This is a genomic window from Microbacterium aurantiacum (genome assembly GCF_040532595.1).
Classification (GTDB): domain Bacteria; phylum Actinomycetota; class Actinomycetes; order Actinomycetales; family Microbacteriaceae; genus Microbacterium; species Microbacterium chocolatum_B.
In genome coordinates this window covers 501383-556321 of record NZ_JBEVYX010000001.1, presented here as the reverse complement: position 1 = coordinate 556321, position 54939 = coordinate 501383, and the positions used below count along the sequence as shown (strand labels likewise).

At 71.6% G+C, this 54939-nt stretch carries 56 protein-coding genes and 1 tRNA gene (1 of these 57 running past the window's edge); 28 read left to right on the top strand and 29 right to left on the bottom strand.

Features of this window, described 5'->3' with window-relative positions; all coding sequences use genetic code 11:
- Window positions 1-33 precede the first annotated feature (33 nt).
- The 7 genes from ABXJ56_RS02810 to rplA all read left to right on the top strand — a co-directional run bounded on the left by ABXJ56_RS02810 (window position 34) and on the right by rplA (window position 4660).
- Window positions 34-471, top strand: a complete 438-nt coding sequence (locus tag ABXJ56_RS02810; protein ID WP_353998211.1) for a pyridoxamine 5'-phosphate oxidase family protein — start codon at window positions 34-36, stop codon at window positions 469-471.
- A gap of 161 nt (window positions 472-632) precedes the next feature.
- Window positions 633-705: transfer RNA gene (locus ABXJ56_RS02805), tRNA-Trp, on the top strand.
- A 45-nt stretch (window positions 706-750) separates the two neighbouring features.
- A complete protein-coding gene (secE, locus tag ABXJ56_RS02800; protein WP_353999950.1) occupies window positions 751-1023 on the top strand; it encodes a preprotein translocase subunit SecE in 273 nt (90 codons plus the stop codon).
- 82 nt (window positions 1024-1105) lie between these two features.
- Window positions 1106-2140, top strand: a complete 1035-nt coding sequence (nusG, locus tag ABXJ56_RS02795) for a transcription termination/antitermination protein NusG (RefSeq protein WP_353998210.1) — start codon at window positions 1106-1108, stop codon at window positions 2138-2140.
- A 336-nt stretch (window positions 2141-2476) separates the two neighbouring features.
- Window positions 2477-3307, top strand: coding sequence for an endonuclease domain-containing protein (locus tag ABXJ56_RS02790; protein WP_353998209.1), 831 nt, complete (start codon window positions 2477-2479; stop codon window positions 3305-3307).
- 217 nt (window positions 3308-3524) lie between these two features.
- Window positions 3525-3956, top strand: coding sequence for a 50S ribosomal protein L11 (rplK, locus tag ABXJ56_RS02785; RefSeq protein WP_053548103.1), 432 nt, complete (start codon window positions 3525-3527; stop codon window positions 3954-3956).
- A gap of 14 nt (window positions 3957-3970) precedes the next feature.
- The gene (rplA, locus tag ABXJ56_RS02780; protein WP_353998208.1) at window positions 3971-4660 is read left to right on the top strand and encodes a 50S ribosomal protein L1; all 690 of its coding nucleotides are present in this window, start codon (window positions 3971-3973) and stop codon (window positions 4658-4660) included.
- A 111-nt stretch (window positions 4661-4771) separates the two neighbouring features.
- Here the strand turns inward: rplA and ABXJ56_RS02775 are convergent, their stop codons facing one another.
- The gene (locus ABXJ56_RS02775) at window positions 4772-5428 is read right to left on the bottom strand and encodes a LysE/ArgO family amino acid transporter (RefSeq protein ID WP_353998207.1); all 657 of its coding nucleotides are present in this window, start codon (window positions 5426-5428) and stop codon (window positions 4772-4774) included.
- A gap of 68 nt (window positions 5429-5496) precedes the next feature.
- Here ABXJ56_RS02775 and ABXJ56_RS02770 point away from each other — a divergent pair, with 68 nt between their 5' ends.
- Window positions 5497-6405: a LysR family transcriptional regulator ArgP gene (locus tag ABXJ56_RS02770; protein ID WP_353998206.1), complete on the top strand. Its 909-nt coding sequence runs from the start codon at window positions 5497-5499 to the stop codon at window positions 6403-6405.
- Here the strand turns inward: ABXJ56_RS02770 and ABXJ56_RS02765 are convergent.
- The 7 genes from ABXJ56_RS02765 to ABXJ56_RS02735 form a co-directional block, all read right to left on the bottom strand.
- Window positions 6392-7435 (bottom strand): NADP-dependent oxidoreductase, encoded by a 1044-nt coding sequence (locus ABXJ56_RS02765; RefSeq protein ID WP_435404948.1) that lies wholly within the window; start codon window positions 7433-7435, stop codon window positions 6392-6394. The genes ABXJ56_RS02770 and ABXJ56_RS02765 overlap by 14 nt on opposite strands.
- Window positions 7436-7502: 67 nt before the next feature.
- The gene (locus ABXJ56_RS02760; RefSeq protein ID WP_353998205.1) at window positions 7503-8021 is read right to left on the bottom strand and encodes a MarR family winged helix-turn-helix transcriptional regulator; all 519 of its coding nucleotides are present in this window, start codon (window positions 8019-8021) and stop codon (window positions 7503-7505) included.
- Between the two features lie 11 nt (window positions 8022-8032).
- The gene (locus ABXJ56_RS02755; RefSeq protein WP_353998204.1) at window positions 8033-9670 is read right to left on the bottom strand and encodes an MDR family MFS transporter; all 1638 of its coding nucleotides are present in this window, start codon (window positions 9668-9670) and stop codon (window positions 8033-8035) included.
- 113 nt (window positions 9671-9783) lie between these two features.
- Window positions 9784-10455, bottom strand: a complete 672-nt coding sequence (locus ABXJ56_RS02750) for a YqaJ viral recombinase family protein (RefSeq protein ID WP_353998203.1) — start codon at window positions 10453-10455, stop codon at window positions 9784-9786.
- A gap of 67 nt (window positions 10456-10522) precedes the next feature.
- Window positions 10523-11554: an ABC transporter ATP-binding protein gene (locus tag ABXJ56_RS02745; protein ID WP_353998202.1), complete on the bottom strand. Its 1032-nt coding sequence runs from the start codon at window positions 11552-11554 to the stop codon at window positions 10523-10525.
- The gene (locus ABXJ56_RS02740; RefSeq protein WP_353998201.1) at window positions 11551-13077 is read right to left on the bottom strand and encodes an ABC transporter permease; all 1527 of its coding nucleotides are present in this window, start codon (window positions 13075-13077) and stop codon (window positions 11551-11553) included. Before ABXJ56_RS02740 ends, ABXJ56_RS02745 begins: the two co-directional genes overlap by 4 nt.
- 74 nt (window positions 13078-13151) lie before the next feature.
- On the bottom strand, window positions 13152-14198 hold the full coding sequence (locus tag ABXJ56_RS02735) for an iron ABC transporter substrate-binding protein (protein ID WP_353998200.1): 1047 nt from the start codon (window positions 14196-14198) through the stop codon (window positions 13152-13154).
- A gap of 334 nt (window positions 14199-14532) precedes the next feature.
- Between ABXJ56_RS02735 and rplJ the strand changes: the two genes are divergently transcribed.
- Together rplJ and rplL are read left to right on the top strand one after the other, a co-directional pair.
- Window positions 14533-15048, top strand: coding sequence for a 50S ribosomal protein L10 (gene rplJ, locus ABXJ56_RS02730; protein ID WP_353998199.1), 516 nt, complete (start codon window positions 14533-14535; stop codon window positions 15046-15048).
- Between the two features lie 42 nt (window positions 15049-15090).
- Window positions 15091-15483 carry a 50S ribosomal protein L7/L12 gene (rplL, locus tag ABXJ56_RS02725; protein ID WP_053548092.1) on the top strand — a complete coding sequence of 131 codons (393 nt, stop codon included), beginning with the start codon at window positions 15091-15093 and terminating at the stop codon, window positions 15481-15483.
- Window positions 15484-15572: 89 nt separating this feature from the next.
- Here the strand turns inward: rplL and ABXJ56_RS02720 are convergent, their stop codons facing one another.
- Window positions 15573-16610, bottom strand: a complete 1038-nt coding sequence (locus ABXJ56_RS02720) for a LacI family DNA-binding transcriptional regulator (RefSeq protein ID WP_435404947.1) — start codon at window positions 16608-16610, stop codon at window positions 15573-15575.
- A 239-nt stretch (window positions 16611-16849) separates the two neighbouring features.
- Here ABXJ56_RS02720 and ABXJ56_RS02715 point away from each other — a divergent pair, with 239 nt between their 5' ends.
- From ABXJ56_RS02715 to ABXJ56_RS02705, 3 genes are all read left to right on the top strand, one after another.
- Window positions 16850-18178, top strand: coding sequence for an ABC transporter substrate-binding protein (locus ABXJ56_RS02715; protein WP_353998198.1), 1329 nt, complete (start codon window positions 16850-16852; stop codon window positions 18176-18178).
- Window positions 18179-18292: 114 nt separating this feature from the next.
- The gene (locus tag ABXJ56_RS02710) at window positions 18293-19288 is read left to right on the top strand and encodes a carbohydrate ABC transporter permease (RefSeq protein WP_353998197.1); all 996 of its coding nucleotides are present in this window, start codon (window positions 18293-18295) and stop codon (window positions 19286-19288) included.
- The gene (locus tag ABXJ56_RS02705) at window positions 19285-20235 is read left to right on the top strand and encodes a carbohydrate ABC transporter permease (RefSeq protein WP_353998196.1); all 951 of its coding nucleotides are present in this window, start codon (window positions 19285-19287) and stop codon (window positions 20233-20235) included. The genes ABXJ56_RS02710 and ABXJ56_RS02705 overlap by 4 nt, the downstream gene beginning before the upstream one ends.
- Window positions 20236-20305: 70 nt before the next feature.
- On the opposite strand, the gene ABXJ56_RS02700 is transcribed toward ABXJ56_RS02705, so the two are convergent.
- Window positions 20306-22552 carry an alpha-galactosidase gene (locus ABXJ56_RS02700; RefSeq protein ID WP_353998195.1) on the bottom strand — a complete coding sequence of 749 codons (2247 nt, stop codon included), beginning with the start codon at window positions 22550-22552 and terminating at the stop codon, window positions 20306-20308.
- Window positions 22553-22611: 59 nt separating this feature from the next.
- Here ABXJ56_RS02700 and ABXJ56_RS02695 point away from each other — a divergent pair, with 59 nt between their 5' ends.
- Complete coding sequence (locus ABXJ56_RS02695) at window positions 22612-25080, top strand: HAD-IC family P-type ATPase (RefSeq protein ID WP_353998194.1); 2469 nt, start codon at window positions 22612-22614, stop codon at window positions 25078-25080.
- On the opposite strand, the gene ABXJ56_RS02690 is transcribed toward ABXJ56_RS02695, so the two are convergent.
- Genes ABXJ56_RS02690 through ABXJ56_RS02680 form a run of 3 tightly spaced genes read right to left on the bottom strand, consistent with a single transcriptional unit; the run spans window position 25048 to window position 26931 of the window.
- Window positions 25048-25458, bottom strand: coding sequence for a hypothetical protein (locus ABXJ56_RS02690; protein ID WP_353998193.1), 411 nt, complete (start codon window positions 25456-25458; stop codon window positions 25048-25050). The two genes, ABXJ56_RS02695 and ABXJ56_RS02690, sit on opposite strands and share 33 nt — an antisense overlap.
- Before the next feature lie 50 nt (window positions 25459-25508).
- Window positions 25509-26207, bottom strand: a complete 699-nt coding sequence (locus ABXJ56_RS02685; RefSeq protein WP_353998192.1) for a DUF305 domain-containing protein — start codon at window positions 26205-26207, stop codon at window positions 25509-25511.
- A 7-nt stretch (window positions 26208-26214) separates the two neighbouring features.
- Window positions 26215-26931: a DUF3105 domain-containing protein gene (locus tag ABXJ56_RS02680; RefSeq protein ID WP_353998191.1), complete on the bottom strand. Its 717-nt coding sequence runs from the start codon at window positions 26929-26931 to the stop codon at window positions 26215-26217.
- 275 nt (window positions 26932-27206) lie between these two features.
- Between ABXJ56_RS02680 and ABXJ56_RS02675 the strand changes: the two genes are divergently transcribed.
- Genes ABXJ56_RS02675 through ABXJ56_RS02665 form a run of 3 tightly spaced genes read left to right on the top strand, consistent with a single transcriptional unit; the run spans window position 27207 to window position 31330 of the window.
- A complete protein-coding gene (locus ABXJ56_RS02675; RefSeq protein ID WP_435404946.1) occupies window positions 27207-28568 on the top strand; it encodes a multidrug effflux MFS transporter in 1362 nt (453 codons plus the stop codon).
- A gap of 19 nt (window positions 28569-28587) precedes the next feature.
- Window positions 28588-29313 carry a phosphatase PAP2 family protein gene (locus ABXJ56_RS02670; RefSeq protein ID WP_353998190.1) on the top strand — a complete coding sequence of 242 codons (726 nt, stop codon included), beginning with the start codon at window positions 28588-28590 and terminating at the stop codon, window positions 29311-29313.
- A gap of 10 nt (window positions 29314-29323) precedes the next feature.
- Window positions 29324-31330 (top strand): helicase HerA-like domain-containing protein, encoded by a 2007-nt coding sequence (locus ABXJ56_RS02665; RefSeq protein WP_353998189.1) that lies wholly within the window; start codon window positions 29324-29326, stop codon window positions 31328-31330.
- A 22-nt stretch (window positions 31331-31352) separates the two neighbouring features.
- Here ABXJ56_RS02665 and ABXJ56_RS02660 read toward each other — a convergent pair whose 3' ends face one another.
- Complete coding sequence (locus tag ABXJ56_RS02660; RefSeq protein ID WP_353998188.1) at window positions 31353-31649, bottom strand: helix-turn-helix domain-containing protein; 297 nt, start codon at window positions 31647-31649, stop codon at window positions 31353-31355.
- A 157-nt stretch (window positions 31650-31806) separates the two neighbouring features.
- Here ABXJ56_RS02660 and ABXJ56_RS02655 point away from each other — a divergent pair, with 157 nt between their 5' ends.
- Window positions 31807-34113, top strand: a complete 2307-nt coding sequence (locus tag ABXJ56_RS02655) for an FdhF/YdeP family oxidoreductase (RefSeq protein WP_353998187.1) — start codon at window positions 31807-31809, stop codon at window positions 34111-34113.
- A gap of 19 nt (window positions 34114-34132) precedes the next feature.
- On the opposite strand, the gene ABXJ56_RS02650 is transcribed toward ABXJ56_RS02655, so the two are convergent.
- Window positions 34133-34360, bottom strand: a complete 228-nt coding sequence (locus ABXJ56_RS02650; protein ID WP_353998186.1) for a three-helix bundle dimerization domain-containing protein — start codon at window positions 34358-34360, stop codon at window positions 34133-34135.
- A 43-nt stretch (window positions 34361-34403) separates the two neighbouring features.
- Here ABXJ56_RS02650 and ABXJ56_RS02645 point away from each other — a divergent pair, with 43 nt between their 5' ends.
- Together ABXJ56_RS02645 and ABXJ56_RS02640 are read left to right on the top strand one after the other, a co-directional pair.
- Window positions 34404-34883 carry a MogA/MoaB family molybdenum cofactor biosynthesis protein gene (locus ABXJ56_RS02645; RefSeq protein WP_353998185.1) on the top strand — a complete coding sequence of 160 codons (480 nt, stop codon included), beginning with the start codon at window positions 34404-34406 and terminating at the stop codon, window positions 34881-34883.
- Window positions 34883-35311, top strand: coding sequence for a molybdenum cofactor biosynthesis protein MoaE (locus ABXJ56_RS02640; protein WP_353998184.1), 429 nt, complete (start codon window positions 34883-34885; stop codon window positions 35309-35311). The genes ABXJ56_RS02645 and ABXJ56_RS02640 overlap by 1 nt, the downstream gene beginning before the upstream one ends.
- 3 nt (window positions 35312-35314) lie before the next feature.
- Here the strand turns inward: ABXJ56_RS02640 and ABXJ56_RS02635 are convergent, their stop codons facing one another.
- From ABXJ56_RS02635 to ABXJ56_RS02610, 6 genes are read right to left on the bottom strand one after another with little or no spacing between them, the layout of a single operon-like run.
- A complete protein-coding gene (locus ABXJ56_RS02635) occupies window positions 35315-35548 on the bottom strand; it encodes a MoaD/ThiS family protein (RefSeq protein ID WP_353998183.1) in 234 nt (77 codons plus the stop codon).
- Window positions 35545-35829 (bottom strand): DUF6457 domain-containing protein, encoded by a 285-nt coding sequence (locus ABXJ56_RS02630; protein WP_353998182.1) that lies wholly within the window; start codon window positions 35827-35829, stop codon window positions 35545-35547. The genes ABXJ56_RS02635 and ABXJ56_RS02630 overlap by 4 nt, the downstream gene beginning before the upstream one ends.
- Complete coding sequence (mobA, locus tag ABXJ56_RS02625) at window positions 35826-36497, bottom strand: molybdenum cofactor guanylyltransferase (RefSeq protein WP_353998181.1); 672 nt, start codon at window positions 36495-36497, stop codon at window positions 35826-35828. Before mobA ends, ABXJ56_RS02630 begins: the two co-directional genes overlap by 4 nt.
- Window positions 36494-36970, bottom strand: coding sequence for a cyclic pyranopterin monophosphate synthase MoaC (moaC, locus tag ABXJ56_RS02620; RefSeq protein ID WP_353998180.1), 477 nt, complete (start codon window positions 36968-36970; stop codon window positions 36494-36496). Before moaC ends, mobA begins: the two co-directional genes overlap by 4 nt.
- Window positions 36967-38199, bottom strand: coding sequence for a molybdopterin molybdotransferase MoeA (locus ABXJ56_RS02615; RefSeq protein ID WP_353998179.1), 1233 nt, complete (start codon window positions 38197-38199; stop codon window positions 36967-36969). The genes moaC and ABXJ56_RS02615 overlap by 4 nt, the downstream gene beginning before the upstream one ends.
- Window positions 38196-39353, bottom strand: coding sequence for a HesA/MoeB/ThiF family protein (locus ABXJ56_RS02610; protein ID WP_353998178.1), 1158 nt, complete (start codon window positions 39351-39353; stop codon window positions 38196-38198). The genes ABXJ56_RS02615 and ABXJ56_RS02610 overlap by 4 nt, the downstream gene beginning before the upstream one ends.
- Before the next feature lie 99 nt (window positions 39354-39452).
- Between ABXJ56_RS02610 and ABXJ56_RS02605 the strand changes: the two genes are divergently transcribed.
- From ABXJ56_RS02605 to ABXJ56_RS02585, 5 genes are read left to right on the top strand one after another with little or no spacing between them, the layout of a single operon-like run.
- On the top strand, window positions 39453-39845 hold the full coding sequence (locus tag ABXJ56_RS02605) for a TOBE domain-containing protein (RefSeq protein WP_353998177.1): 393 nt from the start codon (window positions 39453-39455) through the stop codon (window positions 39843-39845).
- Window position 39846: 1 nt separating this feature from the next.
- A complete protein-coding gene (gene modA / locus ABXJ56_RS02600) occupies window positions 39847-40638 on the top strand; it encodes a molybdate ABC transporter substrate-binding protein (RefSeq protein WP_353998176.1) in 792 nt (263 codons plus the stop codon).
- Entirely contained in the window at window positions 40635-41453 is an 819-nt protein-coding gene (locus ABXJ56_RS02595; protein WP_353998175.1) for an ABC transporter permease, read from the top strand. Before modA ends, ABXJ56_RS02595 begins: the two co-directional genes overlap by 4 nt.
- A complete protein-coding gene (locus ABXJ56_RS02590; protein WP_353998174.1) occupies window positions 41450-42235 on the top strand; it encodes a sulfate/molybdate ABC transporter ATP-binding protein in 786 nt (261 codons plus the stop codon). The genes ABXJ56_RS02595 and ABXJ56_RS02590 overlap by 4 nt, the downstream gene beginning before the upstream one ends.
- Window positions 42236-42244: 9 nt before the next feature.
- Window positions 42245-43807, top strand: coding sequence for an SDR family oxidoreductase (locus ABXJ56_RS02585; RefSeq protein WP_353998173.1), 1563 nt, complete (start codon window positions 42245-42247; stop codon window positions 43805-43807).
- Here the strand turns inward: ABXJ56_RS02585 and cydC are convergent.
- The 4 genes from cydC to ABXJ56_RS02565 form a co-directional block, all read right to left on the bottom strand.
- Window positions 43797-45494: a thiol reductant ABC exporter subunit CydC gene (gene cydC / locus ABXJ56_RS02580; protein ID WP_353998172.1), complete on the bottom strand. Its 1698-nt coding sequence runs from the start codon at window positions 45492-45494 to the stop codon at window positions 43797-43799. The two genes, ABXJ56_RS02585 and cydC, sit on opposite strands and share 11 nt — an antisense overlap.
- Window positions 45491-47191, bottom strand: a complete 1701-nt coding sequence (cydD, locus tag ABXJ56_RS02575) for a thiol reductant ABC exporter subunit CydD (RefSeq protein ID WP_353998171.1) — start codon at window positions 47189-47191, stop codon at window positions 45491-45493. The genes cydC and cydD overlap by 4 nt, the downstream gene beginning before the upstream one ends.
- Before the next feature lie 64 nt (window positions 47192-47255).
- Window positions 47256-48287, bottom strand: a complete 1032-nt coding sequence (cydB, locus tag ABXJ56_RS02570) for a cytochrome d ubiquinol oxidase subunit II (RefSeq protein ID WP_353998170.1) — start codon at window positions 48285-48287, stop codon at window positions 47256-47258.
- Between the two features lie 16 nt (window positions 48288-48303).
- The gene (locus tag ABXJ56_RS02565; protein WP_353998169.1) at window positions 48304-49731 is read right to left on the bottom strand and encodes a cytochrome ubiquinol oxidase subunit I; all 1428 of its coding nucleotides are present in this window, start codon (window positions 49729-49731) and stop codon (window positions 48304-48306) included.
- 221 nt (window positions 49732-49952) lie between these two features.
- Here ABXJ56_RS02565 and moaA point away from each other — a divergent pair, with 221 nt between their 5' ends.
- Both moaA and fdhD read left to right on the top strand, forming a co-directional pair.
- Window positions 49953-51008, top strand: coding sequence for a GTP 3',8-cyclase MoaA (gene moaA, locus ABXJ56_RS02560; protein WP_353999946.1), 1056 nt, complete (start codon window positions 49953-49955; stop codon window positions 51006-51008).
- Between the two features lies 1 nt (window position 51009).
- Window positions 51010-51885, top strand: a complete 876-nt coding sequence (gene fdhD, locus ABXJ56_RS02555) for a formate dehydrogenase accessory sulfurtransferase FdhD (RefSeq protein ID WP_353998168.1) — start codon at window positions 51010-51012, stop codon at window positions 51883-51885.
- Here fdhD and ABXJ56_RS02550 read toward each other — a convergent pair.
- The gene (locus ABXJ56_RS02550; protein ID WP_353998167.1) at window positions 51843-52556 is read right to left on the bottom strand and encodes an ArsR family transcriptional regulator; all 714 of its coding nucleotides are present in this window, start codon (window positions 52554-52556) and stop codon (window positions 51843-51845) included. The genes fdhD and ABXJ56_RS02550 overlap by 43 nt on opposite strands.
- A 112-nt stretch (window positions 52557-52668) precedes the next feature.
- Window positions 52669-52845 (bottom strand): CsbD family protein, encoded by a 177-nt coding sequence (locus ABXJ56_RS02545; protein WP_301133383.1) that lies wholly within the window; start codon window positions 52843-52845, stop codon window positions 52669-52671.
- Window positions 52846-52972: 127 nt separating this feature from the next.
- Here ABXJ56_RS02545 and ABXJ56_RS02540 point away from each other — a divergent pair, with 127 nt between their 5' ends.
- Complete coding sequence (locus ABXJ56_RS02540; protein WP_353998166.1) at window positions 52973-53734, top strand: hypothetical protein; 762 nt, start codon at window positions 52973-52975, stop codon at window positions 53732-53734.
- A gap of 36 nt (window positions 53735-53770) precedes the next feature.
- On the opposite strand, the gene ABXJ56_RS02535 is transcribed toward ABXJ56_RS02540, so the two are convergent.
- A complete protein-coding gene (locus tag ABXJ56_RS02535; protein ID WP_353998165.1) occupies window positions 53771-54382 on the bottom strand; it encodes an LON peptidase substrate-binding domain-containing protein in 612 nt (203 codons plus the stop codon).
- A 60-nt stretch (window positions 54383-54442) separates the two neighbouring features.
- Window positions 54443-54939, bottom strand: partial view of an aldo/keto reductase gene (locus ABXJ56_RS02530; RefSeq protein ID WP_353998164.1) — the 3' portion only. The gene runs 451 nt beyond the window's last position; the window shows 497 of its 948 coding nt (coding positions 452-948); its start codon lies beyond the right edge, outside the window; it ends in the stop codon at window positions 54443-54445.

The following is a 54939-nucleotide window of genomic DNA, read 5'->3' as shown; positions in this document are numbered from 1 at the left end:
GCGCGATCCCACCGCAGCCGGGACCATGGGGTCATGGAAGGCGTCTATGACCCCGTGACCGTCCTCGACGACGAGGCGTGCTGGGAGCGGCTGCGCGCGGCCGAGCTCGGACGGCTCGTCACGCGTGTGGGGGAGGTGCTGGACATCTTCCCCGTGAACTACGTCGTGGACGGGGAGAGCATCCTCTTCCGCACGGCGCAGGGGTCGAAGCTGTTCGAGCTGACGGTCAACGACGAGGTCCTGTTCGAAGTGGACCATCACACCGAGGAGCACGCGTGGAGCGTCGTCGTGCGCGGCCACGCGCAGGCGCTCGACGACAGCGCGTCCGTCGAGCGCGCGGACGGCCTGGGACTCCGGCCCTGGATCCCGACGCTGAAGTACACCTACGTCCGCGTCATGCCGCGGGTCGTGACCGGGCGCGCCTTCGACCGGGGCCCCGAACCCGACCGGTACGGCATCCAGCAGTACTAGCCGCGGACCCTCCCGCGCCCCGCCGCCCCGGTTCGGAGGTCGCGGAGGCATGCCGTACACTGGTGCGTGCAGTAGAAGTCTGCAATCTTCGCCGTGCCCGCCGTGGATCCGTCCGCGGTCGCGGAGAAGACGCCGACTTCACCCGAGGCCTCCGGGTCTCTAGGGCGGTAGCTCAATTGGCAGAGCAGCGGTCTCCAAAACCGCAGGTTGCAGGTTCGATTCCTGTCCGCCCTGCGCGTCAGCGGAAGCTGACACACGGAAGGTAATCAGGTGGCATCGATGGTTCAGGACGACCCGAACGGCGAGCTCGTCCCCGCGGGCGGCAGCACTTCCCAGGGGAAGAAGCTGAACGTGTTCGCGCGGATCGCGCTGTTCATCCGTCAGGTCTTCGCCGAGCTCCGCAAGGTGGTCACGCCCACCCGCAAGGAGCTGGTGAAGTACACCGGGGTCGTTCTTGGCTTCGTCGTGGTCATGATGGCCATCGTCTACGGCCTGGACGTGCTGTTCGTGGCGATCACGCAGTACGTGTTCGGGATCCCCGGCGGCGCCTGAGCCCACGCACACGCCCGCGATCTCGCGGGCCTCGACGCGAGGGGCGGCGACGCCCGCGCGGACGGATGGAGATGGAACGCACGTGACGGAACGATATGTCGACGACGCCGACTGGGCGACCGCGGCCGAGCAGTCCTCCGAGGATGACGAGGCCCAGGAGGGCAACCAGCTCGCGGCCGAAGAGCTCGCGGTGACCCCCGCCGAGCACGTCGCCATCCACGTCGTGGAGGACCAGCCCGAAGAGGATCTGTCCGACCTCGACGACATCGAGATCGCCGACCCGGAGGCCGACGCCATCGTGAACGACGCCCTGCACATCGACGAGGCCGCCGAGGCCGAGGCCGCGGCCGAGGTCCTCAACGACTCCATCGCGGAGGAGGCCGAGGAGTACGCGGCCGAGCACGCCGACGACGTGACCCCATACGACGGGCCCGACGTGAACGGCGACGATGAGGGCGGGGCATCCGACGAGGACGAGGCCTCCGACGAGGACGAGGACCCCTACGAGGCGTTCCGCACCGAGCTGCGGATGCTCCCGGGCAAGTGGTACGTCATCCACTCCTACGCCGGCTTCGAGCGCAAGGTGAAGGCCAACATCGAGCAGCGGAAGTCCACCCTCGAGGTCGAGGAGGACATCTACCAGATCGAGGTCCCCATGGAGGACGTCGTCGAGATCAAGAACGGGCAGCGCAAGATGGTCACGCGCGTCCGGATCCCCGGCTACGTGCTCGTGCGCATGGAGCTGAACGAGGACACCTGGTCGGTCGTGCGCCACACGCCGGGCGTGACCGGGTTCGTCGGCAACGCCCACAACCCGACCCCGCTGCGCTTCGAAGAGGCCTTCACCATGCTGAAGTCGCTCGTCGAGGTCAAGGACGTCGCTCCCGCCAAGGGCGCCGCGACCAAGCCGGGTCAGCAGGCCGCGTCCCGCGTCCTTCCCGCCGAGGTCGACTTCGAGGTCGGCGAGACCATCACCATCAAGGAGGGCTCGTTCGCGGGTCTTCCCGGCACGATCAGCGAGATCAAGCCCGAGAGCGGCAAGCTCACGGTCCTCGTCTCCCTCTTCGAGCGCGAGACCCCCGTCGAGCTCTCGTTCGACCAGGTCACCAAGCTGTGACGCGTCGCGGATCAATGCTGCGAAGCGGCGTTGATCCGCGATCGGGTCAAGGTTGAGTAGCGGCGCGGCCGCGTATCGAAACCCGATTCCTCTTCATTTCGCGAAAGCGCCTCGTCGCCGACGGGGCGCTTTCGCTTGTGTGCGGCATCCGCTCGTGCCTGTTGACGGACATGCGCACGATGACGGATGCCGCGCCCGCGAGGTGTCCGTCATCGTGCACATGTCCGTGTTCTCGCTAGGGCCGATCCTCCTCCCCAGGCGCGGATGCGCCGTGGGCTGTCCCCAGGACGGGGGCGACGCGGTTGGGGGACGCCCTCGTACGCGAGGCTCACGGGTATGGACGAGGTGACGGACGCCGTGGCCGAGGCCGGCGGCGTGATGCGTGTGTCCGCCCTCCGGGCACGCGGGTGGTCGCGCCGGACGATCGAGGGCCGAGTCGCCGCGCGGGTGCTGGTGCGTCCGCGGGACGGGTGGGTCGCGCTCCCGGGTGCGGACCCGCTGCTCGTGGCTGCGGCGCGCGCCGGAGTCGTGCTCTCGTGTGTCACGCAGGCCGAGCGGCTCGGGCTCTGGGTGCAGGGTGACGGCTGCGTCCATGTGGCGGCGCCGCCGAAGAGGCACATCGGCGAGGTGAGCGACGGGACCCGGGTGCACTGGGCGCGCCCGCTCGTGCCCCGCCATCCGGACGTCCTGGTCGATCCCGTCGAGAACGTCCTGGCGGTCATCGCCCGCTGTCGCCCGCACGAGCAGGCGCTCGCCGTGTGGGAGTCGGCCCTCCGGCAGGGGCTCGTGGTGCGGGAGTCCCTCCGGCTCCTGCCGCTGGCACCGTACGCCCGCGCGCTGCTGGAGGAGTGCTCGCTCCTGTCCGATTCGGGCCTCGAGACCGTCATCCCCGTGCGTCTGCGGTTCCTCCGCCTGCCGATCCGTCAGCAGGTGTGGCTCGCGGGTCACGCCGCCGACTTCCTCATCGGCGATCGCCTCGTCCTGCAGGTCGACGGCGGCCACCACGTCGGTGCGCAGCGGCGGAGCGACATCGCGCACGACGCGCGGCTGAAGCTCCTGGGGTACCACGTCATCCGCATCGACTTCGTGCAGATCATGACCCGTTGGACCGAGGTGCACGACGTGATCGTGCGCGCGGTGGCGCAGGGACTCCACCGCGCCGCATGACGGACACGCGCACGATCACGGACCACCTCGGGCCCCGGCGTCCGTCATCGTGCGCATGTCCGTCATCCTGCGCGGGGAGGGCGGGTTCGGGCGAGGGCGCCGGATGCGGTATTCTTGGGTGGTTTGCGCCTTGCGCGCGACGCACCGCGCTCGGGAACGGCCCGAGAGGCGGGAGAACCGGATGCCGCGGCACCCGGTTCGAGGAAAGGACAAGGATATGGCACCCAAGAAGAAGGTGACCGGCCTGATCAAGCTCCAGATCAAGGCCGGCGCTGCCAACCCGGCGCCGCCGATCGGCCCCGCGCTCGGTCAGCACGGCGTCAACATCATGGAGTTCTGCAAGGCGTACAACGCCGCGACCGAGTCGCAGCGCGGCAACGTCATCCCCGTGGAGATCACGGTCTACGAGGACCGCAGCTTCACGTTCATCCTGAAGACGCCCCCGGCCGCCGAGCTGATCAAGAAGGCCGCCGGCCTCCAGAAGGGCTCTTCCACGCCGCACACCGTCAAGGTCGGCAAGCTCACGAAGGACCAGGTCCGCGAGATCGCCGAGGCCAAGCAGCCCGACCTGAACGCGAACGACATCGACGCTGCCTCGAAGATCATCGCCGGCACCGCCCGCTCCATGGGCATCACGGTCGAGGACTGAGGGGGATAGGAAACATGGCTACTAAGTCCAAGGCCTTCCAGGCCGCTGCCGCCAAGATCGAGGCGGACAAGTTCTACACCCCGACCGAGGCCGTCGCCCTCGCGAAGGAGACCGGTTCGGCGAAGTTCGACTCCACCGTCGAGGTCGCCCTCAAGCTCTCGGTCGACCCCCGCAAGGCGGACCAGATGGTGCGCGGCACCGTCATCCTGCCCCACGGCACCGGTAAGACCGCCCGCGTCATCGTCTTCGCCACCGGCCCCGCGGCCGAGGCCGCCATCGCGGCCGGTGCGGACGAGGTCGGCGGCGCCGAGCTCATCGAGAAGGTGGCCGGCGGATACACCGCGTTCGACGCCGCCGTCTCGACCCCGGAGCTCATGGGCCAGGTCGGTCGTCTGGGTAAGGTGCTCGGCCCCCGCGGCCTCATGCCCAACCCCAAGACCGGCACCGTGACCCCGAACCCGGCCAAGGCCGTCGAGGAGATCAAGGGCGGAAAGATCGAGTTCCGCGTCGACAAGCACGCCAACGTGCACTTCGTCGTGGGCAAGGCGTCCTTCTCCGCCGAGCAGCTGGACGAGAACCTCTCGGCCGCGCTCGAGGAGATCGTGCGTCTGAAGCCGTCGAGCTCGAAGGGCCGCTACATCCAGAAGGGTGCGGTGTCGACCACGTTCGGCCCCGGCATCCCGCTGGACGTCAACGCCATCTGACCTCGCGTCCGCGTCACGAGGGCCTCACGCCGCACGGGTGGGGCCCTCGTCGTTTCGCGGGCGGCTTCGCCCTCCGCCCGCGCGCGCGTCACGCGGGCGGCGTGGCGCGCGTCACGCGAGCGGCAGGACCAGGCTGACCGCCAGAGCGATCATGACGAGCCCGATGGCGACGTCGAGGATCCGCCAGGCCCGCGGTGTTCCGAGCCACCTCCCGAGGTACCGCGCGCCGAAGCCCAGCGCGAAGAACCACACGATGCTCGCGGCCATCGCGCCCGCGGCGAACGTCCAGCGCGCGTCCCCGTGGGTGGCCGCGACCGAGCCCAGCAGGAACACGGTGTCGAGGTACACGTGGGGGTTCAGCCACGTCAGGGCGAGGCAGGTGGCGAGCACCGGCGCCAGGCGCGCGCGCGTGGCGACGCCGACGGGGACGGATGCCGTCCCCCCACGGTCGTCCCGAGCGTCCTCCTCGACGCGCAGCACCGCGGCCGGGCGCCACGCTCGTCGGAGCGCGAGGATCCCGTAGAACGTGAGGAACGCCGCCCCTGCCCACCGGATCACATCGATCAGTCCCGGGAGAGCGGTCAGCGCGAGACCCGCGCCGGACACGCCGAGGGCGATGAGCGCCGCATCCGACACGGCGCACACGGTCGCCACCGCGAGGACGTGTTCGCGGCGGAGCCCCTGTCGCAGCACGAACAGGTTCTGGGCCCCGATGGCGACGATGAGGGAGAGACCGAGACCGAAGCCGGCGAGCAGGACGGGAAGCACCCCCTCACGCTAAGCGGGTCGTCTGCATAAGCCCAGTTCAGGAAACTTCATCTGCGTAAGCTCAGCTTATGCGTATCCCCTTCGACCTGGCCGAGACCGTGGCGTTCGTCGTGGAGGAGGGGACCTTCGACGCCGCCGCCGCGCGACTGCACATCACACCGTCCGCCGTCAGCCAGCGCGTCCGTACCCTCGAGGACCTCGTGGGGCAGGTGCTCCTCGTCCGGTCCAAGCCCACGCGGGCGACCGCCGCGGGCGAGGCGATCGTCCGCCTCGCCCGACAGGCCGTGCAGCTGGAGAGCGACGCGCGCGCGGCGCTCGGCATCGGCGTCGAGGAGACGGCATCCGTCGCCCTCGCCGTCAACGCCGATTCGCTCGCGACGTGGTTCCTCCCTCCCCTCGCGCGACTGAGCGCACGACACGGCGTGGTGTTCGAGGTCCACCGGGACGACCAGGACTTCACGGCGGGTCTGCTCGAGACCGGCGCGGTCCTGGGTGCGGTGACCTCGCAGCGCCGCCCCGTCGCCGGGTGCCGTGTCACGGCGCTCGGGTCCATGCGCTACCGAGCCGTGGCGGCACCGTCGTTCTTGGCGCGGTGGATGCCGGAGGGGCCCGACGCCGCCGCCCTCGAGCGCGCGCCGGCCGTCGACTTCGACCGGCGCGACGAGCTGCAGCGCATGTGGCTGCGCTCTCGCGATGTCGCCGTGGAGCCCCCGCGCCACCTCGTGCCGGCGTCGCACGACTTCGCCACGGCCGTCCTGCTCGGGCTGGGGTGGGCTCTGCTCCCCACCTTCCAGGCGGACGATGCCCTCACCCGGGGCGACCTCGTCGCACTCGGGGGTGAGGATGTCGAGGTGCCGCTGTACTGGCAGCAGTGGAATCTGCGGTCGCCGCTGCTGGATGCGGTGGCGGAGGAGATCATCGGCGAGGCTCGGCGGGCGCTGGACCCGCCGTCGTCGGATGCGCTCAGTCGTCGCTGACGCGCAGGACCACCTTCCCGCGCGTATGGCCCTCTTCGATGAGGGTGTGCGCGCGTGCGGCGTCGTCGAGGTCGACGACCTGATCGATGTAGACCTGGATCGAACCGGAGTCGAGCAGGCGTCCGATCGTCGCCAGCGCGCCCCCGTCGGGGATGACCTTGTAGGAGGTCGAGCGCACCCCGGCGGATGCCGCGGCCTCGGTGAACCCGGGCCACGATCCGGTCGGTACGAGCACGTAGAGACCACCCGGTCGGAGCACGGCCAGCGAGCGCGTCCCCGTGTCGTCGTGGACGTTGCCGACGAGGTCGATGACGACGTCCACGTCGGCGACCACCTCGTCGAACCGCATCGTGGTGTAGTCGATGACGGTGGAGGCGCCGAGCTCGCGCAGCCACACGGCGTTGCGCCCCGAGGTGGTGGCCGTGACGTGGGCACCGAAGTACGCCGCCAGCTGCACGGCGAAGTGGCCGACCCCGCCGCTGCCGGCGTGGATAAGGATCCGCTGCCCCTCGTGCGCGTGCGCGGTCTCGACCACCAGGCCCCACGCGGTGAGGGCGGCCAGGGGCACGCCCGCGGCTTCGACGTGGGAGAGGGAGGCGGGCTTGCGGGCGACCGAGAGGGTGGGGGCGACGACGTACTCGGCGTAGGAGCCGCCGGTGCGGGGGAACGACGCCATCCCGTAGACCGGAGTGCCCGGCGGGAAGGCGTGCGCCTCGTAGGGTGCGCGCACGACGATGCCGCTGAAGTCGAAGCCCAGGACGCTGGGGAAGTCGGTGATCGCACCCGACACCCCCGCGCCCCGCCGCGTCTTGGCGTCGATGGGATTCACTCCGGCTGCGACGACACGGACGAGGACTTCGCTGAGGACGGCGTCCGGAGTGGGGACCTCGGTCGTCCGCAGGGTCGAGGGTTCTCCCGCGGCCGACATGACCGCGGCGCGCATCGTCGGCGGCACCTCGGCGGACGGCTCGGACGAAGGGGCGGGGTGTGCGATCGGGGTGGAGCCTGAGCGCAGCGGCCGGAATCTCATCGGTCGCTCCTTCCGGTGCCTGTCGTCGTCGGCAGCACGCGTGTCGATGGGTGTGTGGAGACCCCAGTCAAGCGCCCGATTGTCTCGCCCGTGTTACGTCGGTGCTACCGCGTGGAGAAGGGTCGTCGCCGGGCGTGCGACCGGTCGTCAGCGCGTGCAGCAGTCGCGCGAGCGAGCGGATGTCGTCCACCGACCATTCCGCGAGCGCGTCGACGAGGAGACCCTCCTGCGGGGCACGCGCGGCCGACAGCCGATCGAGCCCTTCGGGGGTGGGGGAGAGCAGGTGCGAGCGGCCGTCGTTCGGATCCGGCGTGCGCTGGATCAGCGAGAGCGACTCGAGCTCGCGCACGGTGCGGCTGATCTGCCCCTTGTCGGCCATCAGGGTCTCGGCCAGGGCCGACAGCGTCAGGGGGCCGCGCCGCACGATCGTGGTGAACACCTTGTACGGTCCCGGAAGGAGGCCGGGGGAGACCCGATCGGCGTTCTCGGCGATGATGCGGCGGAACCGTCCGATCAGCTCCCCGAACTCCGCCTCCAGCGCCCGGACGGCGTCGGCCCGATCGGCGGCGGTGTCGTGGTCGCTCATCGCGTTCGACCCTACTCGGCGCCGCGTCCGACCGCGCGCGGTGCCGCGGGGACGACCGCCGTGTCGACGCTGACGGTGGCGAGGTCCGCCTCGAGCGCGTGCGCGCGTTCGCGGGTCGTCATGCGGTTCAGCGGCACGTTCGGGAGGAACGCGATGGCGAGGATGGCGAGGACGGCGACGGGGACCGCCAGCAGGAACGAGTGCGAGATCGCCTGGGCGTAGACGTCCTCGATGATCACGCGGACGCCCTCGGGAAGCGCCGACACCTGGGGCACCGTGCCGGACTGCAGCTGCGCCGCGACCTCCGCGCCGCGCGCGCCGAGTCCCTCGATGGCGCCGGCGAGGTCAGCGCGGCGATCGGCGAGAAGCCCGGAGGCGGAACTCGCGAGCGCCGCGCCCATCACCGAGACGCCGACGGTTCCGCCGAGGCTCCGGAAGAAGGTGACGCCGGAGCTGGCGACCCCCATGCGCCGCGGGTCGGCGGTGTTCTGGACGATGAGGACGAGGTTCTGCATCGTCATCCCCACTCCCGCGCCGAGCAGCACCATGTAGAGCGACACCAGGGCGAAGTTCGTGTCGTACTCGATGGTGGACAGGGCGAAGGTCCCGGCCGTGAGGAGGAGCGCGCCGGCCACCAGGTACGGCTTCCACCGCCCGAACCGGCTGATGAGCGCGCCGACCACGACCGAGGCGACCAGGAGCCCGGCGATCATGGGGATGGTCATGAGGCCGGCCTCGGTGGGTGTGGCTCCCCGCGCCATCTGCATGTACTGGCTGAGGAACACCGACGTGCCGAACATCGCGATGCCGGTCGAGATCGAGGCGACGGTCGCGAGCGCGAACGTGCGATCGCGGAACAGGTCCAGCGGGACCAGGGGCTCGCTCGCCCGCAGCTCGACGATGACGAAGAGGATGCCGGCCACGACCGCCCCGCCCGCCATGAGCAGGGTCTCGATGCCCCACCAGTCGAAGGTGGTGCCGGCGCCGGTGATCCAGACGAGGAGGAGCGACACGGCCGTGGACAGCAGGACGATGCCGAGGTAGTCGATGCGGACGCGTCGGGCGGGCTGCGCGGGGAGATGGAGGGTGCGCTGCTGGATCACGAGAGCGGCGAGCGCGAAGGGGAGGGCGACGAAGAAGTTCCACCGCCACCCGAGCGTGTCGGTGATGAGGCCGCCGAGGAGCGGCCCGCCGACGGTGGCGACGGCCATGACGGCGCCGAACAGGCCCATGTAGCGGCCGCGCTCGCGCGGGCTGATGATGTCGGCCATGATGACCTGGCTGAGGGCGGCGAGCCCGCCCGCGCCGATCCCCTGCACGGCGCGGAAGGCGATCAGCATTTCGGGGGTCTGGGAGAACCCCGCGGCGGCGGTCGCCAGGACGAAGATCACGATGGCGATCTGGATGAGGAGCTTCCGGGGGAAGAGGTCGGCGAGCTTCCCCCAGATCGGGGTGGAGATCGCCGTGGTCAGCAGCGTGGCGGTGACCACCCAGGTGAAGGCGGACTGATCCCCGTCCAGATCGTGGAGGATCACCGGGAGCGAGGTCGATACCACGGTCGAGGCGAGCATCGACACGAACATGCCGAGCAGCAGCCCCGAGAGGGGACGCAGGACGGAGGGGGTGGGGTGGGTGGTGACGGTGGCCATGGGCATCCTTTGTTGATCTGAGTCAACTGTTGATTGAAGTCAACGATAAGGAAGTGCTTGACGTGTGTCAACTATTCCCTGTCCGTCCGCCCGCTGCGGGCGGGGGAGGGGGATCAGTCCGCGAGGGCGAGGGCGCGGTAGGGCTCGCGTGCAACGCGGCGACGCTCCGCCGCCGCCTGGGTCGCCGCCACCGCGCTCCGGCCGTGCGTCGTGCGGTGATAGAGCTCGTCGATGAGGGCGGTGGCCAGCCGCACGAGCCCGGCGATCTCCGCGTCGTCGCGATCCACCCACGCGCAGCGGGGTTCGTCGTCGATCGGCACGAAGCCGTCGTGCTGCTCCCAGGCGACGAGGGTCCGCTCGGCCCCGAGCACATGCTGCTGCCACCACACCTGCCGGAGGTAGGTCCGCGGAATGGAGCGCCAGGACTTGTTGGTCGTCTTGATCTCGGCGAGGACGACGCGTCCCCGGGCGTCGAGACCGACGCCGTCCGGGGTGGCGAGGTGCCGCTTCTCCACCACCGCGTGGAACAGCGCGGAAGAGGGCTGGATGCCGTGCGTCGCCGCCACCCACGCGGCGATCTCGGGCTCGCGCGCCCGCCCGTGCGCGGTGTAGGCGTTGCCCGAGAAGCCGGAGCCGAGGAGCTTGGCGTCCGCGGCGCGGGCGATCGAGCGCTCGGAGGTGAGGGAGGCGACATCCGTCGCGGTGATCCCGCGCGAACGCGCACGGACCCAGGCGACCCGATCGCGGGAGTCCGCGACGATGCGGGCGGCGAGTTCCGGAGTCACCGTTCGAGGCTAACCCGGGCCGACCGCGGGCACCGCCCGCGACACCCGGTCCGCCCGGGTGCGCCGCTCACTCGGGCGCGTCGCGCGCGAGGGGCGCGGCGGCGCCGCGCACGGAGACGGCGGCTCGCTCGCCGGGGATCAGGGCGGCATCGGGCCCGACGCGGACCGTCAGATCCGTCCCGGCATCCAGGCGGAGGTCCACGAGCGCATCGTGGCCGAAGTACCGGATGCGGGTCACCTCGCCCGCGCCGGCATGGTCGGTCGCCGCGTGCAGGCGGATCTGCTCGGGGCGGAGGACGATCGACACCGCGCCCCGGGCGGGTGCGGACAGCGCGACCTCTCCGAGTCCGCACGTCGCGCGGTCGCCGTGCGCCTGGGCGGGGAGGATCAGGGCCTCGCCGAGGAAACGCGCGGTCCAGGCATCCGCCGGCGCCGTGTAGACCGTCCGCGGGCTACCGACCTGCACGATGCGACCTGCCCGCAGGACGGCGACGCGGTCGCCGAGCGAGAGGGCCTCTTCCTGGTCGTGGGTGATCAGGGCGACTCCCACGCCGCGATCGCGCAGGATCTGGGCGACGTCGTCGCGGACCTGCTGCCGAAGCCCGGCGTCGAGAGCGCTGAAGGGCTCGTCCATGAGTACCAGGCGTGGCTCGTGCGCAAGCGCGCGGGCCACGGCGACCCGCTGCCGCTGCCCGCCCGAGAGCTCGTGGGGGCGGCGTCGGGTGAGGTCTCCGAGGCCGACGACGTCCGCGAGATCGCGGACGCGCGCGTCGCGATGCGCGCTGCGCAGTCGGAGACCACGGATGCCGTACCCGATGTTCGCCGCGACGTCGAGGTGCGGGAAGAGCGCCCCCTCCTGGGGGACGAGACCGATCCCGCGAGCCTCCGGGGGGAGGCGCGTGACATCCTCGCCGTCGATGACGATGCGCCCCGAGCGGAGAGGGTGAAGGCCCGCGATCACGCGCAGGAGCGTGGATTTGCCGCTGCCGGACGGCCCCAGGACGCTCACGCGTTCGCCGGCGCCGATCTCGAGGTCGACGTCGTGGAGGACGTCGTGGTCCGCGTACGCCGCGCGGGCCCGCTCGACTCGGGTGGTCACGGATCCATTCTCCCGGATAGGACCGTCGCTCCGGCCGTGGTGCGCCGGCGCTCGAGGCCGCGGGCGAGGAAGAGCGCGGGGGCGATGCCGGCGACGATGAGGAGCACCCCGATGGGGGCGGCGGCGCCGTAGGCCCCGAGCGAGGTCTTGCTCCACAGTTCGGTGGCGAGCGTCTCGAAGCCGATGGGGCGGAGCATGAGGGTGGCGGGGAGCTCCTTGGCGACCGCGGTGGCCACGAGTACCCAGCCGGCGAGGATGCCGGGGAGCGCACCGGGCAGGGTGACCCGCAGCCACGTGCGCACAGGTCCCCGGCCGAGCGTGCGGGATGTCTCCTCGAGCTCCTCCGGGACCTGGGCGATCGCCGCACGGGACGCGCCGATCGACTTCGGGAGGAACAGGATGCCGTACGCGACGAGGAGCACCAGGATGCTCTGGTACGCGCCGGGGAAGAACTGCAGGGACAGGGTCACCAGCGCCAGGGCGACGACCACGCCGGGCAGGGCGTGACCGAGGTAGGACACCGATTCCAGGCCGGTCGCGAGGGCGCCCCGGTACCGGGCGGCGAGGATGCTGACCGGCAGGGCGACGGCGACCGCCACCGTCGCGGCGAGGGCGGAGACGCCCACGGTCGTCCCCAGCGCTTCGGCGAGGTCGACGGGGGCGGACGCGTAGCGGTCGCTCCGCAGCATCCGCAGTCCCAGGGCGACGACCGGGAAGAGGACTCCCGCCGCGGAGACGGCCGCGATCGCCGCCGCGGTCGCGGCGGTCCCTGCGCGTCCGAGCTCCGCCGCGGGACGGGCGGACGCCGTGCTCCGGGTGCGCGCCTCGCGGGGGCGGAGGAGGCGTTCGCCGGCCACGCAGAGGACGGCCACGGCGGCGAGGAGCAGGGCCGTGGTGGCGGCCAGGGTGCGGTCGAATCCGCTGCTGAACTGCGCGTACACGCCCGTCGTGAGCGTCTCGTACCGCAGGATCGCCGGAGCACCGAAGTCCGACAGCGCATAGAGGGCCACGAGGAGCGCCCCCGCCCCTGCCGCGGGGAGGACGTGGGGGAGCACCACCGTCGTGTACACCCGCACGCGCCCGCGCCCGAGGGTGCGCGCGACATCCACCAGACCGTCGTCGAGCGTGGACAGCGCGGCCATCGCCGGGAGCGTCACGTACGGGACGGTGCAGAGGGTGAGGACGATCACGAGCGGCCAGAAGCCGTCCACCGTCGGCCACGTGGCGGTCCACGCGAAGGCGCCGACGTAGCTCGGCACCGCGAGCGGGAGGCACAGCGCGATCCACCACAGCCGGCGACCGGGCAGCCGCACCCGGACGGCGGCCGTCGCGAGGCCGATCCCGAGAGCCAGGGTGAGGACGCTCACCGTTGCGGTCAGGGCAAGGGTGTTCGCGAGGAGGTCCGCGGTCCGTGGACGCAGCAGCGCGGATGCCGCGGCCTCCGCGCCGCCGGCGGACACCCGTGTCAGGAGCTGGATCAGGGGTGCGGCCGCCGCCGCGGCGACCAGGGCGGCCGCGAGCACCAGCAGCGCGGGAGCGCGCCGCGAGGGCGCGCTCCCGCGCTCGGCGGAGCGCCGCGGGGGCGAGAGCGTGGTGGTCAGAGCAGTCCCGCCGCGGTGATCATGGCCACGGTCTCCTCGAGCGAGGAGAGATCGGACAGGTCGATGTCGGGTCCGCCGAGCTCGTCGCGGGCGGGGACGCCCTCGGGGCCTGCGAGGTCGCCCACGAGCGGGTACTCGAAGGTCTCCTCGAGGAAGTACGTCTGCGCCTCCTCGGAGACGAGGAACTCCACGAACTCGGCCGCTTCCGTCGAATCGGCGGCGCCGGTGAGGATGCCGGCTCCCGTGACGTTGACGAGGGCGGAGATCGAGCCGGGGTCGCCGAACTTCAGTTGCGCGCGCAGGGTCGTGGGGTCCTGCTCGGAGCGCGCCCAGTAGTAGTGGTTGATGAGTCCGAGGTCCACCGCGCCGGCGTTGACCGCCTCGAGCAGCTCACCGTTCCGCGCGTACACGGGGGAGTCGTTCGCGACGAGACCCTCGAGCCACGCCTGTGCGGCCTCCTCGCCCTCGCTCACGCGGAGGGCCGTGACGAACGCCTGGAAGGAGGCGTTGCTCGGAACGATCCCGACCTTCCCCGCCCATTCCGGTTCCGTCAGCTCGAGGACGTCTCCCGGCACCTGGTCGGCGGTGTACTTCTCGCTGTCGTAGGCGATGACGCGCGCACGGCCGGTCAGGCCCACCCACGAGTCGTCCTTGGAGGTGTACTCGGCGGGGACGAGGTCGGTCACCTCGTCCGGGAGGGTGGTGAACATCCCGGCCTCGGCCACGGCGCCGAGCGCCCCGGCATCCTGCGACAGGAAGACCTGCGCGGGCGTGCGGTCACCCTCTTCGAGCAGCTGTGCGGCGAGCTCGGTGGTGCCGGCGTAACGGACTTCGACGTCGATCCCGGACCGGTCCTCGAACATCTCGATGAGCGGGTCGACGAGCTCGGCGTCGCGGCCCGAGTAGACGGTCAGCGTGCGGGGGCCGTCGGCGGCGTCGTCGGTCGCCTCGGCCGGGGCATCCGTCCCGGCGCAGGCGGTCAGGGCGAGTGCGGCGACGCCGAGCAGAGCGACAGGGAGCAGGGGGGAACGGCGAGAGGGCATGGAGCATCGTCCTTCGTGAGGGGCGGGGGCTGACGCCGGGGGCGCCATAGTTAGGTTAGCCTAACCATCGGTCGGTGATGCCGGATTTGGCGGAGTCCCCGTGCTGTCGTAGGCTGTGTGCAACCGAAGACCGCCGGTCATCGTCGTGCGTGAAAGCGTCAGGCGATCGAAGCTCTGGAAACAGGGGCCCGCGCAGGTGTCACGAACCGGACTTCCGTCCCCAGCTCCGTGCGCTTGCGCCGGAGCTTTTCTGTTTTCCCGGGTTGGGAGACACCGGATGCCGTCGGCCGGCGCTTCGCCATCGCGAAGTGTCTCGCATACACAAGGAGTGGCCATGGCGCAGAAGGAAGCATCGGTCGCCGAGCTCACGAAGAACTTCGAGGACTCGACCGCCGTTCTGCTGACCGAGTACCGCGGCTTGACGGTTGCCGAGCTCAAGGAGCTTCGCAACACCATCCGTCAGGACGCGGAATACGCCGTGGTGAAGAACACGCTGACCAAGATCGCCGCGAACAACGCGGGGATCACGTCGCTGGACGACGACCTCAAGGGTCCGTCGGCCGTGGCGTTCGTGCACGGTGACCCGGTCGCCGTCGCGAAGGGTCTGCGCGCCTTCGCCAAGGCACACCCTCTTCTGGTCATCAAGGGCGGTTTCTTCGACGGAAACCCCCTGACCGCGGAAGAGGTCAACAAGCTCGCCGATCTCGAGACCCGTGAAGTCCTGCTGGCGAAGCTCGCCGGTGCGATGAAGGCCTCGCTGACCAAGGCGGCCTACGTCTTCAACGCACTGCCGTCGAAGGCCGTTCGCACGGTCGACGCGCTGCGTGAGAAGCAGGAGTCCGCGGCCTGAGACAGGCCCGGCTGACAAACCCACCCAACAAGGAGAATCATCATGGCAAAGCTCAGCACTGAGGAGCTGCTCGACGCGTTCAAGGAGCTCACGCTCATCGAGCTCAGCGAGTTCGTCAAGGCGTTCGAGGAGACCTTCGACGTCACCGCCGCCGCCCCGGTCGCGGTCGCCGCTGCCGGCGCCCCCGCCGGTGGAGCCGGTGACGCCGCCGCCGAGGAGGAGAAGGACTCGTTCGACGTCGTCCTCGAGGCCGCCGGCGACAAGAAGATCCAGGTCATCAAGGTCGTCCGCGAGCTCACCTCGCTCGGCCTCGGCGAGGCCAAGGCCGTCGTCGACGGTGCCCCCAAGGCCGTCCTCGAGGGCGCCAACAAGGAGACCGCCGAGAAGGCCAAGGCTTCGCTCGAAGAGGCCGGCGCGACCGTCACCCTCAAGTGATCCGAGGCGGATCAATGCTGCGCAGCGGCGTTGATGCGCCGAATCTTCACTGACAGAAGCCCCGGATGCTCAGGCATCCGGGGCTTCTGTCATGCCCGGGCGTCGGTGACGGCCGCGGAGCGGTCGGGGGCGAGGGGCGCGGTCGAGCTGCGCACCACCATCGTCGCGCGCTGCCGCAGGATCGAGTGCGGGCGATGCGGGTCCTGCAGGTGCGCGAGGACCAGGTCGACCGCCGCGCGCCCCTGCGCGCGCGGGTCCTGCTTCAGCGTCGTGAGGGAGAACATCTCCGCGTACTCGTGGTCGTCGATCCCGATGACCGACAGGGCGCTCGGCACCTGCACGCCGAGGCGTCGTGCGGCGATGATGGCGCCGATGGCGACCTCGTCGCACGTGGCGACGATCGCCGTCGGGCGCTCCCTGAGGTCGCCCAGGACGTTGACGGCGGCGGCGTATCCGCCGGGGAGCGTCACATCCGAATGGATGTGACGGATGGCGCCGCCAAGGCCTGCGTCCTCCATCGCCGAGGTGTACCCGCCGAGGCGCCGGCGATCGACCTGCGCCCAATGCCGATCGGGGCGCCCGCCGAGGAAGGCGATCCGCTCGTGCCCGAGGGCGAGGAGGTGCTCGGTGGCCCGCCGGGCGGCATCCTCCTCGTCGATGGCGACGAGGGTGGTCGTCTCGCCGGAGCCGACGACGCTGACCATGGGGCGCCCGATCGCGACCAGCCGCTCCAGCTCGCGATGGTCGGGCTCCAGCCCGACCGCGATGAGCCCGTCGAATCGCTTGCGCGCGAGGTAGTCGTCGAAGATCCGCGCCCGGCCCTCGCTCCCCGGATTGGCGTCGTACAGCGTGAGATCGAGTCCGTGCTCGAGGAGGGCCTCCTGGATGCCCTCGAGGACCTCGGCGAAGAACCAGCGGTTCAGGTACGGCATGATCACGCCGATGTTCTTCGTGCGCCCGGTGGCCAGGCTCACGGCGCTGGTGGAGGGCACGTAGCCGAGCTCGGCGGCGGCGCGGGCGACGCGCTCGCGGGTGTCTTCGGAGACATAGCCCGTGCTGCCGAGAGCGCGGCTGGCGGTCGATTTCGACACGCCTGCGCGCCGTGCGACTTCCGAGATACCGCTCACCGTCGAGTCCGTCCTTTCCGACGCCACCATGCGTTCGTTGGGGGACAGCATAGCGAAGGCGTCGCGAAAGTGGGAGCGGTTCCCGACGGGGGTTGGTTCGCTGATCCGCGTTATTCCGGGCCTTTATCGTTTTGTGATTGTTCGCGGTTGTGCGCGCGGCGCACTTTCGTCTACCGTGTGTGGGAACGGTTCCCGACACGGGGCCGTTGCGCAGAACGTGACTCGAGGAGGAGCATCACATGGGAATGTCACAGCACCGGCGGATCCTGGTGCCGGTCGTCGGCTTGGGGGTCGTCGGCATGGCTCTGGCCGCCTGTTCGGGCGGCGGCGGAGGCGACAACGGGGGCGGCGGCGACAGTCAGACCGTCTCCATCATGGGCGCGTTCACCGACGCTCAGGCCGCCGCTTTCCAGGCCGACCTGGACGCATGGTCGGAGACCAGCGGCATCACCGTCACCTACGACGGCAACACCGACTTCCAGACCGCCGTGGTCGCCCGTGCGACCGCCGGCAACCCGCCGGACATCGCCATCTACCCGCAGCCGGGCGTGCTGAAGAGCCAGACGAACACCCTCTACCCGCTGGAGGAGCTCGGGCTCGACGTGGAGGCGATCACCGCCGACCAGGCCAACGGCCTCGGCCAGATCGCCCAGGTCGACGGCGAGACCTACGGTCTGCCCTACTCGATCAACGTCAAGTCGCTCGTCTGGTACAACCCGGCGGCCTTCGAGGCGGCGGGGCTGGAGGTCCCCACCACCGACGAGGAGATGACGGCACTCCAGCAGCAGATCATCGACGAAGGCCTCGGCTACCCGTGGTGCGTGGGCCTGGAATCGGGTGCCGCCACCGGGTGGCCGGCCACGGACTGGCTCGAGGAGTACGTGCTCCGCTACGGCGGCCTCGACGAGTACAACGCCTGGATCGCCGGCGACGTGCTCTTCGACAGCCCGCTGGTCAACGAGGCCGGCGACAAGGTCGCGACCGAGCTGCTCGAGGAGGGCAAGATCAACGGCGGCGGACCCGCGGCGGCGACCACGTCGTTCCAGACCGCCGGCAACCAGCTGTTCGTCGAGGGCATCGACAATGGCCAGTGCTTCATGATGCGTCAGGGATCGTTCATCGCGGACTTCTTCCCCGAGGACATCAAGGCCCAGATCGCCGACGGCGACCTGTCGAACATCGACTTCTTCCAGCTGCCGTCGCCCGACGGCACCCCGACGGCGATGCTCGGCGGTGGCGACCTGGTCGGAGCCTTCACCAACAACGAGGCCACCGCCGCGGTGGTCGAGTACATCACCAGTGCCGAGTTCGGGACGAACGGATACGCCAGCCAGGCGATCTTCCTCTCGCCCCACAACGACTTCGACACGTCGTTCTACACCACGGAGTTCCAGGTCAAGGCCCAGGAGCTGCTCGCCGCATCGGAGCTGTTCGGCTTCGACGCGTCGGACCAGATGCCCGGTGAAGTCGGCTCCGGCACGGAGTGGACCGAGCTCACCAGCTGGTTCGCCGGTCAGCAGTCCATGGAGCAGGCGTTCCAGAACATCGACGCCTCCTGGCCCCGGTAATCCATCGCACCACCTCACCGAGTGATTCAGCGGGGAGCGGTGCCGGCTCTCGTCAACCGGCATCGCTCCCCGCTAGCATCTCCCTCACCCTCACAATGACGTCAGGCGGTATCGATGGCCATTCTCAGTGCTCTACTCTCCGTCGTCCTCGGACTGACGGTGTCGTTCCTGATCTTCTTCAGCCTCAACTGGCTCGTCGAACGCACGAATGACAAGTGGAAGGCGCGGCTCCTGCCGTACGTCTTCCTGTTCCCCGTGATCATCCTCGTCTCGGTGTTCCTGCTCTACCCGGCGATCCGCACCTTCGTGGAGAGCTTCATGGAGCAGAGTCAGCGACGCGGCGAAGGTGCCACGTTCGTCGGACTCGACAACTACATCGACCTGTTCACCAGCTCCAGCTTCCTCGGCATCCTGCTGAACAACCTGCTGTGGGTCCTCGTGGTGCCGGCGGGGGCCGTCCTCATCGGCCTCCTCGTCGCGGTCCTCACCGACAAGCTCGGCAAGAAGCGCGAGACGACCTTCAAGGCGATGATCTTCCTGCCGATGGCGATCTCGGGTGTCGCCGCCGCGGTGACGTGGCGCTTCATCTACTTCTACGCCCCTCCCGGCAACCCGCAGATCTATCTGCTGAACGCCATCTGGACCACGGTGACCGGCCAGGATCCGGTGCCGTGGCTCACCCTCGACGCGGGGCGGCTGAACAGCTTCCTCATCATGTTCATCGCGATCTGGCTGCAGGTCGGGTTCGCGATGGTGCTGCTCTCGGCGGCGATCAAGGGTGTGCCGGAGGAGACGATCGAAGCGGGGCGCCTCGACGGTGCGGGGGAGCGGAAGCTCTTCTTCAGCGTCATCGTCCCGCAGATTCGCGGCACGATCCTGGCGGTGTTCGTCACGATCACGATCTTCGTGATGAAGATCTTCGACATCATCTACGCGATGACGGGCGGTCAGTACAACACCAGCGTCCTGGCGGTGGACTTCTACAACCAGCTGTTCAGCTTCCAGAACCCGGGTAAGGCCGCGGCCGTCGTCGTGGTCCTGATGATCGCGGTCGTGCCCCTGATCGTCTACCAAGTCCGCAGCTACAAGTCGCAGGAGGAACTCCGATGAGCGCCGCCATCCCGACCCCGGTCGTCGACGACGACGGCCGTCGCGAGGTCGTCAACGTCGAGAAGGCGTCGCGCAAGCGCGAGCGCACGGGCGACAAGAAGAAGCCGCACGTCCTGATCACGATCATCATGGGCGTGATCGCCCTCGCCTGGCTGTTCCCGCTGGTGGGGCTGGCCGTCACGAGCCTCCGGCCGCGGTCGGAGGTCGAGGCGACGGGGTGGTGGTCGGCGCTGCTGAACCCGTTCCAGACGCAGTGGACGTTCGAGCCGTTCGCCCAGGCGTGGGAGGCCCTCAACGTCAGCCAGACGTTCTGGAACTCCGTCGCCGTCACCATCCCCGCCACGGTCCTGCCGATCATGGTCGCGGCGATGGCGGCGTACGGCTTCACCTTCTTCCAGTTCAAGTTCAAGGAGGTGTACTTCGCCATCGTGCTCGGCCTCATGGTCGTGCCGATCCAGCTGGCGATCATCCCGATCCTGCAGCTGTTCGTGTGGTTCGGGAACACCACCGGCATCCAGATCATCGGGCAGTATCCGGCGGCGTGGATCGTGCACTCGACCTTCGCGCTGCCCCTGGCGATCTACATCCTGCGCAACTACATGCAGACCCTGCCGGTGTCGCTCATCGAGGCGGCACGGGTGGACGGGGCGACGCACTTCCAGATCTTCTGGCGGCTCATCGTCCCGATGTCGGTCCCGGCGCTGGCGTCCTTCGCCATCTTCCAGTTCCTCTGGGTGTGGAACGACTTCCTCGTGGCGTACATCTTCATCCAGTCCGGGCCGAACCAGGTCCTGACCCAGGGGCTGTACACCCTCCTCGGCCAGTACGGACAGGGCTGGCAGCGCGTGGCGGCGGGATCGTTCATCACGCTCATCGTGCCGCTGGTGATCTTCTTCGCCCTGCAGCGCTACTTCGTCCGCGGCCTCACGGCCGGGTCGGTGAAGTAGGCGGCCTGCGCAGTCGAACGACGGGGGCCCGGCATCCACGTGGATGCCGGGCCCCCGTCGTTCGTGCCCGTCAGTCCGCCGCGTCCACGCGGTAGAGGACGACCTGGTCGGGGTGGACCCGCGGCGAGGCGACGCCGACGGCGTGCAGGACCTGGCCGCGGAAGACCGCCCCCGGGAAGGCGACGTCCACGCGCGGTGCGTGGTCCCAGTACTCCTGCGCCGCGTGGGCCTCGGCGTCGCTCGGCTCGCCCCACCACGCCGGTGCGATGAGGCCCGAGGGAAGCGTTCCCAGGAGGACGGGCGTCACCCGGTACCGACGCTCGGGGTCCAGACCCCGCAGGCGCAGGCGCGCCGGCGGGTCGGGGTGGACGGTGTCGAGCACCGCCGCGGAGAAGATCGCACGCGAGCGATCGGGCGCCACGACTCCCCGGACGACGATCCGCGGGTCGGGGGTGTCCACCCGCACGACGTCGCCGGCAAGCAGCAGTCCTCGGTGCGCGGTGTAGAAGTCGATCCACCCCCGGACGGCGGCGAGATCGGCATCCGTCGCCTCGGCGAGGTTCCACTCGATGCCGAAGTGCCCGAAGACGGCGGTCCCGCCGCGGAAGGCGAGGTCCATGTGGCGACCGGTGGTGTGCGAGCGGGGCGAGGCGATGTGCGCGCCCAGGAACTCCGGCGGGGCCAGCTGCAGCGTCCACTGCAGCATGCCCTGGCGGTCGTGGGGGTCGCTGTTGTCGGACACCCAGATCCGATCGGTCTGCTCCAGGACGCCGAGGTCGACGCGGCCGCCGCCGGACGAGCATGTCTCGATCTCGAGCGACGGATGGGCCCGACGGAGGTCGCCGAGCAGCCGGTAGAACGCCTCGGTCTGCGCGTGCACCCCCGCGTGTCCGCCGCGTGTGCGGTCGCCCGCCTCGATCAGGTCGCGGTTGTGATCCCACTTGATGTAGTCGATGCGGTACTCGTCGAGGATCGCGAGCATCTGATCGCGCACGTGCGCGTAGGCGCCGGGGATCCCGAGGTTCAGCACGTGCTGGAACCGCGATTCCACCGGCAGGTCCGCCCGCGCGGCCATGATCCACTCCGGATGCCGGCGGGCGAGGTCGCTATCGAGGTTGACCATCTCGGGCTCGAACCACAGGCCGAACTCCATCCCGAGCGCGTGCACGCGGTCGATGAGGGGGTGGAGTCCGTCGGGCCAGACGTCCGCGGAGACGGTCCAGTCGCCGAGCCCGGCCCGGTCGTGCCGCCGGTCGCCGAACCAGCCGTCGTCGAGCACGAAGCGCTCGACGCCGAGGTCGGCGGCCCGCTCGGCGAGGGCGATGAGCTCGTCGGCGTCGTGCCGGAAGTACACCGCCTCCCACACGTTCAGGGTGACCGGCCGGCGGCTGTCCGGGGCGCCCTCCCGCGCCCGCAGGTGCGCGTGGAAGCGGTGCGCGACGGCATCGAGGCCGGCGCCGAAGGCGAAGTACACCCACGGGGTGCGGTAGGACTCCTCCGCGGCGAGGGTGATCTCGCCGGGGAGCAGCACCTCCCCGCCGCCGAGGACCTGCTCACCGGAGAACACCCGCTCGGCGTAGTGGCGGTGGTTGCCGCTCCACGCGGTGTGGACGGCCCACACGGCGCCGGTCGCGAAGTCGAAGCCGGGGGTGCCGGCGTGGAGGAGGAAGGCGCTGTCGGCGGCGGTCCGGCCGCGGCGGTTCTCGCGCAGGTGGACGCCGTCGACGAGGGCCGACCGCTGCGGCATCCGCTCGCCGTTGTGCTGGCCGGTGAAGTCGAGGAGCTCGGTCGCCTCCGCCGGGATCGGGAGGGCCACGGTGAGGTCGTCGAGACGATAGGCGGCGTCGTGGCGGTTGGTGATCTCGGCGCGGGTGCGGACGAGGCCCTGCGGGGTGAGGTCGATCTCGAGGCGGAGCGCCAGGCGTCCGCTGTCGTCGACCGCGTCGACGGTCACGGTGCCGGCACCTCCCGTGCGGACGCCGTCCACCGCAGTGCCGTCGACGACGATCGCCGTCGTGACGAACCGGGGCGACCAGCCCGGACCGTCGAACGAGCCGGAAAGTCCCGGCCTCCCCGACCAGCCCGCGTGGTGCTCGGGGAGCACCGCCAGCCGGAGGGGCGTCTCGGGCGTATTCGATCCGATGACGGGCTCGACGGCGTCCGCGAGGACGGCGAGGTCGCCGGCGTCGAGGTCGGCGAGCTCCGGTCCCCAGTGGACCACGGAGGGAAGGGCGCCGTCGCGCGCATCGAGCACGAGCGAGACGCCGCCGGCGCGGAGGTGGAGCAGGGCGTGGGGCACGGGGGGCGAGGAGGTCACGACGAACAATTCTCCGACATCCTCGATTCTCACGCGAGCGCGTCGCCATACTGTGATGCATGGATGCCGCTCCCGCCGACGCCGTGGTGCCCGCCCCCGTCCGGGTGGAGGTCGATCCGGTCACCGGCCTGACCGCGGCCGAGGTCGCCGCGCGGATCGCCGACGGCCGGACGAACGCCTTCGCCGCCGACACCAGCCGGAGCGTGGCGACCATCGTCCGTGCGAACGTCTTCACGCTGTTCAACGGCATCATCTTCGCCTGCTTCTTCGTGCTGTTCGTGCTCGGACGCTGGCAGGACGCGCTGTTCGGCCTCGCCGCGTTCGCGAACTCGATCATCGGATGCTGGCAGGAGTTCCGCGCGAAGGCCGCGCTGGATCGGCTCGCGCTGCTGAACGCCCCGCGGGCCCGCGTCCGCCGCGACGGTGCGGACCTCGAGATCGTGCCCGCGGAGGTGGTGCAGGACGACATCCTCGTCCTCCGCGCCGGCGATCAGATCCCGGCCGACGCGGTCGTCGTCACCGCCCGCGCCCTCCAGGTCGACGAGTCGATGCTGACCGGCGAGTCGGACGCCGTGGACAAGCGCCCGGGCGACGACGCGCTGTCCGGGTCGATCGTCGTGTCGGGCGAGGGGCTCGCGCAGGCGACGCGCGTGGGCGCCGATTCGTACGCCAACACCTTCGCGTCGGAGGCCAAGCGCTTCTCCCTCGTCGCCTCCGAGGTCCGCTCTTCGATCAACCGCGTGTTGAAGTGGATGAGCTGGATCATCGGACCGGTCGGCCTCCTCGTCGTCAACGCCCAGATGGTGGCGCTCGGCGGGTGGGCGCAGGCGTGGGAGTCGGGGGAGTGGGTGCAGGCCGTCGTCAACGCGATCGCCGCGATCACCGCGATGATCCCGCTCGGGCTCGTCCTCATCTCCTCCATCACCTTCGCCGTCGGCGCGGCGAAGCTCGCGAACCGTCAGGTCCTCGTCAACGAGCTGCCCGCGGTGGAGGGCCTCGCGCGCGTCGACATGATCTGCCTGGACAAGACCGGCACCATCACCGCGGGCGACATCGCCTTCGACGACGGGCACATCCTTTCCGCGGTCGACGGCTACGAGGACGCCCTGGCCTGGTACGGCGCCGCCCCCGAGGCCAACGCCACCGCCCGGTGCCTCGCCGACGCCTACCCGGTGCGGGGCGAGGCGGCCCCGGACGCGGTCATCCCGTTCTCCTCCGCCCGCAAATGGAGCGCGGCGTCCTTCACCGACGGGCCCGCCGGGACCTGGGTGCTCGGAGCCCCGGAGATGGTGTTCGGAGACGAGGCCAGCGACCCGGGCACGCCGCTCGGGGCGAGCGTCGTCTCGCTCGCCTCCACCGGCCGCCGGACTCTCGTCCTCGCCCACTCCGCGCTCCTCCTCGATGACGCCGATGTCGAGGCCGAGCGTCTCGTCGGGGAACTGACCGCGGTGGCGGTGCTCACCTTCCGTGAGCAGGTGCGACCGGATGCTGCGCAGACGCTGTCGTACTTCTCCGCGCAGGGGGTCGGCATCCGTGTCATCTCGGGCGACAACCCGCGGACGGTGGCCGCGATCGCGCGCGAAGTGGGACTCGACGTCGCCGAGGGGTTCGATGCACGTCACCTCCCCGAGGACGACGCGGCGCTGTCGGACGTCCTGGAGGCGCACCAGGTCTTCGGGAGGGTGACCCCCGAGCAGAAGAAGCGGATGGTCGTGGCCCTCCAGGGCCGCGGACACGTGGTCGCCATGACCGGCGACGGTGTGAACGACGCGCTGGCGATCAAGACCGCCGACATCGGCATCGCGATGAACTCGGGGTCGGCGGCGACGAAGGCGGTGGCGAGGCTCGTGCTGCTCGACGGGCGGTTCTCCCACCTTCCCGATGTCGTCGCCGAGGGGCGCCAGGTGATCGCCAACATCGAGCGGGTGTCGATGCTGTTCCTCACCAAGACCGCCTACGCGACGGCCCTCGCCCTGGCGTTCGGCATCATGATGCTGGAGTTCCCGTTCCTCCCGCGCCAGCTCTCCATCACCGACGGACTGACGATCGGCATCCCGGCGTTCTTCCTCGCGCTCCTGCCGAACACCCAGCGCTACGTGCCCGGCTTCCTCCGTCGATCCCTGAGCTTCGCCATCCCCTCGGGCCTCATCATCGCCGCAGCCCTCGTGGGCTACACCCTCGGCGCCATGGCGCTGGACGTGCCGGAGGCGGAGCTGCGCACGGGGACGACGATCATCCTCGCCGTCGTCGGGATCTGGGTGCTGACCGTGCTCTCCCGCCCTGTCACGCGCTTCAAGGCACTCGTCATCGGGACGATGTTCGTCGCCCTGCTCATCATCTTCACGGTGCCGCTGCTGACGGCGTTCTTCCAGCTCGTGGATCCGGGAGAGGAGGCGGCGTGGCTGCTCGTCGTCGTGACGATCGTGGCGATCGGCGGGATCGAAGTGGTCCGCTTCTTCCACCGCCGGTATGTCGAGAGGGTGATCCGCGCGGCGTCAGGCGACGTCGAGCCGCGCGAAGTGGCGTGAGCCCGGCGGGGTCCAGACCAGCACGATCACCGCGGCCTGCAGAGCCATCTGGATCACGGACGACCAGTCCCACCCGTCGGTCGTGACGATGTTCAGCGCGTGCAGGACGATCAGGGCGCCGAAGTAGAGGGTGATCCCGAGGCGTGCGAGCCGGCTTCCGCGGGCGAGACCCGATGCGAGGCCCAATGTGAGCAGGCCGAGCAGGATGATCGCCGCCCCGAGGAGCGACACCCAGAGCACCTCGGATGCGTCGACCTGGTAGCGGCTCAGCATCACCAGGATGCCGAGCCCGACGTTGAGGAATGCGGCGACGTACACGACGACGACCGCGGCGGTCACCGTCGCGGGGCGCCGACGCGCGGGTGCCTGGGTCGTCACGCCCCCACAGTAGCGGCGGAGCGGTCGCGGGGCGAGGGGCGGGCGCCGGGTCAGTCGCAGCCGAGTCGCTGCTGCAGGGACGCCATGGCGTCCAGTTCCGCGCTCTGGCCGGCGCGGATCGTGGCGGCGAGCTGGAGGGCCCGGGGCTCGGAACCGAGCTCGAGGAGGGCGTCGGCCATGGGGAGGGCACCCTCGTGGTGACGGATCATGAGCTCGAGGAACAGGCAGTCGGCCGCGCGTCCCTCCGCGGCACGCAGCTCCTCCAGCTCGGCCCCCGAGGCCATCCCCATCAGCTCCATCGCCTCGTCCTGAGCCAGGGGAGCGGCGTCCGCCGGCACACCGTGATCGTGGCCGGCCTCGGATGCCGACATCCACGCCATCATCTCGCCCCCGCCCTGGGGTACACCCCACTGGACGAGCCAGTCGAACATCTCCCCGCGCTGCGCAGACTGGCCGGTGGCGATGTCGTAGGAGAGGACGCGGACCTCGGGGTCCTCCGTCTTGCGGTAGATCTCCATCGCCATCTCGACGGCCTGCGCGTGGTGCACCTGCATGTCGCGCGAGAAGCCGACCTCCGCCGATGTCTCGCCCGGAGGCAGGGGTCCGCTGTTGCCGAACATCGAGAACCGCCCGATGGCGAACGCCAGCCCTGCCACCCCGAGGAGCGCGAGGGCGATCACCCACCAGGGTCGCCGCGTCGGAGTAACGGGGTCCGGCGAGTCGGGGCTCGCTGTGTCGGAGAGGGTCATGGGAGGGTCAGGACTGCTTCCCCGGGGCGTCCAGGGCGCCCGAGCAGGCGGCGTTCGGCTCCGGAGCGGAAGTGCTGCGCCAGTACGCGGCGAGGAACTCCCCGATGCGCTCGTCGTCGACCCCGTCGACGGCGAGCTGCGCGTCCCAGGCGCTCAGGACGACGGGCGACTCGAGGCCCGCGTACGGCGAGAGGATCGTGTAGGTCGCGGGGAGCTGCGCGCGGAGGGCGTCGACGTCTTCGGCCGACAGGGTATCGGCGTCGTACGTGACCCACACCGCGCCGTGCTCGAGCGAGTGCACCGCGTTCTCGTTCGGCACCGGCTCGGAGTACACACCGCAGTTGAGCCAGAACGCGTTGTGGTCGCCCCCGGCGGGTGGGCTCTGCGGGTAATCGACGGTGCCCTCGACGTGGTTGGCGGTGTTCGAGAACGTCTCGACGCCCGAGATGGCGCTGCCGTCGCCGTCGCCGCGGGCGAGGGTGGGCGCGGGCGCAGGGGAGAAGACGATCGAGGCCACGATGCCGGCGATGACCGCGACGGCGGCGACCGAGCCGACGGTCCACCAGACGACCTTGCCGCGGCGACGCTTGGCGAGGTCCTTCTGATACTGCGCGAGCTTCTCCTGGCGCTTCTGCTCGCGCTGCTGCTTGACGGTGAGGTTGATCTCGGCCTGCTTGGCGGGGTTGCCGCTCTTGCGCGGCTCGGACGGGGATGTCGGGGTCATGTGCTGATCTCGGCTCGGCGCCCGGGCGGGCTGGCGGACAGGAAACGCTCCGCACATCTTATTCGAGCGCATGCGCCGCGGGCCTGGGAGGGGCCCGACAGTGGGCGGACGCACTGTTTCGGGAGATGCCGCGTTTCCGGTATCATGGGTCCTCGAATCGATTCGATGCGCCGCTCCATGCGCCACGTGCAGCCCCGCATCCGATTCCTTCCCCCTGAGCGCCTGAGCCGGTACACCGGCGTCGACGCCTCCGCCTCGTCGCCGAAACGATTGCTGTGCCCCACACATCCTCCGTCCCCACCGCCCCGCAGACCGGCTCGAACCCCACGGCCACCCACCGGACCGGGAGCGATCGCTCCACCGGCGCCATCCGTACCCTCGGGTCGAATCCCGCCACGGCGCCGATCATGCTCCACCCGGGGGACTCCATCCCCCCGCGCCGCCGAGTGCTGTACATCATCCTCCTCGGTGCGCTGACGGCGCTCGGTCCGTTCACGATCGACCTGTATCTGCCCGCCTTCCCCGTGCTGGAGGCCGATTTCCAGACCACGGCGGCCGCGATCCAGCTGACGCTCACCGGGACCATGCTCGGCTTCGCCCTGGGCCAGCTGATCGTCGGTCCGCTCAGCGACAAGGTCGGGCGCCGCATCCCGCTCCTCGCGGTGACGGCTCTGCACGTCGTCGCGAGCGTCGCGGCGGCGATCGCGCCGACGCTCGAGCTGCTGTCGATCACCCGCGTCTTCCAGGGCGCCGGTGCGGCGGCCGGCGGCGTCGTCGCCGCGGCGATCGTGCGCGACCTGTTCGGTGGACGTCGCCTCGTGGTGATGCTGTCGCGCCTGGCGCTCGTCACGGGCGCGGCCCCGGTCATCGCCCCGCTCCTCGGGTCGGTCCTCCTCCTGGTCATGCCGTGGCGCGGCATCTTCCTCGTCCTGGCGATCTACGGCGCGATCATGCTCGTCTCGGCGTTCTTCTTCATCCCCGAGACGCTGCCTCCGGCTCGCCGCCACGCGCAGGGCTCCACCACCATCTGGCAGCGGTACCGGTCCGTCTTCAGCGACCGCGTCTTCATCGGCGTCCTGATCATCGGAGCGATGGCGTTCAGCGGTCTGTTCTCCTACCTCTCCGCCTCGCCGTTCCTCTTCCAGGGCGAGTACGCCTTCACCCCTCAGCAGTACGGCATCCTGTTCGCCGTCAACTCCATCGGTCTCGTCGTCGGCGTCCAGATCGCTTCCCGCCTGGCCGCCCGATACGGGCCGCAGTGGGTGCTGGCGTGGTCGACCGGGGCCCTCGCGGTCTCGGCGGTCCTCATCATCGTCGGCGACCAGCTCGGCCTCGGGATGTGGGGCACGATCGTGCCCCTGTTCCTCTTCATGACCTCGTGCGGATTCACCTTCCCCTGCGCGCAGGTGCTCGCCCTCGACCGCCACGGCAAGGCCGCGGGGACCGCGCAGTCCATCATCGGCGCGGCGAACTTCGGCGTCGCCGGCGTCGTCTCCCCGCTGGTCGGTGCGCTGGCCGTCGGCACCGGCATCACCGCCACGACGATGGCCACGGTGATGGTCGGCTGCGCGGTGATCGGCGTCGTGGCGCTGTGGGCGATCGTCCAGCCTCGCCGTGTCGAGCAGCTCACCCCCTGATCCGGGGCAGAATGGCCCGATGAGCAACGGGTCGAAGGACGGCGACGTCAACGTCGAGGCGGAGCGCGTCGCGGCGCGGGCGCGGGTGAGCTGGATCGTCCTCGGCATCCTGTCGATCGCCGCCGCGGTCGGACTCGGCGCGTGGACCTACGCGCGCGGGAACGCGCCGTTCGCCGTCGACCTGTGGTGGAACGACCTCCTCGTCGCCCTCGCCTCCCCGGTCTTCGTCGCGGTCTCTCAGGCGATGGACTTCCTCGGCGGCGGCTGGTTCGGAGTCTTCGTGGTGCCCATCGGCGGCACCGTGGCGCTGTGGTTCTTCGGTCGACGCTGGGGCGCGGTGTTCTTCCTCGCCGCGTCCGTCCTCTCAGCCGGAGCCGTCCAGCTGCTGAAGCAGACGTTCGGGCGCGAGCGACCCGAGCAGATCCTGGTGGTGGCCGACTACGGGTCGTTCCCCTCCGGGCACGTCGCCAACGCCGCGACGATCGCCGCCGTCGCGCTCGTGCTCTTCCCGCGCCTGTGGGTCATCATCGTCAGCGCGGCGTGGGTCCTGCTGATGGCGTTCAGCCGCACGGCCGTCCACGCGCACTGGCTGTCGGACACCCTTGCCGGCATCCTCGTGGGCGTCGGCGTCGTGCTGGTCCTCGCCGGGTCGATGGCGCGACTGCTGGCGCGCGAGCTTCCGGACGACGAGCCGGATGCCGGGCCCGATGCGCCGGTCGGGGGCGGGGTGGAGCGCGCTCGCTAGGCTGAGCGCCATGACCGCGCCCGATCCGTCCGACGCCGCCCTCGCCGAGGCCGAACTCGCCCGTCTGCGCGCCGAGGCGGAGGCCGCGGAGGCCGCGGCGAGAGCGGCCGCGGCGCGCGCGGCGCTGGCTGCCGCGGAGGTCGAGGCCGCCCGGGCACGGGCGGGTGTCGTGCCGGCTGCGGAGGCCGACGCATCCGAGCCCCCGGTGGCACGTGCGGAACCCGCGGCGCCGGAACCTGCGGCGCCGGAACCTGCGGCGCCGGAACCCGCGGCGCCCGAACCCGCGGCGCCCGAACCCGCGGTGCCGGCGGATCCCGTGAACCCGTCGGCGGACACGGAGACGAGTGGCGAGCCCGTGCCGACCGGGCCCCTCACGGACGACGAGGTCGCGGCGATCGCTCGCGGGTACACATTCGACGGGCCGACGATCGCCGTCGGCGCACTCGTCAACGGCGATCCCGTCCCGGAGGCGCAGGTGCGCATCCCGCTCGCGATGATGAACCGGCACGGCCTGGTCGCCGGGGCGACGGGCACCGGCAAGACCCGGACGCTTCAAGGCTTGGCCGAACAGCTCGCCGCCCACGGAGTCCCCGTCTTCGCCGCCGACATCAAGGGCGATCTCACCGGTGTCGCCACCCCGGGCGAGGCGAGCGAGAAGCTCCTCGCCCGCACACGCGGCATCGGCCAGGACTGGCAGCCCGCGGCATCCGTCACCGAGTACTTCGCCCTCGGCGGCATCGGGCACGGCGTCCCGGTCCGCGCGACGGTGTCGGGGTTCGGGCCGCTCCTGCTCAGCAAGGTGCTCGGCCTCAACGCCACGCAGGAGTCCAGCCTCGGGCTGGTCTTCCACTACGCCGACCGCGAGGGTCTCGCGCTCGTCGATCTCTCCGACCTCCGCGCCGTGCTCACCTTCCTCACCGGCGAGGAGGGCAAGAGCGAACTGAAGGCGCTGGGCGGGCTGTCGGCCGCGACGGCCGGGGTGATCCTGCGGCAGCTCATCACGTTCGCCGACCAGGGCGCGGACGTGTTCTTCGGCGAACCCGAGCTGGACGTGCGCGAGTTCCTCCGGACCGCCGCAGACGGCCGCGGCATCATCAGCCTGCTCGAGGTGCCCGGCGTCATCGACAAACCGGCGCTGTTCTCGACGTTCCTCATGTACCTGCTCGCCGAGCTGTTCGAGGTGCTGCCCGAGGTCGGCGACATCGAGAAGCCGAAGCTGGTGTTCTTCTTCGACGAGGCGCACCTGCTCTTCCGCGAGGCGTCCAAGGACTTCCTCGCCGCGATCGTCCAGACCGTGCGCCTGATCCGCTCGAAGGGCGTCGGGGTGTTCTTCGTCACGCAGACGCCGAAGGACGTCCCCGCCGACGTCCTGGCGCAGCTCGGCTCGCGCGTGCAGCACGCGCTGCGCGCCTTCACCCCGGACGACGCCAAGGCGCTGCGCGCGACCGTGGGCACCTACCCCACGTCGGGCTACGACCTCGAGCGGGTACTCCAGGAGCTCGGCACCGGGGAGGCGATCGTCACCGTCATGAACGAGAAGGGTGCTCCGTCGCCGGTGGCCTGGACCCGGCTGCAGGCTCCGCAGGGCCTCATGGCGCCGACGCCCGAACCGCAGATCCTCGCGGCCGTCGCCGCCTCCCCCCTCCTCGCCACCTACGGCACGGCCGTGGACCGGGAATCGGCGCGGGAGATCCTGGCGGCGAAGATGCAGGCCGCCGATGCCCGCGCCGCCGCGGACGAGGCGGCCCGCGAGCAGGCGAAGACGGAGGCCGAGCTCGCCCGCCGGCGGGTCGCGATCGAGAAGGCCGAGGCCGCCGACCGAAAGAAGGCGGAGGATGCCGAGAGGAAGGCGCAGCGGGAGTACGAGCGCCTGCTGAAGAAGACCGCCGGGACGTCGCGGACGACCCGGCGGACGACCCGGTCGTCCTCGCCGCTCGAGGAGATCCTCGGGTCGCCGGCGACCGGGAAGATCCTCGACGGCGTCATCCGCGGCGTGTTCGGCATCGGCCGCCGCTGAGTCCGTCCGCCGGTGCCCGGCGTCAGGTGTCGGCGACCGGCGGGCGCGGGAGTGCGCGCAGGCGGTTCTCGTCCACCGCGTCGGCCAGATCCAGGGCCCGGCGGCCGAGGACGAACCCGGACACCTCGTCCGTCCGCATCAGATAGCCGTCGCGGGCGAGGGCGTTGACCACGCGGTACACCGTGGCGCGGGCGGCTCGCACGTGCCGGGCGATCTCCGCCGCGCTGAGACCGCCGTCGCTGCGGGCGACCTGCTCGAGGATGTCCAGCGCCAACCCGAGTCCTCGCTCGGGGAGACGTTCGACGGCTGCTGCGCTCATCGCGTCCTCCAATTGCGCGCCGTCGGGGGCCGGCGCGAACACGCGTGACGTTACCGGTACCGGATTGCCCCGGGCCTTCTCCTGTGTTTCGAATCTGTGACGCCGCGTGAGACGCACCCGCAGGCGCGGTTACGAGCCGGGCGGCTAGCCTGGGGCGATGGCGACGAAGGCACCGCGGGAGAACATCGACGAGTCCGAGCTCACCGTCGGCGCTCCGAAGACCGTGGCCGTCGGAGTGCCCGCCGTCGTCCACGCGCTGCAGATCGCGCAGGAGCAGATGGGCGTGGCGCGGACCGCGCGGACGCTGCTGCGTGTCAACCAGAAGGACGGCTTCGACTGCCCCGGGTGCGCCTGGCCGGAGGAGGACAAGCGGCACGTCGCGGAGTTCTGCGAGAACGGCGCCAAGGCCGTGGCCGAGGAGGCGACCCTCCGTCGCGTGGGACCGGACTTCTTCGCGCGGCACAGCGTCGCCGATCTGTCCGCCCACGACGACTGGTGGCTCGGGCAGCAGGGGCGTCTCACCCACCCCGTCATCCTCGACGAGGGGGCCTCGCACTATCGTCCGATCGCGTGGGACGACGCGCTCCGGGAGATCGCCGAGGCGCTGTCCGCCCTCGACGATCCGAATGAGGCGGTGTTCTACACCTCGGGACGCACCTCCAACGAGGCGGCGTTCCTCTACCAGCTGCTCGTGCGGGGGCTCGGAACGAACAACCTCCCCGACTGCTCCAACATGTGCCACGAATCCAGTGGGGCCGCTCTGTCCGAGACCATCGGCATCGGCAAGGGAACGGTGTCGATCGAGGACATCCACGCCGCGGATCTGCTCATCGTCGCTGGGCAGAACCCCGGGACGAACCACCCCCGCATGCTCTCGGCGCTCGAGAAGGCGAAGCAGCGCGGCGCGCGGATCATCGCGGTCAACCCGCTCCCGGAGGCCGGGCTCCTCCGCTTCGAGAACCCGCAGACGCCCCGCGGCATCGCCTTCGGCGGCACCGCGCTGGCCGACGACTTCGTCCAGATCCGTCTGGGCGGCGACCAGGCGCTCTTCCAGGGGGTCGGCAAGCACCTCCTCGAACGGGCCGCGACGGATGCCGCGATCCTCGACACCGCGTTCATCGAGACCTTCACCAGCGGATTCGCCGCCTACCGCGACGCGCTCTCGACGCTCGCGTGGGACGACCTCGTCACCGCCACGGGCCTCGCCGAGGAGCGGATCCGGGACCTCGGCGATGCGGTGGCGGCGTCCTCGGCCACGATCGTCTGCTGGGCGATGGGGCTGACCCAGCACAAGCACTCCGTGCCCACACTCCGCGAGGTCGTCAACGTGCTGCTGCTCCGCGGCGACATCGGGCGTCCGGGCGCGGGCGTCTGCCCCGTGCGCGGCCACTCCAACGTCCAGGGAGACCGCACCGTCGGCATCTACGAGAAGCCCTCGGCGAGGTTCCTCGACGCGCTCGCCGAGGAGTTCTCCTTCGCACCGCCGCGCGCGCACGGATTCGACACCGTTCAGGCGATCCGGGCGATGCGCGACGGCGCGGTGCGGGTGTTCTTCGGGATGGGCGGCAATTTCGTCTCGGCCACACCCGACACCGCGGTCGTGGAGGCGTCCATGGCGCGCGTCGGGCTGAGCGTGCAGGTGTCGACGAAGCTCAACCGCTCGCACGTCGTGACCGGGCGGCGGGCGATCATCCTCCCCACCCTCGGACGGACCGATCGCGACCGGCGGGGCGGAGCCGAGCAGCGCGTGACGGTCGAGGATTCGATGGGGGCCGTTCACGCGTCGCGAGGGCGCCTCGCGCCGCCCGAGGAGGGACTCCTCAGCGAGGTGGCGATCGTCGCGCGCCTGTGCGCGCTGCTCTTCGACGGCGACACCGGTCCCCGTGCGGACTGGCGTGCACTCGAGGGCGACTATGCCGGCATCCGTCAGCACATCTCCCGGGTGGTGCCGGGGTTCGAGGACTACGAGCAGCGCATCGCGAAGGGGCGCACCTTCTTCCTGCCCAACCCGCCGCGCGACGAGCGTCGGTTCGACACCGCCGACGGCCGCGCGCGATTCACGGTCAACGCGCTCGAGTACCCCCGCATCCCCGAGGGGCGCCTTCTCCTGCAGACCCTCCGCTCGCACGATCAGTACAACACCACGATCTACGGGAAGGACGATCGATACCGGGGCATCCGCGGGGGTCGTCGCGTCGTCCTCGCCCACATCGACGACATCCGCGAGCAGGGGTTCGCCGACGGGGATCTGGTCGATCTCGTCTCGGAGTGGTCGGGGCCCGACGGGCTGCAGGAGCGCCGGGCGCCGTCGTTCCGCCTCGTTGCGTACGACACCCCGCGCCGGAACGCGGCGGCCTACTATCCGGAGACGAACGTCCTGGTGCCCTTGGACTCGGTCGCCGACGTCTCGGGAACCCCGACGTCGAAGTCCGTGGTGATCCGCCTCGAGCCGGCGGCGGGCTGAACGCGCACGCGGGCGGGGCTCAGGCGCTGATCGGGCTGCGAAGCCGCGCCGCGACCTGACGCTCGACGAGGACGGGGATGAAGTCCCGAACGTGGGCGGTCTCGAAGGTCTGGAACTGCTCGGCGGTGAGCTGCCGCAGCTCCGCCTCGCCGCACTCCGGGAAGCGGGCGTGCAAACGGTCGACGACGTGCATCAACGCTTCGTACTCGTTCTCCGGGTCGAGGGCGCTCATCATCATGACTCCCATGATGCGACCGCCGCGCGGGCCTGTCCAGGCCTAGGCTGAGGGGATGATCCGCGCAGCCGTTCTGACGGTGTCCGACCGATCCGCCGCCGGCACGCGCGAGGACCGCAGCGGTCCGGTCGCCGTAGCGGCGCTCCGCGAAGCGGGCTTCTCCTGCGACGAGGCGCTGGTCATCCCGGACGGCGCGGACAGTGTGGAGCGCGCGCTCACGGCGCAGATCCTCGCCGGAGTGCGGCTCATCGTCACGACCGGAGGCACCGGTCTCGGTCCGCGCGACGAGACTCCCGAGGGAACCGCCCGCGTCCTCACCCGCCAGATCCCGGGGATCGCGGAGGAGCTCCGGCGGATCGGCACCGCCCAGATGCCGACCGGGATGATCTCCCGCGCGGTCGCGGGCGTCGTCGACCCGCACGGGGCGCTCGTCGTCAACCTCCCGGGGTCGCCCGGCGGCGTCCGCGACGGCATGCCGGTCATCCTCTCCGTCGCGGCCCACGTCATCGACCAGGTCGCCGGCGGGGACCACTGATGGCCGTCGTCGTCCTCGCGGAGGTCAGCGCCGAGCCTCTCGACCTGGCGGCGCACCTGGCAGCCGTCGCCGATCCGGCGATGGGTGCCGAAACCACCTTCGTCGGTCGGGTCCGCGATCACGATCCGGATGCCGCGCGGGAGGTCGCGGCGCTGGAGTACTCCGCGCACCCCGACGCCCCCGCGGCCCTCGCGCGCATCGCCGTCGCGGCGGCGGGGGACACCGAGGCCCGGGTGGCCGTGAGCCACCGGGTCGGAACCCTCGGGGTCGGAGACGTCGCCGTCGTCATCGCGGTCGCGAGCCCGCACCGGGCCACGGCGTTCCAGGTCTGCCGCGCGCTGATCGAGTCGATCAAGACCGATCTTCCGGTCTGGAAGAAGCAGGTCGAGATCGACGGCACCGCCACGTGGCTCGGGCTCGGCGGCTGAACCTCACCCGCCCGCGAAGGGCGGCAGCACGTCGACGGTCTGCGCGTCGGTGAGCGGCGCGTCGTCATCCGCGCGCGCGCCGTCGACGAGCACCGCGCACCGGGGGAGGATGCCGGCCAGCGCGGGGTGCGCGGCGGTGAGCTCGGCACGGAGCGCGCCGAGCGTCGACACGTCGTAGTCCGCCGCGTCGGCGCCGGCTGCCTCCTGGGCGGCGGCGAAGAACCGGACGCGCGTCACGGGGCCCCTCCCGCGGCGCCCTGCGCGTGCGCGCGGGCGAGCGCGGTGATCTCCGCGACGGCGGCGGCGATGTCGCCGGCCGACCCGCCCGCGCGTCCGGCGACGAGACCCGCCACGAAGGCGCTGAGGGGAGCGGCGGGGCGCGCCACGTCATGGGCGACGTCGCGCGCGAGGTCCAGCACCGTCGAGACCGGGACGTCGTCGGGCGCGAGGTCGAAGTGCTCGCGAAGCACCCTCGCCCACGCGTCCAGCGCCTCGGGGGGAAGGGTGCGTTCGGTCATCGCGGCGCCTCCTCGGCGTGGGGGTCGTGCGGCCCGGCGGCGAACCGCCGTCGCGCCCGCTGAAGATCCTCCCACGTGTCGACGTCGTCGGTCACGTGCGCGGGGGCCCGGAGCACCGCGACGGCGAGGTCGTCGACGAGGGCCCGGACGGCGGCGTCGCGGCCTCGATCCGGGAGGGCGGATGCCGCGTCCCGGAGGGCCCGGGTCCGGTAGACCGCGGTGAGCCACTGCGGTCGCCCGGCCGCGTCGGCGAGACACACACCGTCGGTGTCGGCGGGGAACAGGTCCAGATCGGCGACGAGCAGCCCCGCGGCCTCCGCCGCGTGCGGGAGGTCGCTCGCGAGGACGAGGGTCCACTCGGGCGCGTCGACGCCGTCGGTCGCGGCGAGGGCCGCGACGATCGCGGCGGCGGGACCGGCGAAGGGCGGATCCTCCCGGACCCAGAGGGTGGGGATCCCCACGCCCTCCAAGGGCGACTCGGGACCCGCGACGGTGAGACGGCAGGCGCCGGCCGAGACCGCGGCATCCGCTGCCCGGGCGAGCAGCGACCGGCCGCCGACGTCCAGGAGCGGCTTGACCGCACCGCCCAGGCGCGTCGCCCGGCCGCCGGCGAGGAGGACGGCGCCGAGTCGTCTCACCCTGTCGTGCACCCCGTCCCCGGCTGTCACGAATCCTCGGATCGGACCCAGTCGCCGCTCTTCCCACCGGTCTTGCGGGTGATGCGCACCGATTCGAGCGACGTGCCCTTGTCGAGGGCCTTGACCATGTCGATGACCGCGAGCCCGGCGACCGTCACGGCGGTGAGGGCCTCCATCTCGACGCCCGTGCGATCTGCGGTACGGACCGTGGCCTCGATCTCGACACCGGCGTCGGTGATCTCCAGGTCCACCGTCGCCCCGTGGACGCCGATGACGTGCGCGAGGGGGAGCAGCTCCGGGGTGCGCTTGGCGGCCTGGATACCCGAGATCCGGGCGACGGCGAGGACGTCGCCCTTGGGGACCGTGCCGTCGCGGAGGGCGGCGACGACGTCGACCCCGCACCGCACGAGACCGCGCGCGGTCGCGGAGCGGACGGTGGGGACCTTCTCGGTCACATCGACCATGCGGGCGTGCCCGGCGGCATCCAGGTGGGTGAAGCTCATGGGATCAGCATGACATCGACGAGGTCTCCGGCCTCGACGGCGCTCATGTCAGCGGAGACCATCGCGTAGGCCTCGGCGCGGGCGAGGCCCCCCGCGAGGTGAGATCCGCCGCTCGTGGCCGGGACCGCGCGCCACTGCGCCGGGTCGCTCCGATCGATCCGGACCGGGAGGAACTGCGCGCGTCCCGGCGGCGTCCGCCACCCGCGGGCGGCGGGGAGCGTCACCACCGGGCGCGCCAGGTCGCGACGCCCCTGCATCGCGAGGAGCGCCGGGCGGACGAAGACCTCGAACGACACCGCTGAGCTCACGGGGTTGCCGGGAAGGCCGAACAGGAGCGTCCCGGCGGGCGACACCCCGAACCCCTGCGGTTTTCCGGGCTGCATCCGCACTTTGGAGAAGGTCATCCACGCGCCGAGCGTTGATTTGACCACCTCGTATGCGCCCGCGCTGACCCCGCCGGAGAAGACCACCACGTCCGCACCCGCCTCCTCGGCGCGCGCGATCGCTCCGAGGGGACCGCCCACGGTGTCGTCGACGACCTCGCGGGCGACGACATCGGCGCCGGCGTCGCGCGCGAGCATCTCGAGCAGGATGCCGTTGGACTCGGGGATCTCACCGCGGCGGAGCGGCGTCCCGGGTGCGACCAGCTCGGCGCCGGTGGACACCACCGCCACGCGCGGGCGGCGGGAGACCGTCACCGTGGCGACGCCCGCCGCCGCGGCGGAGGAGAGCTGCAGCGGGCCGAGCGGTGTCCCGACGGCGAGCACCTCGGCGCCGGCGACGCAGTCCTCGCCTCGACGGCGCACGTGGACGCCCGGCGCGGGGGCGGCGGTGACGATCACCTCGTCGAGAGAGTCCGCGAGCCCGCCGGCGGTGCTCTCGAACGGGACGATCGTGTCGGCTCCGCTCGGCATCGGCGCGCCCGTCATGATGCGGGCCGCCTCCCCCGGGCCGAGCGGCGGGTCCTCGCCGGATCCGGCGGGGATGTCGGCGACGACGCGCAGTCGGACGGGGCCGTCACCGGCCACGCCGGCGACGTCCTCACCGCGGACGGCGAAACCGTCCATCGCGGAGTTGTCGAAGACGGGGAGGTCGACGGCCGCGCGCACGGGGTCGCGGAGCGTCCGCCCGAGGGCCGCCGCAAGCGGCAGGGTCTCCGGGGAGAGCGCACGCACGGCCGAGAGGACGGTCGCGCGGTGGGCGTCGAGGTCGATCAGGTCGTCATTCACGCGGGGCGCTCCGTGTCCGTCGTCGTCGGTTCGTCGGTGGGATCCGTCGCGTGCGGCCACGTGGAGAGGCCGCCCGCGAGCACCGCGGCATCTACCCCGCGGGCGCGCAGCGCGTCGGCGGCGCGACGGGCGCGGGCGCCGCTGTGGCAGACCACTACGACCGACCCCGCCGACACCGAGCCGGGCTCCGCGAGGAGCGCGCCGAGGGGAACCGTCACGGAGCCGGGGATCGTCCCGGTCGCCGTCTCGGCGGGTTCGCGGACGTCGAGGAGCAGAGCGCCGCCGCGGTGGGCGGCGAGGGCGGCCTCGAGGTCCACCTCGGGAGCGGGAGCGGGAGCGGGATCGGGCGCGGAGGACGCCGTCGGCGAGGGCGCGGGAGAGGCGGCGCGGCTGGGTCGGAGCGGCACCTCCGTCGTCCGGCCGCGGAGGGCGTCCACCACCAGGACGCGCCCGAGGAGCGGCTCGCCGATCCCCGTCACGAGCTTGATGGCCTCGGTGGCGAGGATCCCGCCGACCTGGATGCAGAGCGAGCCGAGCACCCCGACCGCGGCGCACGTGGGAACGTCGCCCTCGCTCCCATCCGGGTAGAGGTCGGAGAGCCGAACGGCCGGGAGAGCGGCATCCGACGGCGTCCAGAAGATCGTCACCTGCGCATGGAACTCCTGCACCACTCCCCAGACGAGCGGGATGCCGAGCCTTTCGCAGGCGTCCGCGACCGCGCGTCGCGTGGCGAAGGTGTCGCTGCCGTCGATCACGATGTCGGCACCGGTGAGGAGCGCGGCGGCGTTCGACGGATCGATCCGCTCGTCCACCGGGTCGACACGGGTCCCGGGGGAGAGGTCGGCCGCCGCTCGAACGGCCGACGCGGTCTTGGGGCGGCCGGCGTCCTCGTGGCGGTGCATCACCTGCCGCTGCAGGTTGGAGATCTCCACGACGTCGTCGTCGATCACGGTGAGGCGACCGACGCCGGCCGCGGCGAGGGCGAGGATCACGGGGGATCCGAGGCCGCCCGCACCGATCACCGCGACGTGGGCGGCGGCGAGGCGGCGCTGACCGATCTCGCCGAATCCCGCGAGCACCGCGTGGCGGGCCGTCCGGGAGACCTCGGCGGGATCGAGGGCGGCCACGGGCGCGACCAGCGGGGGAAGGGGCACCCCCTCAGGCTACGACGGGAGTGCGAAGGGGGCACCGGCATCCGCACTAGCGGAGAAAAGGCGGGTCTCGGCCCGCGTATGCGGTGATACTGTGGCGCGGTGACCGCCTACAAGATCGCCGACGCCGCGCGCCTCCTCGGCGTGAGCGATGACACCGTGCGGCGGTGGGTGGAGGCGGGGACGCTTCCGACCACGGGAGCGACGCCCGCGGAGATCCCCGGGACGGCTCTCGCCGAACGCGCGGTGGCCCTCGCGGCAAGGCCCGAGGACCCCACGGACGTCCTCTCCAGCGCCCGCAACCGCTTCACGGGACTCGTCACCCGCATCGTGCGGGACACCGTGATGGCGCAGGTCGACATCCAGTCCGGCCCGCATCGGGTGGTGTCGCTGATGTCCGCCGAGGCGGTGGACGCTCTGGGCCTCGAGGTCGGATCGCTCGCCGTGGCGGTCGTCAAGGCCACCACCGTCATCGTCGAGACGCCGAAGGACTGACGTGCGGTTCGCCGGGTCGCACGGCAGGACCCTCCTGGTGCTGGGTGCCTGCGCGCTCCTGCTCGCCGGGTGCACGTCGAGCCACGTGGGCGACTCCCCGGCGGCGGGGGAGGGAGCGCTGACCGGCGAGGTCACGGTCTTCGCCGCGGCCTCCCTCGCCTCGGCCTTCGACGAGATCGCCGCGCAGTTCGAACAGGCCCATCCGGGCGTGGACGTCCGACCGATCTCGTACGACGGATCGAGCATCCTCGCCACCCAGATCGTCGAGGGCGCACCGGCGGACGTCTTCGCCTCGGCCGACGAGGACACGATGGCGACCGTCGTGGATGCCGGGCTCGCCGCGGAACCGTCGCTGTTCGCCACCAACACCCTGGTCATAGCGGTGCCGGCCGGGAACCCCGCGGGGATCGAGAGCCTCGCCGGTCTCTCCGATGCGTCCACCCGCACCGTCCTGTGCGCGCCCGAGGTGCCGTGCGGCCGGGCGACCCGGGCCCTGCTCGAGGATCAGGGCGTGCGCGTGACGCCGGCCAGCTCCGAGCAGAACGTCACCGCGGTGCTGACGAAGGTGGCGGCGGGCGAGGCCGATGGGGGCCTCGTCTACGCCACCGACGTCGCGGGGCGCGACGACGTCGAGGTGATCGTCCCGGAAGGCGCCGAGGACGTCGTCAACCGCTACCCGATCGCGGCGCTCGCCGACGCCGCCGATCCGGACGTCGCCGCCGCGTTCGTCGCGTTCGTCCTCGGAGCGGACGGTCGGGCCGTGCTCGCCGACCGCGGGTTCGGCGCATCGTGAGAACCCGCCGACAGCCCGCGGGCTTCGTCCCGCGGATCCTCCTGATCCCCGCCGTCGCCGGGCTCGCCCTCCTCCTCGTCCCCCTCGTCGCCCTCCTCGCCCGGGCGGAGTGGTCGACGCTCCTCGCGGACGTCACGTCCCCGCAGGCGCTGTCGGCTCTCGGGCTCTCCCTCTCGACCGGCATCGTGGCCACGGGCGTGTGCGCGCTCCTCGGCATTCCGCTCGCGATCGTCATCGCGCGCAGCTCCGCGCGCACCGCGGGACTCCTCCGCGCGCTCGTCACGGTGCCCCTCGTCCTGCCCCCGATGGTGGGCGGCGTCGCGCTCCTGTACCTGTTCGGCCGCACGGGCTGGCTCGGAGGCGCGCTCGCCGATATCGGCATCCGTCTGCCCTTCTCGACACCCGCGGTCGTCATCGCGCAGACCTTCGTCGCCCTTCCCTTCCTCGTCCTCGCCGTCGAGGGGTCGCTCCGCGCGACGGGCGTCGGCTACGAGCAGGCCGCCGCCGGGCTCGGTGCCGGACGCTGGACGATCCTCCGCCGCATCACCCTCCCGCTCGCGGCTCCCGGCATCGTCGCCGGTGTCGTCCTCTGCTTCGCGCGGGCGATCGGGGAGTTCGGGGCGACGGCGCTGTTCGCGGGGAACGCGCCCGGTGTCACGCAGACCATGCCGCTCGCGATCTACACCGCATTCAACGGCGCAGGGGTGACGCAGGGCACGGCGATCGCCCTGTCCCTGCTGCTGCTGTTCACCGCCGTCGGGGTGCTCCTCCTCGTGCGCGCGTGGCGTCCGACGGGACAGGCGGTGGCGCGATGACGGCGGCGGCGCTGGAGGCGCACATCGTCGTCTCGCGGAGCCGATTCACCGTGGACGTGGACCTCGCGGTGCCCGCCGGCGGCACCCTCGCGATCATGGGTCCGAGCGGTGCCGGCAAGTCCACGCTCCTCCGGGCCCTCGCCGGCCTCGTCCGGCTGGATGCCGGGGCGATCCGCCTCGGTGAGGATGTCGTCTCGCGCGCGCGGCCGCCCGTGCACCGCGATCCCGCAGAGCGCGGGATCGCCCTCCTCGGCCAGGATCCCCACCTCTTCCCGCACCTGAGCGTGCGGGAGAACATCGCCTTCGGACCGCGGGCGCGCGGCGTGGCGGTGCGCGCGGCCCGGTCGACCGCGGAGGCCTGGCTCGAGCGGGTGGGGCTGGCAGGGACCGGCGACCTCGCCCCGGCGGCGCTGTCGGGCGGGCAGCAGCAGCGGGTGGCGCTCGCGCGGGCGCTCGCCGTCGAGCCGCGCCTCCTGCTCCTGGATGAGCCGCTGACCTCCCTCGACGTCGCCACCGCCGCCGAGATCCGCGTGCTCCTCGGCGCCGAACTGGCCAGGACCGGGGTGACCGCCGTCGTCGTGTCGCACGATGCCGCGGACACCGTCGGGATCGCCGAGCGCCTCGTGATCGTCGAGGACGGCGCGCTCGTGCAGGAGGGTGGCGTCGAGGAGGTGCTCACCTCCCCGCGTTCCCGGTTCGCCGCCGCCGTCGCCGCCGCCCATCGCTTCGGGGGCGACGCGGATTCGACTCAAACGGGTCCGCGGGACCGGCCGCGCGCGTAGCCTTCCGTCATGGACGATCTCTCCACGCCGACCGGACGAGAACCGGCCCTTCGCGCCGTCGCCGCCGAGGACGGCACGCCCCCGCGCGTCCTCGTGCTCGGCGCCACCGGCTACATCGGCGGCCGCCTCGTTCCGCGCCTCCTCGCTGCGGGCTACCGCGTGCGGGTCCTCGCGCGGGACACGGCCCGCCTCGGGGCGTTCACCTGGGGCGCCGAGGTCGAGGCGGTGCAGGGCGACGCGACGGATGCCGCCGCCATGGCCGAGGCGACGGCGGACGTCGACGTCCTCTACTACCTCGTGCACTCGATGTCGGCGGGCGCGGCGTTCGAGGACGCCGACCGTCGTGCCGCGCGCACCGTCGCCGACGCGGCCGCGGCCGCGGGCGTGTCGCGCATCGTCTACCTCGGCGGCCTCCATCCCGAGGACGCGCCGCTGTCGGCGCACCTCCGCTCCCGCGTCGAGGTCGGCGAGGTCTTCCTCGCGTCGGGCGTTCCCACACTCGTGCTCCAGGCGGGTGTCGTCATCGGGTCGGGCTCGGCGTCCTTCGAGATGGTCCGCCACCTCACGGAGGTGCTGCCGTACATGCCGGCGCCGCGCTGGGTGCGCAACCACATCCAGCCCATCGCGGTCCGCGACGTCCTGCACTACCTCCTGGGCGCGGCGAAGATCGCCCCGAACGTCAACCGGGCGGTCGACATCGGCGGACCGGACGTCCTGCGCTACGGGCAGATGATGAACGGCTACGCCGTCGTCGCCGGCCTGCCGCAGCGGGCGATCGCCGCGCTCCCCGTCCTGACCCCGCGACTGGCGTCCCACTGGGTCAATCTTGTGACACCGATCCCGCGGTCGATCGCGCGGCCTCTGGTGGAGTCGCTCCAGAACGAGTGCGTGATGAAGGACCACGACATCGACGATCTGATCCCGCCGCCCGAGGACGGTCTCACCGGCTACCGGCACGCCGTCCGCCTCGCGCTCGGACGCGAGCAGGAGGACCGTGTGGAGACCAGCTGGCTGGACGCCGAAGTGCTCGGCGTTCCGAGTGATCCTCTGCCGAGCGACCCCGACTGGGCCGGACGCACCGTGTTCGTCGATGCCCGATCCGCCCACACCTCCGCGCCGCAGGAGGCGCTGTGGCGCGTGATCGAGGGGATCGGCGGCGCCAACGGGTGGTATTCCTCCCCGATCCTCTGGGCGATCCGCGGCTGGATGGATCGGCTCGTGGGCGGCATCGGCCTGGCGCGCGGTCGCCGCAGCCGGGAGCGGCTGCAGGTCGGCGACGCGCTGGACTTCTGGCGGGTGGAGGCCCTCGAGCCGGGATCGTTCCTCCGGCTGCGTGCCGAGATGAAGGTGCCGGGCCTCGCGTGGCTCGAACTCCGCGCCGTGGCGGAGGAGAACGGCTCCCGCTACGAGCAGCGTGCGGTGTTCTTCCCGCTGGGCCTCGCCGGCCGCCTCTACTGGCTGGCGGTGCTGCCCTTCCACGGCTTCATCTTCTCGGGGATGGCCAATCGCATCGCCGCGACCGCCGAGATGGATGCCGACGCCTCCGCGCAGCCGGTGACGGTCACGCGCTGACGAGCGTTCCCGATCGCACATGCACGGTGCGGTCGATGAGTCCCTCGGGCACCGTCACGTGCGAGATGAGCACCACTGCCTGATCTTCGCCGACCGCCTCCAGCAGGTCGCGGAGGAGCGCGTCGGACGCGGCGGGATCCACACCGGCGGTCGGTTCGTCCAGAACCAGCACGGGAAAGCCGCGCAGCAGTGCCCGCGCGAGCGCGAGCCGCTGCGCCTGCCCGCCGGAGACGAGGGCTCCGCGCTCGCCGACACGCGCGTCCAGGCCCCCGCGCTCGCGGAGCCAGGGCCCGAGACCCACGCGCGCGAGGACGGCCTCGAGATCGGCATCCGTGGCGGTGTCGCGGGCGAACAGGAGATTCTGCCGGATGTCCTCGTCGAAGAGCATCGGGCTCTGCTCGCAGAGGCCCACGGTGCGACGGACGTCGTCGGTGGACAGCGCCTGCACCGGGACGCCCCCGATCGTGTACTCGCCGGAGACGTCGAGGAAGCGCACCAGGACATGGGCGAGGGTCGACTTGCCCGCCCCGCTGGATCCCACCACAAGGAGGCGCTCGCCCGGCGCGACGTGCAGGTCGACGTCGTGCAGGGCGGGGGCGGAGGCGCCGGGCCAGTGGGCCGAGACGCCACTCAGGCGGATGCCGTCGCCGAGCGCGGGACCGAGTCCGGTCGGTTCCGGATCTTCGGCGACGAGTCCCGCCGGGACATCCGCGGGGACCGCATCCGCGACGCGTTCGGCGCTCGCGCGCACCTGGCGCCACGCCGCGGCCGCGAGCGGGACGGCGGCGAACACCTCGAAGACGGCCATCGGGACGAGGATCACCACGGCCAGGGCCGGGGCCGAGACGATGCCGGCGGCGACGGGCCCGGCGGTCACGAGGACCGCGGCGAGGCTGGCGGCGCCCGCGAGGAGCGACACGACGGCCGCGGTGCCGGCCTGCGCGCCCGCGCGGCGGAGGATCGCGCGACGGAGCGCACGGTCCGCGCGGGCGATACGGTCGCGCCCGGCCGCTTCCGCACCGTAGGCGGAGAGGACGTCGAGGCTGCCGAGCTGGTCGAGGACGGCATCCGACAGCTCCGCGCGCAGCGGCGCGATCGCGCGCTCCGCTCGAGCTCCGGAGGCCCATCCCCACGCCGTGGCGGCCGCGCCCGCGGCGAGGAGGCAGGCCAGAAGGGTAAGCCCCGCGGGCCACCAGACGATGCTCACGAGGATCACGGCGCCGAGGGCGACGGTGGCGGACGCGACGAGCGGCTGGATCACGCGCAGCGGAAGATTCTGGAGCTCGTCGACGTCGTCGACGAGCGCGCCGAGCATCGAGCCGCGGCGCGACCGGGTGAGCCCGTCGGGGGCGAGCGGTACGAGACGCCGGACGAGCGAGGAGCGCGTCGCCGCGAGCTGGCGGAGGGCGGCGTCGTGGCCGGTGAGACGCTCGAGGTAGCGGAAGACCGCGCGCGAGATCGCGAAGAACCGCACCCCGACGACGGCTGCGGTGAGGAAGAGCACCGGCGGCTGCTCGCTCGCGCGAACGATCAGCCACGCACTGACGGCGAGGAGCGCCACGGCCGAGGCTTCGGAGGCGAATCCGGAGGCGAGTGCGGGTACGAGGCGCGGTGCGGGCGGGACGGCACCGCGGAGGACGTCGGCGGAGGTGCGCGTCTGCGCGGGGACACGGGCGCGCGCGGTCATGCCGTCACCTGCCGGGCGGGGACGACGGCGCGCAGCGGAACCACCTGGTCGGCGATCGGGTGGGCCGAGGTGCGGTGGGAGATGAGCAGGACGCACGCGCCGTCGTCCGCCAGACCGCGGAGGGCGGTCCACAGGCGCGCCTCCGTCTCGGCGTCCAGTGCCGCACTCGGCTCGTCCAGCGCGAGGACGCACGCGCGCCCGCGGAGGAGGCGGTAGACGGCCCGGGCGACGGCGACCCGCTGCGCCTGGCCGCCGGAGAGCCCCGCGCCCTGGACCCCCAGCATCCGTTCCGGGACGATGTCGTCGGCGCACGCCAGGGCGAGCGCGAGCGCGACGACCGCGGGATCGGGATCGTCGTCGCCGAGCGCGACGTTCGCGGCGACGCTGCCGCCGACGAGACCCGGCTGCTGCCCGGCCCACGCCAGCCACCGGGCCGGGGCGAGGGTGCGGACGTCGGTGTCGCCGAGTCGGGCGGAACCCTCGAATGCGACGGTTCCGCGAAGGGCGGCGAACACGCTGGACTTGCCGACGCCGCTGGGTCCCGACAGCACGGTGATCGTGCCCGGCGCGGCTCGGAAGGTCACCGGCGGCAGCAGGCGCTCCCCGTGACGGACGGCGACGTCGTCGAGCACCAGTTCGCCCTCGACGGCGGCATCCGCCTCCGCCCCCGCGGCAGCGCTCCCGGTGCGTTCGAGGGGGAGGGCGCGGGCGGCGTCAAGCACGGTGAAGACGTCGTCCGTCGCGGCGACACCCTCGGCGGCGGCGTGGAACTGCACGCCGACCTGGCGGACCGGCAGGTATGCCTCGGGGGCGAGGAGGAGGACGAAGAGTCCGACCGACAGCAGGAGCGAGCCGTCGATGAGGCGGAAGCCGATGGTGACGGCGATGACGGCGACCGAGAGGGAGGCGAGGAACTCCAGGGCGAAGCCGGAGAGGAACGACACGCGCAGCACCCGCATCGTCTCGCGCCGGTAGTCCTCCGTCACCCGTTCGATCGAGGATGCCGCACGGTGCTGGCGTCCGAACACCTTCAGCGTCGACAGCCCCTGGACGGTGTCGGAGAAGCGCGCGGCGAGGCGGCCGAGCGTCGCCCACTGCTTCCGCTGCACGCTCCGCGTGGCCAGGCCGATCAGCACCATGAAGATCGGGATCAGGGGGAGGGTGAGGACGACGGTGAGTCCCGAGATCCAGTCCTGCCACCACATCACCGCGATGATGAGCGGCGTCGCGATGACGGTCTGCACGAGCTGCGGCAGATAGCGCCCGAAATAGGCCTCGAGGGCGTCGAGGCCGCGGCCGGCGGTCACCGCGAGCGCCGCGGAGTTGCGACCGGCGAGCCATCCGGGTCCGAGCCGTCCGACCGCGGTGAGCAGACCGTCGCGCAGCTGTGACTGGACGCGCGCCGCGGCGTGCGCGGCGACCCGTTCGCGGACGGCGAGGAGTCCGGCGCGCACGGCGACCACGGCGGCCAGGAGCGCGAGGGTGCGGGTGAGGTCGGCGACGGGAACACCCTCGATGACACCCACGACCGCACGCGAGAGCAGCCACGCGAACGCCACGATGACGGCGGTCTGCGCGAGGGAGAGGACGCCGAGGGCGACGAAGAACCCCCGCGACGCGGCCGCGTAGCGCAGGAGCCGCGGATCCACGGGCGGTCCTCCCGCGCGGGTGGGGCCCTCGGCATCCGTCTCGTTCATACCGCTGTCGACACTAGCCGCCCCGCGCCCCGGCCGCTTCGTGCCGTGCCTCGCCGCGTCGTGCTCAGTGCACCTCCGCGGCGGCGCGCTCGATGGTCGCACGGGTGACCCGCTTGCGGAACACCCAGTAGGTCCACCCCTGGTAGAGCACGATCATCGGCAGGAAGATCAGGGCCGCCCACGACATGATCGTCAGCGTGTAGTCGGTGCTGGAAGCGTTCTCGATGGTCAGGCTGTAGGCCGGATCGGTCGAGGAGGGCATGACGTAGGGGAACAGGGCGAAGAAGAGGCTCAGCACGGCGGTGACGATCGTGGCGGCGCCGAAGCCGAAGGCCCAGCCCTCGCGGTCGCGTGCGTTGAAGAACACCGACATCACCAGGCTGACCGCGGCGATCGCGGCGGCGGCGATCATGAAGACCAGCAGCGGCGCCTCGCGTCCGGCGGCGATGAACACCGTCCAGACGAGGAATGCGGCGGCGACGACGATCGTGAGCATCCCCGCGCGGCCGGCGAGTCGGCGAGCGTCCCCGCGCACCGGGTCGTCCGTCTTGAGGGCGATGAAGTAGAGCCCGTGCGTGAAGAAGAGCAGGAGGGTGGTGAGGCCCCCGAGCAGGCCGTAGGGGTTCAGGAGCGTCAGGAGGGTCCCGGTGAACTCCATGTCGGCGTCGATCGGCACGCCCTGGACGATGTTGGCGAAGGCCACGCCCCACAGCAGCGACGGCACCGCCGAGCCGACCACGATCATCGTGTCGAAGCGACGCTTCCACTGCAGCGAGTCGCGCTGGTGCCGGTACTCGAACGACACGCCGCGCACGATGAGGGCGAGCAGGATCAGCAGCAGGGGCAGATAGAACCCGCTGAAGAGGGTGGCGTACCAGTTGGGGAAGGCCGCGAACAGCACGGCGCCGGCGACGATGACCCACGTCTCGTTGAGGTCCCACACCGGGCCGATGGTGTTGATGATCTGGCGCCGCGAGACGTCGTTCTTCCCGAGGAAGGGCAGCGACATCCCCACGCCGAAGTCGAACCCGTCCAGGACGAAGTAGCCGATGAAGAAGATGCCGACGATCCAGAACCAGAGGTAGGCGAGATCCATGATGTGCTCCGGGTGCTCAGTAGACCGTGGTCGGGGTGTCTTCGACCGCGCGGTCGCGCGGGTCGGGGTCGTCCGGGCCCGGCATCGGGTCCGGTCCCTTCTGGGCGGCCTTGACGATGAGGCCGAACTCCACCACCGCGAGGATCGCGTAGATCGCGGTGAATGACAGGAGCGAGATCAGCACCGTCCATCCGGGGACGCTCGGTGACACCCCGTCCTCGGTGAGCATGAGGCTGAACACGATCCAGGGCTGGCGGCCCATCTCGGTGAAGACCCACCCGACGAGGCTGCCGAGGAGGGGGAGGGGGGCCGACCAGATGGCGACCTTCCACATCCAGCCGGCGACCGGGCGGGTGGCCTTCTTCCGCGTGACCCAGAGGCCCGCGATCGCGACGAGGGCCGCCGCCCCGCCGAGGGCGATCATCCAGCGGAACGACCAGTAGGTGACCCAGACGATGGGCATGTAGTCCACGCCCGCGCCGAACTGCTCGGTGTACTGCGCCTGGAGGTCGTTGAGGCCCTCGACGCAGCCGTCGAGACTGTGCGTGGACAGCAGCGACAGCAGGTACGGCACGCGCAGCGACCAGATCTCCTCCGACCCGTCGGGTGTGCCGAGCGAGAAGAGCGAGAACGAGGCATCCGCTCCGCACGCGGTGTCCCACATGGCTTCGGCGGCCGCCATCTTCATGGGCTGGGTCGCCACCATCACCAGGCTCAGCTGGTCACCGGAGATCGCCACGCCGACGAAGGAGACCACGACGGCCCACAGACCGAACCGGAGCGAGGTGCGCATCGTCTCGATGTGCTGGTTGCGCGCGAGGTGCCACGCCGAGACCGCGACGACGACGGCGGCGGCGAACATCCACGCGGAGAAGATCGTGTGCGGGAAGGCGGCGAGGACGACCGGGTTGGTGAGGACGGCGAAGAAGTCGACCAGCTCCGCGCGGCTGCCGTCGGCGGCCATCTGGTAGCCGACCGGGTTCTGCATGAACGCATTGGCGGCGAGGATGAAGTACGCCGACAGGGTCGATCCGAACACGACCATCCAGGCCGAGAAGAGGTGGAGGGCGCGGGGGAGCCGGTTCCAGCCGAAGATCCACAGCCCGATGAAGGTGGCCTCGAAGAAGAAGGCCATGAGGCCCTCGAAGGCGAGCGGGGCGCCGAAGACATCCCCGACGAAGCGCGAGTACGCCGACCAGTTCATCCCGAACTGGAACTCCTGGACGATGCCGGTGACCACGCCCATGGCGAAGTTGATGAGGAAGATCTTCCCGAACAGGCGCGTCAGGTGCAGGTACTTCACCTGACCGGTGCGGTGCCACACGGTCTGGAAGATCGCGACGACGAGCGCCATGCCGAGCGTCAGGGGGACGAAGAGGTAGTGGTACAGCGTCGTGAGACCGAACTGCCAGCGCGCCAGCAGCAGGGGGTCCAGGAATTCCACGATGCGCTCTCCGATCGTCTGGGTCGGCCTGAGTGGTCTGACCACAGAATAGCATGTGGTCTGACCATACGGGGAGGGGCATCTTCCCCTCCCATCGAGATCAGGATGCTCCTCCCCAGGCGCCCTCCGCAGTCGCGCGAGCCGTGAATATCCCGCGGCGAAGCGCGCGCCGCGCGGGTGGCGTCTAGGCTCGGACAATGGCTACGCCGGTGATGATCGGGATGCCGCGTCCCGCGGCATCCGGCACGGACGAGCACGCGCACGATCCCCGGGCGCCGCTGGTGGACCGGTTCGGTCGGGTGCACCGGGATCTGCGGATCTCCCTCACCGATCGCTGCTCTCTCCGCTGCACGTACTGCATGCCCGAGCAGGGCAACGAGTGGCTGGCCAAGACGAGCATCCTCACGCTCGACGAGATCGAACGCGTCGCGCGCGTCGCCGCCGACGCCGGGGTGTCGACGTTCCGTCTCACCGGGGGTGAGCCGCTCCTCCGCCCCGACATCGTCGAGGTCGTGCGGCGCCTCGCCGCGATCCGGCGACCGGACGGCACCGGGGTGGAGCTGGCGATGACGACAAACGGCATCCGTCTCGACGAGGTCCTCCCGGATCTCGTCGCCGCGGGCCTGTCGCGCCTGAACATCTCGATCGACACGATCCGCCGCGAGCGCTTCCACGCGCTGACCCGACGCGATCGCCTCCCCGACGTGCTGCGCGGCATCGCCGCCGCCGCCTCCTCGCCGCTGCGGCCCCTGAAGCTCAACGCCGTCGCGATGCGCGGGGTCAACGACGACGAGCTGGTCGAGCTCGTCGCCTTCGCGCGGGAGCAGGGTGCGCAGATGCGCTTCATCGAGCAGATGCCTCTGGATGCCGGGCACACGTGGGACCGGGAGCAGATGGTCACGCGCGAGGAGATCCTGGCCGCGCTGTCGGCGCGGTGGACCCTCGACCCGATCCCGGGGCGCGGCGGGGCGCCGGCCGAACGCTGGTCGATCGACGGAACCGCCGACACCGTCGGGATCATCGCATCGGTCACGGCGCCGTTCTGCGGCGACTGCGACCGTCTGCGGCTGACTGCGGACGGACAGCTGCGCAACTGCCTGTTCTCCACGTCCGAGTACGACCTGCTGCCGGTGCTCCGAGCCACCTCCGACGAGGACGGAGCCGTCGCGATCGGCGCCGTGCTCCGTGCCTGCGTCGCCGGGAAGCTCCCCGGTCACGCCATCGACGACCCTTCCTTCCTTCAGCCGGCCCGCGGCATGAACGCGATCGGCGGCTGACATGGGGCGTCTGACGGCGCGGCGACCCGTGCTGACGGTGAACATCGAGACGGATGCCGCACGCACCCGGCGGCGCCCCGACACCCTCGCGGTGGAGGAGCCGCTGGAGATCCGGGTCGGCGGTGACCCGCTCGCGGTGACGATGCGCACTCCCGGGCACGACGTGGAGCTCGCCGCGGGCTTCCTCGTCTCCGAGGCGGTCATCGCGCACGGCGGACAGTTCCGCTCGGCGATCCACTGCGGCGGTCCCGGGACGGGCGCAGGTGCGGGTGCGGCCGGTGCGACCGAGAACACCTACAACGTGCTGGACGTCGCTCTCGCGGCGGGTGTCGCGCTCCCCGCGGCGGACGCGGCCCGGCGGTTCTACACGACCAGTTCGTGCGGGGTGTGCGGCAAGGCGTCGATCGACGCGGTCGAGACGGTGTCTGCCCACGACGTGGCGGGGGACGACCTCGAGGTGGACGCGGCATTCCTCCTCTCGCTTCCCGAGCGGCTGCGCGACGCGCAGGCCGTCTTCGCCAAGACGGGAGGCCTGCACGCCGCCGCGCTGTTCGACGGCCGGAGCGGAGAGCTCCTCGTCGCGCGCGAAGACGTCGGGCGTCACAACGCCGTCGACAAGGTCGTCGGCTGGGCGGTCCTGGCCGACCGCCTGCCGCTGTCCGGCACCGTCCTGCAGGTCTCGGGGCGCGCGAGCTTCGAGCTCGTCCAGAAGGCGGCGATGGCGGGGATCCCCGTCCTCTCGGCCGTGTCGGCTCCGTCGTCGCTCGCCGTCGAGCTCGCCGAAGCGCGCGGACTGACGCTCGCCGGCTTCGTCCGCGGGACCTCGCTGAACGTCTACGCCGGTGCGCAGAGGGTCCGGGTCCCGGTCGAGGCGTGAGGCCTCCGCGCCTCGGATGCCGCCGCGTCGGCGCGGAGCCGGATGACGCAGCGGCGTCCGCCGCACCCGCCCGCGTCGGCCACGGCGTCATCACCCACGGTGAGAGGGCCGCCCGCCTCGGCGAGGAGGTTCCTCAGCAGCCCGAGGTGCACCCGGCAGACGGCGGCGCGCTCGGTGCGATCCTCGTCCGTTCCCTCCGGAAGCCGGCGCGGGCAGGGGCCGAGGTCGAGGGTCAGATCGCGCTCGTCCACGACGGGGTCGAAGCCGGCATCCGCGAGATCCTCGACGATCGCGTCGAGCTGGTGGACGGCGTCGATGCCGAGGCCCGCCGGCGCGGGCACGGCGTACAGCCGACGGAGGAGATCGCCGCGCCGGGCTGCCTCGTCGGCACGGCGACGGCCGATGGGGTGCGGCGCCGGGACGTCGGAGGAGGCCGAGTAGAGCACGCGCGGACGTCCGCGCCGGGTGCGGTGCTCGGTGCGCTCGACGACGTACCCCGCCGTGATCAGGCGCTGCAGATGCTCGCGCACGGTGTTCGGATGTTTTCCCGTCGCCGAGACGAGGTCGGCGATGGGGCGGTCGGGCTGCTCCTGGAGGAGGCGGAGGATCTCGACACGGCTGTCGCTGGAGACCGCGGAGAACGTCGAGAGGGCGCCGGGGACGAACGTCATGCGCCCAGTCAAGGGGAGGGGCGAGGCGACGGGAGAGGTCGAAGGTCCCGTCCGGCCCGCGCACACGAGAGGCCCGGGACGCGCATCGCATCCCGGGCCTCTCGGTGAAGAATTACTCGCCGGTCACGGCGTCCTTGACGTCCTGACCGACCTTCTTGGCGTCGGCCTTGGTCTTGTCGGCCTTGCCCTCCGCAACCATCTCGTCGTTGCCGGTGGCCTTGCCGAGACCTTCCTTGGCCGAACCCTTGGCGCTCTCAGCGTTGTGCTTGATGTCGTCTCCGAGTCCCATGAGGGTCTCCTTCCGTCGTTCGCCGGTGGTGATGTGTGCCACGCTACGCAGGGCGCGCGCGACGCGCGGGGGCTTGACAGTGCCGCCGGGGGTGTCTACGCGAGCGCACGTGCGGGAGGATCGACACATGTACATGCCCCCTCCCGCCGGCGCCGAATCCGAGATCGGCGGCCCCGACGGCTTCTCGTACGGTGCTGTTCTGGTCGCGGCGGACGCCGCGGCGACGGCGCGGATCGAGGCGGTCCTCATGGCGGTGCGGTTCAGCGGCTGGATCGCTCCGGCGGAGGACGGCGTGAGCGTCGTCGTCGGAGATCCGGGCGAGGGCATCGTGGCCGCGGGGCGTCGCGGAATCATCGAGGTGGGCGCCGATCTCGCCGCGGCGACCGGGGCGCGGGCGCTCGCCGCGCGGGTTCGGCGCGACCGGCAGCTCGGCCTCGTCGCCTTCTCCGGACCGGACGAGATCGCCCGCTACGACAGCGACCCCTCCACCGAGCCGGATGCCGATCGGGACGTCATCGGCGACCCCGTGGGCGCGGAGCAGGCTCCCCTGATCGCGGACCTGTTCGGTCGCGCGGACGCCGCGGAGCGCCTGGAGGAGATCCTCGACGACGAACTCGACCCGGACAGCACCTTCGAGTCCGAGCGCCTCCGGGACGTCCTCCGCGTCCTCGGACTGCCGGAGTGGGTGGTGGGGGCCGCTCATCTCCCCAAGGTCGTGCCGACGGGACCGTCGGTGTCGAGTCTCATCCGCCTGCGCGCCGGGCGCCGGGGCGCGCTCGCGGCGGTGACGACGTGGCCGATCCGGCGCCTGCGCGCGCGGTGGAATCCCGCCCCCATCCTCGCCGACCCGCCGCGGGGGTCATCCGGTGACGAGTGGATGTTTCTGTGACGGGAGCGCTCGTGCGCCGGTGCAGCGCGCCGCGCGTCAGTCGGCGAACGGCTGAAGCAGGGGCTCCATCTCGAGCGTCAGGTCGATGAGCTGACGCAGGAGAGCGCCCATCGAGGTCGACTGCAAGAGCGTGAAGCGGTCGAACTCGCCGAGAGGCGCGATGGCGGCGAGCTGCCACGCCGCCTCGACCGGGTCGTCGGAGATCTCGGTGTCGGCATCCCACGCGGTCGGACCGACCTGCGCGGCTCGGCCGAGGACGCGGCGGACGATCCGCTCGGCCTCCGTGTGCAACGGGGTGAGGGCATCGTCCCACGTCAGTCGGGGGAGGGTGCTCACGCGCGCGGCCGGGTGCGGGTCGTCCTCGAGCCACTCCTCGACGAGCACGCGATCACCGCCGACGGCGACGATCTGGAGGTCTTCGGCGCCGGCCTGCACCTGCATGAGTCGGGCCATCGTCCCGATGCCGCTGCGCTGATCCCCGCCCCCGGCCTCGTGGCCGCGTTCGATGAGGACGACCCCGAACTGCGGATCCTCCTCGTCGAGGAGTCGACCGACCATCGTGAGATATCGCGGCTCGAACACGCGGAGGACGAGGGGCGTGTGCGGGAAGAGCACCGACCCCAGGGGGAACATCGCCACGTCGGCCATGTCCCTCAGTCAACCAGCGTTCGCCGGGTCGCGGGGTCGGTGCTCGTGAATCTCGTCGGTTCAGGCGCCCGCGGCGGCGGAGACGCGATCGAGCTCGGCCAGCTCGTCGGTGGAGAGCTCCAGACGCCCGCCCTCGAGGAGGGACGCGACCTGGTCGAGGCGCGATGCGCTCGCGATCGGGGCGGCGACGGTCGGCTGCGTCCGCAGCCACGCGAGCGCCGTCGAGGCGACGGAGGCTCCGTGGGCGTCGCCGATGCGCGCGAGGGCGTCGATCACGGCGAGGCCGGCGTCGGTGGCGTACTCCGCGGCGGCGGCGGCCCGCGGGGTGTCGTGGGCTGCGGCATCCGTCGAGCGGTACTTGCCGGAGAGGAAGCCCTTGGCGAGGGCGAAGTACGGCACGAGGCTGAGGTTCTCGCGTTCGGCGAGGGGCACGAGATCGGCCTCGACCTCGCTGCGGTGCATCAGGTTGTAGTGCGGCTGGATCGCGACGGGACGGGCGACGCCCAGGTCGTCGGCGATCCGGAGCCACTCCGCGATGCGGGCCGGGGTGTAGTTCG

What these genes read in the sequence shown, in the direction of transcription:
- ABXJ56_RS02640 (WP_353998184.1), top strand. Translation starts at nt 34,883, where the DNA reads ATGGCCGTCGTCGTCCTCGCGGAGGTCAGCGCCGAGCCTCTCGACCTG.
- moaC (WP_353998180.1), bottom strand. Translation starts at nt 36,970, where the DNA reads ATGAGCTTCACCCACCTGGATGCCGCCGGGCACGCCCGCATGGTCGAT.
- ABXJ56_RS02535 (WP_353998165.1), bottom strand. Translation starts at nt 54,382, where the DNA reads ATGGCCGACGTGGCGATGTTCCCCCTGGGGTCGGTGCTCTTCCCGCAC.
- ABXJ56_RS02715 (WP_353998198.1), top strand. Translation starts at nt 16,850, where the DNA reads ATGGGAATGTCACAGCACCGGCGGATCCTGGTGCCGGTCGTCGGCTTG.
- ABXJ56_RS02540 (WP_353998166.1), top strand. Translation starts at nt 52,973, where the DNA reads ATGTACATGCCCCCTCCCGCCGGCGCCGAATCCGAGATCGGCGGCCCC.
- ABXJ56_RS02670 (WP_353998190.1), top strand. Translation starts at nt 28,588, where the DNA reads ATGAGCAACGGGTCGAAGGACGGCGACGTCAACGTCGAGGCGGAGCGC.
- ABXJ56_RS02755 (WP_353998204.1), bottom strand. Translation starts at nt 9,670, where the DNA reads ATGGCCACCGTCACCACCCACCCCACCCCCTCCGTCCTGCGTCCCCTC.
- ABXJ56_RS02685 (WP_353998192.1), bottom strand. Translation starts at nt 26,207, where the DNA reads ATGACCCTCTCCGACACAGCGAGCCCCGACTCGCCGGACCCCGTTACT.
- ABXJ56_RS02810 (WP_353998211.1), top strand. Translation starts at nt 34, where the DNA reads ATGGAAGGCGTCTATGACCCCGTGACCGTCCTCGACGACGAGGCGTGC.
- ABXJ56_RS02760 (WP_353998205.1), bottom strand. Translation starts at nt 8,021, where the DNA reads ATGAGCGACCACGACACCGCCGCCGATCGGGCCGACGCCGTCCGGGCG.
- ABXJ56_RS02650 (WP_353998186.1), bottom strand. Translation starts at nt 34,360, where the DNA reads ATGGGAGTCATGATGATGAGCGCCCTCGACCCGGAGAACGAGTACGAA.
- ABXJ56_RS02665 (WP_353998189.1), top strand. Translation starts at nt 29,324, where the DNA reads ATGACCGCGCCCGATCCGTCCGACGCCGCCCTCGCCGAGGCCGAACTC.
- rplA (WP_353998208.1), top strand. Translation starts at nt 3,971, where the DNA reads ATGGCTACTAAGTCCAAGGCCTTCCAGGCCGCTGCCGCCAAGATCGAG.
- rplL (WP_053548092.1), top strand. Translation starts at nt 15,091, where the DNA reads ATGGCAAAGCTCAGCACTGAGGAGCTGCTCGACGCGTTCAAGGAGCTC.
- ABXJ56_RS02765 (WP_435404948.1), bottom strand. Translation starts at nt 7,435, where the DNA reads ATGAGATTCCGGCCGCTGCGCTCAGGCTCCACCCCGATCGCACACCCC.
- fdhD (WP_353998168.1), top strand. Translation starts at nt 51,010, where the DNA reads ATGGGGCGTCTGACGGCGCGGCGACCCGTGCTGACGGTGAACATCGAG.
- cydB (WP_353998170.1), bottom strand. Translation starts at nt 48,287, where the DNA reads ATGGATCTCGCCTACCTCTGGTTCTGGATCGTCGGCATCTTCTTCATC.
- ABXJ56_RS02590 (WP_353998174.1), top strand. Translation starts at nt 41,450, where the DNA reads ATGACGGCGGCGGCGCTGGAGGCGCACATCGTCGTCTCGCGGAGCCGA.
- ABXJ56_RS02770 (WP_353998206.1), top strand. Translation starts at nt 5,497, where the DNA reads ATGCGTATCCCCTTCGACCTGGCCGAGACCGTGGCGTTCGTCGTGGAG.
- moaA (WP_353999946.1), top strand. Translation starts at nt 49,953, where the DNA reads ATGCCGCGTCCCGCGGCATCCGGCACGGACGAGCACGCGCACGATCCC.
- ABXJ56_RS02630 (WP_353998182.1), bottom strand. Translation starts at nt 35,829, where the DNA reads ATGACCGAACGCACCCTTCCCCCCGAGGCGCTGGACGCGTGGGCGAGG.
- ABXJ56_RS02550 (WP_353998167.1), bottom strand. Translation starts at nt 52,556, where the DNA reads ATGACGTTCGTCCCCGGCGCCCTCTCGACGTTCTCCGCGGTCTCCAGC.
- ABXJ56_RS02705 (WP_353998196.1), top strand. Translation starts at nt 19,285, where the DNA reads ATGAGCGCCGCCATCCCGACCCCGGTCGTCGACGACGACGGCCGTCGC.
- ABXJ56_RS02660 (WP_353998188.1), bottom strand. Translation starts at nt 31,649, where the DNA reads ATGAGCGCAGCAGCCGTCGAACGTCTCCCCGAGCGAGGACTCGGGTTG.
- ABXJ56_RS02710 (WP_353998197.1), top strand. Translation starts at nt 18,293, where the DNA reads ATGGCCATTCTCAGTGCTCTACTCTCCGTCGTCCTCGGACTGACGGTG.
- ABXJ56_RS02695 (WP_353998194.1), top strand. Translation starts at nt 22,612, where the DNA reads ATGGATGCCGCTCCCGCCGACGCCGTGGTGCCCGCCCCCGTCCGGGTG.
- ABXJ56_RS02585 (WP_353998173.1), top strand. Translation starts at nt 42,245, where the DNA reads ATGGACGATCTCTCCACGCCGACCGGACGAGAACCGGCCCTTCGCGCC.
- ABXJ56_RS02790 (WP_353998209.1), top strand. Translation starts at nt 2,477, where the DNA reads ATGGACGAGGTGACGGACGCCGTGGCCGAGGCCGGCGGCGTGATGCGT.
- cydD (WP_353998171.1), bottom strand. Translation starts at nt 47,191, where the DNA reads ATGAACGAGACGGATGCCGAGGGCCCCACCCGCGCGGGAGGACCGCCC.
- rplK (WP_053548103.1), top strand. Translation starts at nt 3,525, where the DNA reads ATGGCACCCAAGAAGAAGGTGACCGGCCTGATCAAGCTCCAGATCAAG.
- cydC (WP_353998172.1), bottom strand. Translation starts at nt 45,494, where the DNA reads ATGACCGCGCGCGCCCGTGTCCCCGCGCAGACGCGCACCTCCGCCGAC.
- ABXJ56_RS02735 (WP_353998200.1), bottom strand. Translation starts at nt 14,198, where the DNA reads ATGCCCTCTCGCCGTTCCCCCCTGCTCCCTGTCGCTCTGCTCGGCGTC.
- ABXJ56_RS02545 (WP_301133383.1), bottom strand. Translation starts at nt 52,845, where the DNA reads ATGGGACTCGGAGACGACATCAAGCACAACGCTGAGAGCGCCAAGGGT.
- secE (WP_353999950.1), top strand. Translation starts at nt 751, where the DNA reads ATGGTTCAGGACGACCCGAACGGCGAGCTCGTCCCCGCGGGCGGCAGC.
- ABXJ56_RS02645 (WP_353998185.1), top strand. Translation starts at nt 34,404, where the DNA reads ATGATCCGCGCAGCCGTTCTGACGGTGTCCGACCGATCCGCCGCCGGC.
- ABXJ56_RS02655 (WP_353998187.1), top strand. Translation starts at nt 31,807, where the DNA reads ATGGCGACGAAGGCACCGCGGGAGAACATCGACGAGTCCGAGCTCACC.
- ABXJ56_RS02680 (WP_353998191.1), bottom strand. Translation starts at nt 26,931, where the DNA reads ATGACCCCGACATCCCCGTCCGAGCCGCGCAAGAGCGGCAACCCCGCC.
- rplJ (WP_353998199.1), top strand. Translation starts at nt 14,533, where the DNA reads ATGGCGCAGAAGGAAGCATCGGTCGCCGAGCTCACGAAGAACTTCGAG.